Consider the following 57,671-nt stretch of genomic DNA (forward strand, 5'->3'; position numbering starts at 1 on the left):
ACTCCTTGATCCTAGAATCCCCGCTATTAATCGTTATAATTTTCCAGAAGAACTTAGAGCTAAGATAAGAGCTTATGCTAAAGAACATGGTATTAAAGAGTAAATGAATTTCATAGGCAGATTAGCCACCACCATAATCATGGAAAATGGTTTATATATAGGATGAAAGGATAGAAAATGAGTGAAACTTACGAGATTTATACTTCTAACGGGTTGATAATAGAAGTTGATAAAAATACAAATCAAATTATATTTGATGAAAGAGAGGATGGGCGTGAAGTAGGCAAATACACCCAAGAATATTCCAAAGCCCTTTTTGAAGCTCATAACATTAAACAAAATTCCCCCTATATCAACTATCAACCTCAATACCTAGATCCTGAATTTCATACAGGAGAGAGATCTACTTTGCTTGAATTTAAAGATTGGCAAAAGATTTATTTAAAAGATCCTATTAAAGGAGCTATTGCTCCTTGGACTAAAGCAGAAAAAGCTTATTATAATTCACTAAAAACTAAAAAAGAAAGATATAAATATTTAGTGATTAGAAGTGGTATAAGAAGTGTTGTTATAGATATACCTTATGATGCTATAGGAGCTGTGGATGAAAAAGGAAATGTAGATCCTAAATATGAAGAATTGTATAGAAAAGTAGATGATAATAAAAATAGTTTAAGATCAAGTTTATTTCACAATGAATGGGGTATGGCAGCAGGTATATTGGGTGATTATAAATATCTAGCCAATGATATGTCTCAAAATGGTTTTAATGCAAGATTTATTCAAGCAACCATACTTTATATACAACTAAGTGGAGGAAGTAGCATACTGGATAAACCTAATTTATTAGGTGCGATTTATGGTTATGCAGATATTGCAGTAGGCAGTGGTTTAGTAGGAGTGCATAGAAATGCTTTAAGAGAACAAGAAATTAAAACTTTGGCTAAGACTTTAAAGCCTGATGAATTTGGTATGCTTCCTTTTATAGATGAGATTATGGGAGTGGATTGGATCATTGATTATAACAAGTATAGAATTGCTCGCGATGAATTTGGAGATATATATAAAGCCTTAAGAAGTGATGTGGTTGAGGGTAAAATAAAAGATCCAAGAGATATAGATTCTACTTATGAAAGCAGAAGGAAATTTGATCATTATAGGGGAGGATATTATAATGGCATGGTAAATGCTTATGGTTATGATATCCCAAATGATTGGAGTGAAGAAAGAGCGCAATTAAAAATAGACTCTATGATTTTAACTGCCAAACTAGCAGCCCTAACCCCTCCTCAAGGTTATCCTAATGCCCCTTATTATTTTACCCCTGAAAACCTAGAATGGTATTATAAAAGACATAAGCTTGATAAACTCCTTGATCCAAGAATCCCTGCTATTAATCGTTATAATTTTCCAGAAGAACTTAGAGCTAAGATAAGAGCTTATGCTAAAGAACATGGGATTAAAGAATAGCACATAAAAGCTGAAAAAATATATTATGATTAAATTTTTATTTATCCTTGAAATTCTGTGCTTTCAAATTTGGGTTTATCTGTAAAACATGATTTTTCTTTTAAAAATAAAACCTCGATGGTTCCAACTGGACCATTTCTATTTTTACCGACTAAAATTTCAGCATTTTCCTGCATAGGATTGCGTATAAAAGTACTTTTGTATTCTTTACCTTCTGCTTTAGCTTTATTTTCTCGTTCTTTTTCCTCTTGTTCTCGATAAACTTCATCTCTATAAACAAATAAAATTGTATCTGCATCTTGTTCTATCGCCCCACTCTCACGCAAATCACTCATCATCGGACGTTTATTGGCACGTTGTTCTAAAGAGCGGTTTAATTGAGAAAGTGCAATGATAGGCATATTTAATTCCCTAGCTAAAAGCTTAAGCCCTCTTGAAATTTCACTCACTTGTAAATGTCTATCGTTAAAATTTGAATTACTCATCATAAGTCCGATATAATCAATCACGCAAAGTTTTATGCTTTCCTCTTGTGCTTTTAGACGTCTTAAAATAGCCCTAACATCTGTTATTGTAGCATAGCCACTATCATATATAAAAAGCTTTTTCTTAGAATACAAATTGCAAGCATCCCCTATTCTTTCCCACTCATCATCATTAAGATCGGCAGTGAGAATTTTTTGCAAAGGAATTGAAGTTTTTGCCGATAAAAGTCTTTGCATGATTTGAGTTGCAGGCATTTCCAAAGAAAACATAACCACGCCTTGATCTTGTTTTAAAACTTGATCGATAAAATTTAAACATAGGGTTGTTTTTCCCATACCAGGACGTGCAGCAATGATAATAAGTTCACCATCTTTAAAACCTTTAGTCATATGATTTAGATCTTCAAAACCAGTATCTAAACCTATAACGGTTTTATTTTCAAGAGTTTTTTGCTTTTTAAATTCCTCTATAAGCTCCTCTAAAACGAGTTCTATACCCTTAATATCGTTTGTATTGATACGATTAGTTAAGTTAAAAATTTCTTTACTTATTTCATCTGAAATTTCACTTACAGCACGATTTTCATTGATGCGAGTTGGCAGAAGATGTGCAAAACTTAAAAGCTGTCTTTTGATGGATTTTTCACGAAGTTCATTAACATAAGCAGCTAAATCAATCATTGAAGGCGTAGCTATAACTTCATTTAAAATTTGCTCGTCTAGTTTTTTGTGTTTCTTTAAAAAACTTATAGATATAGGTTCTCCAGAATTTGCACAAGCAATAATAGCCTTAAAGATATCTTGATGAGCCTTAAGACTAAAATCTTTAGGTTCAATATCTCCTGCTATGCTTGAATAAGCATCTTCACTCATAATGCAACTGCTTAAAATCGCACGTTCTAGATCCAAATCAAAATGTTCTTGCAATTTTTTTCCTTATAAAACTCTTTTTTAAAATTCTAGCAAAAAGAGCTTAAAAAGCGAATTTATTTTTATATATTGAAACTTTTTTTCAATAAAACAACAGCCAAAATTACTACACAAAATTCCGCAAACAAAGGAGTAAGCCAAACTCCTTTTAAGCCAATAAAATAGGACAAAAGGAAAAGGAAAAATAAAGGAACGAATAAATTTTGACTTAAGCTTAAAATCAAAGAAAAACTAGGTTTATTAAAAGCCGTTAAAAAAGAATTACTCAATACATTAAACCAAGCAAAAATATAATTTAAAGAAAAAAGAATCAAGGCTAAATAAACAAAATTTAAAAAATCTTGATCATGATCTTTTATAAAAAATCCTATTAAATTTTCACCTAATACATAGATAAAAAATAAAACAAAAATCGAAAAAACAAATCCAGATAAAAATATAATTTTTAAAAAAGATTTAATACGATGAAAATCTTTTTTAGCGTAATTATAGCTTAAAGCCGGTTGCATGGCATCTGCCATAGCAATAATAAGCATCATGATAAAAGTATCAATATAAACTATAATAGAAAATCCAGCCACAGCTTTAACATCAGCTATTTTAAGCAAAACAAAATTTGCAAAAACACCATATAAAGAGCCCGAAACATTGTTAAAAAATTCACTGCTGCCATTATAAAGAATATTTTTAAAAATTTTAAAATTTATATAAGGAAAAGAAAATCTAAGCTCTAAATTTTGAAATAAAAAAGGGAAAATTCCAAAAATTCCACCCAAGGTCAAACCCAAACAAGTCGCAAGAGCAGCTGAAAACAATCCCCAACCTAAAATAACTATAAAAATATAATCAAATAAAATATTACTTAGAGCAATGATAATATTAATGATCATACTATAAGTGGTTTTGCCACAAATTCGTAAATAATTATCCAAAGCAAAAGAAAGCATAGTGATGGGTGCAAATAAAGCAAAAACCATCATACATTCTTTCGCCATGGCTTTAATCTCTAAGCTAACATTTAAAAAATCAATCAAAATAGGTGCTAAAAGATATTCTAAAATTCCAACCAAACAAGAAAAGAAAAAGATAATCACCAAGCTAGAGCTAAAAATTTTTTCAGCCAATTTTTTCTTACCAAGTCCTAATTTCATCGCGATTTGCACCGAAGATCCTATCGCAATAGTGTCAGATAGTGCAAAAGACATCATAATAAAAGGCATGATCAAGGCTAAAGCTGCTAAAGCATCACTGCCTAAATATCTGCCCACAAAAATTCCATCAACAATATAATAAAGTGAAATAAAAGCCATGCTGATCATATTAGGCAAGGCACACTTTATAAAAAGTTTAAAAGGGTTTAAAGTGCTAAAAATATTTGACATTACTTATCCTTAAAAAATTTTTCAATAAAAAAATATTTTCAAAGACGCTAATAAAATGCCAAAACTCCTAACATGTAAGAATTTAAATAGAAAATTTTAGTTGCAAGTTTATTGATTTTAGTTTTATTTTGCATAGTAATTTCTAGAAAATTTCTTAAAAATTTAGCCTATAAAGGCTAAATTTTATAAAATAGAAAGAATTTTTGCAGCATCATTAAGTCCTGTGATAATACTTGCTCCATTTTTTGTTGCAATATCTCCTGCTACAAATATTCCTTTAACATTACTTTCTTTATTTTCATCCATCAAAGGAATACCTTTATCATCAACTTCAATACCGCATTTTTGTAAAAAATCCACCGGAGTTGATCCGCCAATAGCATAAATAATTCTATCGTAAATTTCGCTTGTTGAGTCATTGAAATTAACTTTAGCTTTACCATTTTCATCCTCAACGGCTTCGATATCAATACCAAGTTTTAAATTGACTTTTCCGCTATTTCCAGCTTCAGTTATGTCTTTAAGGTTGATATCATTCAATCTTGTAAATTCTTTTTTACGATAGCAAAGACTTACATTATTTGTTTTTGCTAGATCTACAGCGTATTCAGCGGCAGAATTTCCTCCACCTATAACAAGAATTTTTTCATTTCCCAAAACTGAATTTGCATTAAAATTAATAATTTTAGTTAAAGTCATAGGGAGTTTATAATCTGGCTTGTTTGGTTTTCCCATTCTACCAATTGCTACAATGATATTTTTGCATTCATAAGTTTCTTTAGCCGTGCTTACTAAAAAAAGATTATTTTCCTGTTTTACACTTTCAACTTCTGAACCAAATTCAACTTCTATATTGTATTGTTTTAAAATATTTTCAAACATTTCTATCGTGCTTTCTTTTGTGCCATCCTCAAAAGGGATATTTCCATAATTTGTACCTTCACATCCCTTATAAACTTTATCTACCCTTTTACCTTCTTTGTAAAATTGCACCAAAGTTTGACAAATATTGTTTGTTTTTTCTAAAATCAAAACTTCTTTATTTTTTAATTTTGCCTCAACTGCACATGCTATGCCAGTCGGCCCCGCACCAATAACAATTAAGTCTATTTTTTTCATCTTTTACCCTTTAATATTTATTTTTAACATAATGTATCAATTTTTTTTAAATAAAAAAATAAAAATACAATAAAAATCATCATTATTTAAAAAATATTTTACTTTTTGTTTAGAATTTTCCCAAGTAAAATATTTTCTTAAAAAAATATTATTTTAATTTGACATCTAAAGCAAGTAAAGCAAAGCTTCCAAGCCAATGAGACCCCAAATAATCCTCCTCTATATGTGCTATGGCTTCATTAAAATGATCTGTGGCATTTTTTCTTAAAATATTTTTTAAGTCTTCATCGCAAAAATTAGATAAGATTTTTAAACACCAAGAACGGCTTAAGTTAAGCCCATCCAAATGTGCAATTTTCCCATCAGTTCTATCGCTAACTCTTACAGGATTAAATAAGGTTTCTGGTTTTTTTTCATTTAATTTTGGTAAATATTTTTTAAAGAAGATTTTAAATTCATCTTCAGGCAAAACAGCACTCAAAAGCACAGCCTCCATTAAAACCGGTGATAAAAACTCATCTCCACAAGGTTCTAAAGTTTGCATATTTTCATCATTTAAAAACCATCTTCTAGCACTTTGTATAATGCATTGTTCTAGTTCTTGATCATTTTTAAATCTTGCAAATTCTAAAGCAAAATATAAGGCAAAAGAGCTATTAAAATGCGTTCCTACGCGGATTGGGTAATCCATTTTAGGTAAAAATTCTTTAAATTCTTTTACAAAAAAATCTGCAATTTTATCTAAATTTTCAGCCCATATTTTCGCATCTTGATTTTCTTTAGCTAATAAATTAAGCTCTAGGGCTAATTTTAAAAACCATCCCCATCCATAAGGTCTTTCAAAGCCTTTATGGGCTGGATTTTCTAAATATTTTAATTCACCTTCTGCCTTTTCTTTGCTAAATTGAGAATTTAAAGCCTTAGTAATTTCATCAACGGGAGCAAAATTAGCAAAATTTCTTAAAATTTTAACCAAAAGCCAATGAGAATGCACACTAGAATGCCAATCATAAGATCCATAAAATATAGGATACATTTGCTTAGGAATTTTTACATCATCAAGATCGTTAAAAGAATGAGTTATTTTGTTTGGTAACTCTTTAAAAATATTTTCCAAAGCTATAGCGCTAAACTGTTTAATAAATTCTTCCATATTTTCTCCTTAAAAATTAAAAGCTAAAAAGTACATTAAAAAAATATTAGCCACTAATAAAAGCAATCCCGATAAAAATTGTGCCCTGATAACTCCATTTTTACTATCTAGCTCCAAAAGCACAGCTGGAACGGTATTGAAATTAGCTGCCATAGGCGTCATTAAAGTTCCGCAAAACCCGCTAAGCATACCTATGGCTCCGACTATAGCAGGATTAGCATGCATATTTGAAATCAAAACAGGCAAAGCAATAGCAGCACTGATCACAGGAAAGGCAGCAAAAGCATTTCCCATAATCATAGTCAAAAGAGCCATACAGATACAATAAACCGCTACTGCCATAAAACTATTGTTTAAAGAAATGTAATTTGACAATAACTTTTCAACCTCGTTACCCATCCCAGTGGAAACAAAAATAACTCCAAGGGTTGCTAAAATTTGAGGCAATAAAGCAGCCCAGCTTATATTATCCATAGTATGCGTTGCATCTTTTATCGCCTTTTTAGCAGAGGCTTTAAACATAAAACACGCCAAAATAAAAGAAAATACAATAGCTAAAATTAAGGAAATTAAAGTAGCGTTTTTAGCCTCAAAAAAACTACAATAAGGAAGTAAAAAAGTTCCTGCAAGAGTTATAAGAGGAACCAATAAAGCAGGAATAAAAAGCTTGTGTTTGTAAATTTGAGCGCTTTGAATTTCGTATTCTTTTTCTTTGGCTGTTACTTCAATTTTTTCAGGTTTTAACCAATTTAATCCTGCAATTATGGCAAGTAAAATAACAATACAACCTATAATAAAATCAGACAAGACATTTGCAAGTAAGAAAGTTGCACTATAACTTGTCCAAAACACCCCACCGCTTAATCTAGCCCTTAGTGTCTTTTTTTGATTTAAAAAATTAAGAATTCCAAAAATTAAAAATAAAAATCCTACTATATAATACAATAAATCAAGAGTGATCATTACCTACTCCATACGTTTTCTTTAATCTTTTATCAAGTAAATACAATCTAAAACAATGAATAATGAGAGCTAAAATTCCACTCGGTATAGCCCAAATAGACAGATCAACAGGACTAACTGAAATATTATTACTTGCAAAAAAAGCTTGTATAAATAAAATAGAATGCACAGCTATAAAAATATCTTCTCCAAAAAAGACGGCGACATTATCAGTAGCGGCTGAATAAGCTTTGATTTTTTGGCTATCTTTGCGAGTGAGATTTTTAAATTTAAGTTTCGCAGCCGCTTCAGCCATAGGTGCTATTAAAGGCTTTATCATCTGTGCATGTCCGCCTAACGATAACAATCCAAGCGCTGCAGTGATTTGTCTAAAAATAAAATATCCCATCAGTATTTTTCCTGTGCTAGCACCTTTGATTTTTGAAATCAAATTTTTTGCTTGTTCTTTTAAGCCTTTGTGTTCTAAAACAGCCAATAAAGGCAATATTAACCAAATAATTGCCACATAACGATTATTTACAAAAGAATGGCCTATATCGCTAATGATTTTTACAAAATCAAATTTGGCCACAATTCCTGCATAAATTCCTACAAAAGTAACAACCAAAAAAGGATTTATCTTTATCGCAAAACCCAAAATAATCAAAGGAATAGAAGCAAGTAATAACCAATCCATTATTTTTCTCCAAATATAGAAATTAAGAAAATAAAAGGAAAGTTAAATTTTTGGGCAGGTATTTTAAGGTGTCTTTATAGATGACACCTTAAAAAAATTATTTATTTGCTTTTTCTATATATTCACCACGAACTGTATCTACACGAATCACTTCACCTTCTAAAACATGAAAAGGAATTTGCACTACAGCCCCTGTTTCAAGTGTAGCAGGTTTTTTATTTGAACCTTGAGTATCTCCTTTAAAGTTAGGAGCGGTTTCTACGATTTTAAGTTCAACTACTTGAGGCACTTCTACGCCGATAGCTTTACCATTATGAAAAAGAACATTTACCATCATACCATCAAGCATCCATTTTTTAGCTTCGCCTACATCCTCATCGCTAATTGCAACTTGTTCATAAGTTTCTGTATCCATAAATTGACAATTTTCTCCATCATCATAAAGATACTGCATGGTTTTATCTTCTAAATTTGGAGCCTCACATTTATCTCCAGCGTGAAAAGTTTTTTCAAGAACTTTTCCATCAATAAAAGATTTAATTTTAATACGAACAAAAGCAGGACCTTTTCCTGGTTTTACATGTTGATATTCTACTATTTTAAAAGGAATTCCATCAATTTCTATTTTTAATCCCTTTTTTAAATCACCCATTGAATAAGATGCCATAACATTCCTTTTATATTAAAATAAAATATAATTTTAGCAAAAAATGTTTGATATCGCAATTAAATTTAAGTATTTTTGCGTTAAAATTCGGAGCAAAGCATAGCAAATGCTCGCTTCTACTTAAGAAGAGGAAAGTCCGAGCTGCAAAAGACAAACATTCCATCTAACGGATGGCTAGGGAAACCTAAGGGACAGTGCAACAGAAAGCAAACTACCATATTTTTATGGAAAAGGTGAAACGGTGGAGTAAGAGCCCACCAGCGATTTTGGTAACAATTTCGGCTATGTAAACCCAATGTGCAGCAAGAAGGGATGGTTTTAGTCTTTATTTTAACCCTTCGCTTGATTTTGTTTGCAAAAACAAAACTAGATAAATGAGCATTCTAGACAGAACTCGGCTTATCGCTATGCTTTTATTTTTATCTTTTAAAAAATTAATCTTAATAAAATCTTTGCCATAAAGTTTAAAATCTAGTATAAATTTTTAAAATAGTTTTTTCATGTTAATATCTTCAAATATGATAGCAATACATGAAGCAATAAGTGATATATTGCAAATAAACCCTATAAACCAACTTATTTTTTTACGTTTTTCTCCTGTGCTATAGCATTTAAAAAAATAAGCTTGTAATAAACATAAGATTATGAAAAGCGTTAAAAATACCAAAACAAAGATTAAACAAGATAAAAAATCCATGTAAATATATATACGATACCCATCTAATGAAAGTTTCTCAACTTCTGGAGAGTTCATGAAAGGCACAAAATGTTCCACATTATCAACACCGTAAGTTATATAAAATCCTATGATGATAGTAATAAGAAAAATAATAAAAAATGTTAAAAAATAAGATTTTACAAATTCTTTTATATTAATTCTTATGAAATAATTTAATAAAGCAAAGATAGCTAAAATAGTAAAAGAATAAATATAAAATCCTATCAAATAGCCTCCAAAGAACAAAATGCCAACAAACAATCCCAAAAAAATAGCAAATAGCATTTAAACTCCTGTATCAAAAAGTTTGTTATAAAAAAATGTTTTTTTAAATTATCGTTGTTTGGTTTTTCTTTATTATTGAAGACTCTTTTTTGTATATTTCTCTTGATATAAAATTTAGTTTAAAAATATTTTTAAATACTTAGCATAATCTTTGATTTCTGAGATAAGTTCTTTAGAAGTCATTAATATTCTTCCCCTTCATACTTCTCATCACTTTTTACAAATTTACCATTTATAAAATAATGCAAAGAAGATCCAACTCCAACACCTTTGTGACTTAGGCTTGTAAAGCTAAATCCTATTGCTTCATCTCCAAATAAACCATAATTTGTTTCAATATACATAAATCTAGTAGAAAAAACAACAGGATATTTTTTACCCTTACATACATAATAACTTCTAAGAAGTAAATAAGGTCTTACTTTTTTATAGTTTTCTTCTCCCATGTATTCTTTAAGTTTATCTTCATAATAAGCAAATTCGGGTTTGTCTTTGAAATTGAAATTAGATTCACCTATTTTATATGAGGCACTATTAACAGAAAGAAAATATCTACAACCATTAGAAAGGACTTGAGGTAATAATTTGTCAATGGCCTCAGAATCTACATAGTAAATTATTTGCCCTGATTTTAATTGTTTTTTAGTTCTAAATTTATCATTATCTCCTAATTCACTTCTTTTCTTCTCTATTTGCAATATCTGTTCCCTTGCTTTTCTATCAAAAATATAAAGTCCACCATAATTTTTTGAAAGAATTTCTAATTCTTTTTCTTCTTTGCTTTTTATTAAAGCACAAGAGTTTAAAAATACTAAAGCTAAAATTGCCAAAATGATTTTCATTTATAATCCTTGGTTTATTTCACAACTTATATAATTAAAAACTATAATTTTATTTACTCTATAGGCATTAGTTTTTTTATCAATACAGATATATTATTATCCACTTTAAGATTATTAGTTTCTAAATTAAAAATTGTATAACCAAATACTCCCAATATAATTAACATTGGTATAATAATAATAATTTTTTTAAAATATAATCTTATAAATTTCTGCCAAAAATTTTCTTTTAAACTGATCTTATATGCTTTATTAAAAGCTAACTCCTCTTCTACTTTATAAACTGGCCTTAATGATGCAGCAATATTATCACAAAAATGAATTATTTTTTCATCTCTATCTTTGGCTTCATTGTATTTTCCCTTATATCCAAGAATTAAGCAAACATAAATAAATTCCAAAAAATCTTTAAATTTAAAAGGATTATTAATCCACGAAGATGCGATATCATAAAAATTATTACCGCCCAAAGTTTCATCAAATAGTCTAACGGTTAAAGTATTGTGAGCCCAAAAATCAATAAAAAGTTCATTTTTCATTAAACTTTCATCTATAAAAACACAAAGACAATATTTAAATTTAATAATTTCTTTTTCATCATATTCTTTACACATACTTAGTTTTGAAGTTATGTCTAAAATTTTATTAATCAATGTTTCCCTAAGTTGATTAATATTATTTGTATCTATAGAAGTGATCTTTGAAAGTCTATAAGAGAGCAAAAGCAATTCTAAGGAATAATCTACAATTTTATTATTTTTTAAACCATCAAAATTTGAATCAAGAAGTAAGCTTAATGCCTTTTTTTCTTCATTGTTAATTATTTCATTCATTGAAATACCGCCCACATTATGATATCAGGATTTTTGATATTATTAGTTAAATAAATGCTGATAACATTTTCATTTTTAAAATCCTTAAATAATGGGTCTCTTTTATCTATTTTATAATAAACATAACCGTTTAAATAAGGAATACTAGAAGGAATATTAGGCACTTGATCCACATTCAAACCTTCAAGTTGGGTTGCGACTATATTTTTAATTTTACTTTGAGTATGTATTTTACTTTGAGTTTTAAAATTACTAAGTAAATATTCTATAGTTGAATCTGCACGAATTGCGAAATAAATTTCAGCATCTTCTAAAACACCTGGATTATCAAAAATAAAATCATAAAAACCATTACCATTAATACTGGTTTTGGCTATAAAATATTTAGGACTTGTGATTTTAGAAAATAATAATCTTAAATTATTCATCATATTTAAAAAGGTACCATAAAGATTATCATGCTTATATGGAATAAAATCTAAAAAAGATTCTTCATTACTAAAAGCCGCAAGTTCTCCTTGAAATTCTAAAAATTTTTCATATAAAAATTCAGGGTGTATTTTATCTTTTTTTGATAGATGTGAAAATATCAAATACCATTTTTTTAAAAGATTAAGAGATAAAAAAGTGCTAAAATCTAATGTATTTTTTGTTTGATCTATGCCTTTAAAAATATTAGATAAAACTTTTTTGTGCTGATTAATTGAAAAAATAATTTCTTCTAAAAAAGATCTTATAGTAGGTATTTTGCTAATATTTAAACAAGTAGGTATAAAATCACTTTCCAACTCTATTTTTTTATTAATATCAATATTTTTAATTTTTGCGATTGGCAATTCAAGTTCGTCTGGAGTTGAATTGCCTAAAATACCAAGTTTTAATCTTAAACTTGCAAGAAGCAAATCTTTTTTTTCTTGGGTAAAAGTTAAATTTTCAAGTTCATATTCGTCTTCAATTTTATCCATTGCATTAGATTTTGAATCATCATAATTTCTTAAAGCAATGCTATTTCTAAGACATATATACTTTGAATTTGGAAAAGTGTTTCTTAAAGATAAATCAGCAATATCCGTAACTCCGATTGGAATTTTCAATACTACAACCGAATCAATCAAAGATTCATAGTTAATTTCAATAGGTTCAGGCAGTAAATCTTGCTCGGGTGCATTAAAAATACTTCCATCTTGTGCAATGCCTGAAATTTTAGAAAGTGCAATTTTTCCTTGCAATAACATTTCCTGGGAAAATTCTAAATCTATTATTCCATATAAATTACTACATATATTTATAGTTTTAAGATCAATATTTCTACTAAAAAATCTTTCTTGTTGCTCAAAATGGGTTTGTCCAATATTAAGTCCATCAAACCAAGCAACTTTTAATTTATTTGCCATATATATTTCCTACTCAATTCTTTTAATACCCTTTTTAGATATTTCAAATTTTAAATACTTACCACTTCCAAACCCATTTGCATCTTTAGTTTTTGCCCATATTTTTGTTACCTTTTTTGTATTATTTGCAAATAAAACAAGGACTCCAACATAAGGAACTTCTCCATTATCCACTTTGATTGCGATAATATTATCTTTAGGTGCAATTTGTGTTTTAATGGAATCAAGTTTATCTTTTCCTAACACACCATCTTCTCTAGTAGCCAAATCTATATCGCTTGCTTCTTCAAATTTTTTAATATCCTTAAGTTGATATACAATAACTGTAACTGGAACATCATCATTTCTTTTATTGAGATTAGAATTTTCTTTATTGTTTATTTTAATACTAACAACACTTGAACAAGCGCAAAAAAGTAATGGCAATAAAAAAAATAAGCTTTTTTTATAAAACATTAAACTAATATCCTTTTTTTGAAATATATAATTTTAACTAATTCTAAAGTAAAATTTTGTAAAAAATTAACATAATATTTTTTAAAATTTAATTATAATGAGATAAATTTTTGGAGGAATTATAATGTCTTTTTGTAATCAATCAAAAAATAATTTAGAAGAACTACAGGAATTTCAATTACTTGAAGATGAAATGTCAAAATATAAAACTTTAAACCATGAAAATATTTCTTGGGATAAAGTTTATCAATATTCCCAATTTATATTAATACAGCATTCTTTAGAATTTAAAATTTGCAACTATTTTCTTTTATCATGTTTTAATCTAAATAATCAAGAATGCTTTGAAAAGCTTTTACTTCTTTTTCAACACTTAAAAAAACTTATGGATGAAAATAATGACTATATACTAACTCAAAAACGAAAAATCCAAAATTTAATCCAAAATTTTATTCAAGAATATAATAAAACAGAAATACTTATATCTCCTGAAATTACCAAGCAATTTATTGCTTTATTTTCAGAATTTGAAACTTTATTATCTTGTAATTTTGCAAAAATTGAAATTGTCCAAACTCCAACACAGCTTCCAAAATCACCCGTAACTCAAGTATCTGTAAATATTAAAAGTGATAATATTAATTCCCTAAGTGAAAGAGAATACAAAAATTTTTATCAAAAACTTGCTTTTGAACTCTTAGATGAAGATGAAAATAACCTTAGTGTTTATGCTTTATTTTCTCAAGCGATGTGGGGAAAAATCAAATGCTTACCAGAATGCAATAGTGAAAAGATCACTAAAATAAGAAAACCCGATGCTGATGCAATCCGTATATTGCTTTCTGATAAAAAAAATGATATAGAACACATTAAATGTTTTATGCATGAGCTTATTTTAAATCCTTTTTGGATAGAAGGTATACAACTTTTCTGTCATTTTTTAGAAAAAAAGAAAAAAAATAAACAACTAGATATTCTTATGATATTAACGAGTGATTTTATTTCCAAATTTGAAACCATTGAGCTTCTACGTTTTCAAAATGGTGATTTTATTTGCAAAGAAGAAGTTTATAAATACTTTATCAGGGCAAAAGAACATAAAAAAAGCTTATTTTCAATTAAAAAAACCGATAAAGAACAAATATCGCAAGATTTTGAACAAATCTTAATAAATATCGATAAAGAGAATTTTAACAATTCTATTATGAATAATATTAACTCCTTGTTAGAAATGGCAAAAATTTTTGAATCAAAAGGAATGAAAAAAAACTCAAAAATTCTATATATATATATTTAGTAGAATTAATGGAAAAAACTTTATTAAAAGACTATTTAGCTGAAGAATATGAAAACGCAAAAAATAAAATTAAATGATACAAGATTAAATTTAGCAAATTTTAATATAATAATTAAATTTAAAAAATTATTATTCAATATAAGGATTTAACAATGTCAGATGGATCTCATGCCCCAAAAGAACGTATTAATATTACATACAAAGCCAAAACTAATGGACAAAGCGAAGATGTAGAATTACCGTTAAAATTAATGGTAATGGCGAATTTAAAAGGAAAAAATGAAACTCCTTTAGAAGAAAGAGAGATTTTGCAGATTAACAAAATCAATTTCGATCAAGTTATGAGAAAACTTAATATATCAACGAGCTTTAGTGTAAAAAATACCCTTGGTACAGGAGCTGAAGAGCTTGATGTTAAACTTAATATTGCCAGTATGAAGGATTTTTCACCGGATAATTTAGCTAAACAAATACCTGAATTAAATAAGTTATTGCAGTTAAGAGAAGCGTTGATGGCACTAAAGGGACCTATGGGCAATATCCCTGATTTTAGAAAAGCTGTTTTAGAAGCATTGAAAAATGAAAAAACTAAAGAGAAATTACTTTTAGAAATTAAACAAGAAGAGCAAGGAAATTAAAATGGCAAATACTAAAATAGTCGATACTCCAATTATTGAACAAATTATGGAAAAAAGCAAATATTCTAAAACTGATGAAAGTTATAGCATTGCTAAAAGAGGTGTTGCTGAATTTATTTCAGAGATTGTTAAAAGCGATAATGCTGAAGAAAAAATTAATAAATTTGCACTTGATGAGATGATAGCACATATTGATGACTTGCTTTCAATGCAAATGGATGAAATTTTACACAATGAAGAATTTCAAAAGCTCGAATCCACATGGCGCGGACTTAGATTTTTAGTTGAAAGAACTGATTTTAATGAAAATATAAAAATCAATTTATTTGACATAACAAAAGAAGAAGCTTTAGAGGATTTTGAAAATAATCCAGATATAACACAAAGTGTTGTCTATAAAAATATATATTCTTCAGAGTATGGGCAATTTGGAGGAGAGCCTGTAGGGGCGATCATTGGAGATTATCAACTTAGTTCAGCAAGTCCTGATATGACTTTTTTAAATAAAATGGCTAGTATTGCAGCTATGAGTCACTCTCCTTTTTTAACTTCTTTTGGACCAAAATTTTTTGGACTTGAAGATTATTCTGAACTTGCAAATATTCAAGATTTGCAAGGTTTATTAGAAGGACCGCAATATACAAGATGGAGAACTTTTAGGGAAAATGAAGACTCTAAATATACGGGTTTGCTAGTAACAAGATTCTTAGCAAGAAGTCCTTATGATCCAGAAGAAAATCCTATAAAAAGCTTTAATTACAAAGAAAATGTTCATGCTTCGCATAATCATTTATTGTGGGCTAATTCCTCATATACTTTTTGCACAAGATTAACAGAAAGTTTTGCCAAATATAGATGGTGTGGCAATATCATAGGACCAAAAAGTGGAGGCTCTGTAAAAGACTTACCTACTTATCTTTATGAGAGTTTTGGCACTATGCAATCAAAAATACCTACAGAGGTTTTAATTACCGATAGAAGAGAATACGAACTTGCTGAAGCAGGCTTTATAACTTTAACTTTAAGAAGAGATAGTAATAATGCGGCATTTTTTTCAGCAAACTCTCCATTAAAGCCAAAAATATTTCAAAATACACCAGAGGGCAAAGAAGCTGAAACAAACTATAGACTAGGAACTCAACTTCCATATATCTTTCTAATCTCAAGATTAGCACATTATCTAAAAGTTTTACAACGAGAAGAAATAGGAAGTTGGAAAGAAAGAAGTGATATCGAAAACGGACTTAATGAATGGATAAGACAATATATTTCTGATCAAGAAAATCCGCCTTCTGAAGTAAGAAGTCGTCGTCCATTTAGGGCTGCACAAGTTAAAGTTGATGATATACCAGGAGAACCAGGATGGTATAAAATAGGACTAAGTGTTAGACCGCATTTTAAATATATGGGTGGTAATTTTGAGCTTTCTTTGGTAGGGAAGCTAGATAAAGAATAATAATGTCTTTGTTAGATAAACTGATTCACGATCTAGACGAGCAAAACGCACACATTCCTTTCTATCAAAATGATTTTGAGGATGTAAAGAATAATATAAAAGTTTTGCTCAACTCTAAGATTAATGACTGTTATACCGCGAAAGATTTAGGGATGCCAAATATGACTGACATTAATCTTAGTTCTAGTGAATTATGCATTTCAATGGCTAAGGAAATAAGAAAGTTAATTGATAATTATGAAAAAAGAATAAGAGTTGTTTCCATTACTTATGATAATAGCTTAAGTCCTTGGCAGCTTTCTTTTATTACAAAATGTTTTTTTCAAGAAGATCGTTTTAAAGAATTTAGTATAGAGATTATCTTCAAAAATAATAGATATTGCGAGGTTAAATGAAGGATAATATCTTTTATTACCAAAAAGAACTCGAATATCTATATGAAACTAGAGAATATTTTGTAAAAAATTATCCAAAACTAGCTCCATTTTTAGCTTACGATAGCAAAGATCCTGATGTAGAAAGAATTATTGAAAATTTAGCGATCCTAAGTTCTAAAATTCATCAAGAACTTGATGAAAATATCCCACATATTGCAGAATCTTTAATCAATATAGTTTCTCCAAACTATACAAATCCCCTACCCTCTTTATGTATGCAAGAATTTAAACTTGAACAAAATAGCAAAGAAAATAAACTTACTATTCCTAAAGGGACTATTGTTAAATCAAAACCTATAGATAAATGCATTTGTGAATTTAAAACTGTTTATGATGTCTATCTTTATCCTATTTCCATAAATGAGGTTTTTGTATCAAGTAAAAACCAAGACTATACTTTTAACTTAAAATTACAAATAGATAAAGCAGAAACAAAAATAAGTGATTTAGGTTTAGAAAAAATTAATTTATATTTAGGTAATGATACTTACATGTCTACTACTTTATTATTATATATACACTCTTATTTGAAAGAATTAAAAATTCAATGTTTAGACACTGATGAAGAATTTTTTCTCAATACTTATGATATTGAAAAAATAGGATTAAATCCAGATGAAAGTAGTTTATCTTATAATGATTTAGGTTTTGAAGCTTTTTCTTTGTTGAGGGAATATTTTTTTATGCCTCATAAATTTAATTTTCTAAGAATTAATGGCTTAGATGTTTTAAATAATTGTCAAGGAAGAACAATTAATATTGAATTTAAATTCTCCAAGCCTTTTCCAACAAATTGCATATTTAGAAAAGAATTACTTTCTTTAGGTATGACACCCATTATCAATATCTTTGCAAAAAGTGCAGAACCTCTTATAAATAATCATAAAAAAGATAGTTATCGAATTTTTATTGATAGAAGCCAACCTAAAGCTTATGAGATTATACAAACATTGCAAGTTAAAGCACACAATAGCGAAGGGGGTAAAAGATTGTTAAAAAACTATAAAAGTTTTGAACGTTTTGAATTTTTAAAAGATAATCAAAAAGACTTTTATAGCATAAATACTAAAAAGAATTCTAAAGGAGAGGTATTTAGTGAAATTTCCTTTTTCTCCTCTTATTTAATGGATGAAACTATAAGCATTGATCTTTTATGCTCCAATGGGGATCTTCCTTCAAGATTAAAAATAGGCGATATCAATAATTGCAATTTAAAAGGTGTTGATACTAAAAATATCGAAATTCCAAGCGAAGCGAGAAGATGTAGCGTTGATGGCAATTTATTGTGGAAACTTGTTTCCGTGCTATCTTTTTCTTATCAAACTATATTAAGCAGAAAAGCTTTTTTTGGTGTATTAGAAAGCTATAGTTTTTTAGATAATCAATTAAATTGGAAATCTTATGAACTTTTACAAGAATCTATAGTTGATATTCAAAGCAAAAGCACTTATCTAATTGATGAAAATATTACAAAAAAGGGAACAGTAGCTATTTTTAGCATTAAAGATTCTAAGTTTTATACTTTGGGCGAAGTGTATTTATTAGGATTAGTTATATCCAAATTTTTAGCATCTTTTGCTAGCATTAATTCCTTTTGTGAATTAAAGATAAAATGTCTTGACTCAAAAGAAATTCTACATTACCCTGCTTCCTTTGGAAAAAAAGCTTTAATATGAATGATCTAACTTCATATAGTTTTTTTAAACTTATAAGAAAATTAGAAAAAGATTATGGAAAAAAAAATATATTTTTAAGAACCAATAAAAGTCTAAAACATCCAAATAAAGATCTAGAAAAAATTATTTTTTCAGATCAATCATTTATAGAATTATTTGTAAATTTTATGGGGTTGCATGGAGTTTCTTCACAACTTCCTTCATTTATGTTAGATAAATTATCTAGAAATGAAGATGGAGAGCAAGGTTGGACTTTATTTTTTGATTTTTTTAATCACTATTTACTTTGGATATTTTTCGATGTCGTTGGCTTAAAAAATTATCCGAGATCTTTTAATGATAATTTTAAAGACTCTATTTCTCAAATTTTATTTAATATATTAGGAATTAAAGAATATGATATCGCAAATAAATATTTGCCTTTTGCACCTTTATTATTAAGTTTAAGGCGTCCAAAAACACATATAGAAAGAGTTTTACAAGTTAACTTTAAATTAAAAGACAAATTATCGATCATTGAAAATTTGCCCCACCAAATTTTAATTTCAGATACTCAAAGAAATAAACTGGGTATAAAAAATCACGCCTTAGGAAATAATTTTATACTGGGTGATAAATTTACCTCTTATCAAAATAAAATAGCAATTTATATAAAAGATATTTCATATCAAGAAGCGGTTAAATTTATGCCCAATGGAACTAAACATGATGATTTAAAAAATAGTATAATGTTTTTAACAAATAATGAATTTTGCGTTGATTTATACCTTAAAATCAACTATTCTTCAGAAATGAAATTTATCTTAGGGGATGAAAATACCGCCAAACTTGGCTGGGCGAAAATCTTAGGAAATACACAAAAAAAATACACCATAGTATATATGAAACTATACGAATAAATAAATATTTATACCACAAAACATACTCAAATTTACCCTAACTATGCTAGAATATTTACAAACAAATATAAATAAAAATTTAATCATACAGTAAAACTTATAAGCTTTGTATTTAATAAATCTTATAAGTTTGTTACCACACTAAGGAGAAAACATGCCCCCAAATTCCTTTATGAATCTTAATATATTAAATTCCATTTTTACCTCCCCTTTTTATCAATCATCAAACTTCTCTTTCTTTTAAATCATAAATAAATAATAAAGGCTTTAAACAAAATTATAAAAAATAAAGAATAAATCTACCTAAAAACTAAAAAAACATTATGATAAATTAGTGCAACATAATTTCACTCAAAAAATCTTAAATGATAAAGATTCTTTGGGTAGTTGGATTTTACAATAAAAAATTAAAAAAGCTCATACTCAAACTATATACCAATATGAGAGAGGAATATTTAAGGTATTATAGTGAAATTAAGCAATACTTAAAGGATAAATTTTTAATAGCAATGAATTTAGACAAAGATTTATTACATGTTTATAAAAAAAGACAATGCGGGGTATCAAAGAATTGAATAAAAATACAAAAACTAAAAATTCGATAGAAAATTAAGATGCTAATTAGCATAAAGTGTATAATAATAGAATAAAAGAAAAGTTAAAAAGAATAAAAAAGACTCCTAAAATTTCCTTTAAAGGATCTTATCTTTTTTACCATGATAAAGGAAAAACAATGACAAGAGAACAAGCAGAACTAATTATAGAAGAAGAAAAGTTGATTGATACAGATTGGTATCCTTCTTATAAACATGCAGGAGAATACCATCTTACTATGTGGTTTGATTCTGATAATAATAAATATGAAACTTTCTATGTTGAAGACCAAGGAAGTATTAGACTTAGCTATTCTTTTGATAATGAAAAAGAAGCTATTGATAAAATGCTACAAGAAAATTATTGGCATAAATATCATAATATCAAAGACATTAAAGAATATCTAACAAAAGAAGCAGCATTAAGAATCATCAAAGAAGAAAAGTTAGAAGTGATTTGGTATGATGAAGCACTTAAACCTTTATGTGCAGGTATCAAACATGATAAACAAAGAGATAAATATATATCTTTTATCACTAATGCTAAAGCAGAAATTATAGAATATAGAAGTATTGAATTTGATGGGGATAGATACAGTGAAACTTTTGAAAGAATAATTAACGATGAATTTCTAGCCCTTTATGCTCTTATCAATCGTGCCAGAATGATTAAACAAAATAGAATCAGTTTTGTGTAAAATGTTTTAAAATTAGAAAATCATAATATTAAAGAAAAACAATGACAAGAGAACAAGCGGAACTAATTATAGAAGAAGAAAAGTTGATTTATGTAACTTGGCGTGATTATGATAATACATCTGGGGAATATCATTTTACAATTTGGTTTAATCCTAATAACAATAAATATGAAACTATTTATATTGGAGAAAGAGGAGGTATTGAAGATGAATATTCTTTTGATAGTGAAAAAGAAGCTATTGATAAAATGCTACAAGAAAATTATTGGCATAAATATCATAATATCAAAGACATTAAAGAATATTTAACAAAAGAAGCAGCATTAAGAATCATCAAAGAAGAAAAGTTAGAAGTGATTTGGTATGATGAAGCACTTAAACCTTTATGTGCAGGTATCAAACATGATAAACAAAGAGATAAATATATATCTTTTATCACTAATGCTAAAGCAAAAATTATAGAATACAGAAGTATTGAGTTTGATGGAGATGAAGAATTTGAAGGAGAAATATATAATGATGAAGATATAGCTCTTTATGCTCTTATCAATCGTGCTAGAATGATTAAACAAAATAGAATTAGTTTTGCGTAAATACTTTCCTTATGATTTAATTTAATCTTAGTGGGTTTAAAAACCCACAAGGCTTTTCATGGCTAGAAAAAAACAATCCTTATTCCTAGAATAGAAGATATTAATGTAACTCCTGATACTTCTTGTTTGCATCCTATATTGGAAGATAATACTTTATTATGTTTACATGGAGGCAAAGTCAATTTAAAAGCAAAAAAGGCTAAAAGAATAAAATATAATAATGTTCCTATTATGTTACACGATGAAATACAAGGAGCTAGTATAAGCGGATGTTTAAATCCTCCAGTCGCTGGAGGGCCTTGTACTAAAGTTGCTTTGGTATTTCCTTATACTTATTCAAAGCATAAAATCAATAATAAATATTCCGTTTATCAAATGGGCTTAATAGGAGCAAGTAATAAAGGCTATCCTGTGCTTTCTATACCTAAAGGCAATAAGATTAAATTTGCTTTAGCTAAAATACAAGCTAGTCCTCTTGCTAAGATTAGATATGATGGGAAAAAGTGGCAAAAAATAAAGATAAAAAACGATAGAGCAAAGCAAATAGAAGCATTAAAGAATAATCGGCAAAAAGGTATAAATAAAGAAAATTTAGATATTATAAAATACACAACAAAAGAGAAGTTTAATTTATTAGAAAGTGCTAATCAAACTAATAGTATTCAAAATAAATTCAACCACATATTTAAAAAAAAGAACATGATTTAGATGATTTTTTAAAGTCTTTTGGCAATTCGAAAGAAAAAGCTTATAGTGCGGTTTTGAAAAAAATAGAAAAAGATTATGCAAGCGGTAAAGTTTCTGAAAATTTTGCACAAGGGTATATTATAAATATTAATGGATTTAATATTGAAGTAAGAGGAGTTATAAAAAATGGAAAACCAAAAATTGGAACAATGTTTCAATCTAGAACATTTAATTAATATTCAAGAATTGGAGAAAAAAATTATTGAATGTTTTTCCAAAGAACAAAAATTACTTTTAGATCATTTTAGACATGCTAATATTGTTTCTAGAAAAGCTGATGAGTGTGGATATTTTGCCAATATAAAAACTAATCCCGCAAGACCAAAAATTCAAGTCAATGGTTTTACTAATTCCTTAAATCTATTTTTAAATGGTGTTGTGATAGGTGGAGCTATGATTTATATTGAAAATGGTTTATTATCAATGATTGAGTGTTATTCTTGGGATGATAATGATATTTTTATTAAGTTATTATCAAACACCAATAAAAAAGTGTATTTGTAAAAATTTTCAAAAAATTTAAGATTACCCTAAAACCCATAAGGCTTTTCATGGCTAGAATAGGTAAAATATCTCCATGCTTTGATCAAGAAGGTGGAGGAACACAGATTAAACTCCCTATTTCCATAGAAGACTTAATACAATTAGGTTTTATCAAACAAATATAATAATAAAGGAAAAACAATGACAAGAGAACAAGCGGAATTAATTATAGAAGAAGAAAAGTTGATTGATACAGATTGGTATCCTTCTTATAAACATGCAGGAGAATACCATCTTACTATGTGGTTTGATTCTGATAATAATAAATATGAAACTTTCTATGTTGAAGACCAAGGAAGTATTAGACTTAGCTATTCTTTTGATAATGAAAAAGAAGCTATTGATAAAATGCTACAAGAAAATTATCGGCATAAATGCTACAATAGGAAAGATATTAAAGAAAATATCACAAAAGAAGTAGCATTAAAAATCATCAAAGAAGAAAAGTTAGAAGTGATTTGGTATGATGAAGCACTTAAACCTTTATGTGCAGGTATCAAACATGATAAACAAAGAGATAAATATATATCTTTTATCACTAATGCCAAAGCAGAAATTATAGAATATAGAAGTATTGAATTTGATGGGGAAGTTGTTGTATTTTTAGAAAAATACAATTACACTTCTACCTATAACGATGAATTTCTAGCCCTTTATGCTCTTATCAATCGTGCTAGAATGATTAAACAAAATAGAATTAGTTTTGCGTAAAATGTTTTAAAATTAGAAAATCATAACGCAAAGAAAAACCAATGAAAACATTATGTGAGTATGGTTTAAGTTTAAAAGATCCTAAATATAATTTTGTTCTTAGTGATATAAAATATATCAAAGAAGTAATATTGCTTTAATAATATTAGAAAATCATAATAAAACAGAATTTTAAGTATTTTTAAAAATTATAGAAAAGTTATTTTGGAGCAAAACAAGCAAAAGTGATGATTGGAAAGAAGTAAATTTATAACACAATAAATTCATTATTAAATAATGAATTTTATATACTATTTGCCATCATTATCACTTTCATTAAAATTGTCAATATTAACAATAAAAGTTTTTTGGTTAATACCGATAATTTGTTATAATTTAGAAAAATAATAAAAAGGAAAACTTATGCAAGATTTAGATTCACAACTTTTAAAAGCAATAGACGATTTAAGAAAATCCAATATATCAGAATGGGAAGCTAAAAAAGCAGTCGTTTTAGAGCTTTTTGATAAGGGTGCAAGTATCCCACAAGACACACTAGACAAACTAGAAGTTTATCTTAGCGATTTGGAGCAAGAGTATTGGGATGATAAAGCAGTGTATGCGGGCAGAAGTATAAAGGATAGCGATGAATACGATCTTTTTAATATACTTTCAAGATTAAATGCAGCAAAAAGCAAGAAAAAATCACTTGATGGACTTTTTAAGATCACAAAAAGCAAGGGTGTGAGACATACTCCAAAAAACAAAGCCGAGCTTGTCAAATTAGTCAAAGATAAAAATATTTATTTAGGTGATATTGATATTAGTAATATTACAAATTTTAAGAACCTATTTAAAAAAAGCAAACGAAAAGATTTTGGTGGAATTGAAACTTGGGATGTGAGCAAGGTTACAAACATGGATTCTTGCTTTGAAGATGCAAAGTATTTTAATCATAATATACAATCTTGGAATGTTAGTAAAGTAAAAAGTATGGAAAGTATGTTTTGTGGATGTGAAAAATTTAATCAACCATTAGATAAATGGGATGTTGGTAATGTTGAAAATATGGGATATATGTTTTATGAATGTAAAAATTTCAATCAACCATTAGATAAATGGGATGTTGGTAATGTTGAAAACATGGGATTTATGTTTTATGAATGTAAAAATTTCAATCAACCATTAGATAAATGGGATGTTGGTAATGTTACAAATATGAGCTCTATGTTTGAAGGTTGTAAAAAATTAACTAAGTGGGATGTAAGTAATGTTACAGGTAAGATCACAAAAAGCAAGGGTATTAGACATACTCCAAAAGACAAAGCCGAGCTTGTAGAATTAGTCGAAGATAAAAAGATTTATTTAGGTGATATTGATATTAGTAATATTACAAATTTTAAGAATCTATTTAAAAAAAGCAAACGAAAAGATTTTAGTGGAATTGAAACTTGGGATGTGAGCAAGGTTACAAACATGGCTTCTTGCTTTGAGGATGCAAAGTATTTTAATCATAATATACAATCTTGGAATGTTAGTAAAGTAAAAAGTATGAAAGGTATGTTTTATGGATGTGAAAATTTCAATCAACCATTAGATAAATGGGATGTTAGGAAAGTAACAAATATGGGATATATGTTTTATAGATGTAAAAATTTCAATCAACCATTAGATAAGTGGAATGTGAGTAATGTTACAGATATGGAACGTATATTTCAATTTTGTGAAAAATTTAATGGCGATCTAAGTAAATGGGATGTTAGTAAAGTAAAAAGTATGGAAGGTATGTTTTATGGATGTAAAAATTTCAATCAACCATTAGATAAGTGGAATGTTAGTAATGTTACAGATATGGGCGCTATGTTTTATGGATGTGAAAATTTCAATCAACCATTAGATAAATGGGATGTGAGTAATGTTGAATGTATGAGCTCTATGTTTAGAGGTTGTAAAAATTTTAATGGTGATCTAAGTAAATGGGATGTAAGTAAGGTTACAAGTATGTACTCTATGTTTAAAGGTTGTGAAAATTTTAATGGCGATCTAAGCAAGTGGGATGTAAGTAATGTTACAGATATGGAATATATGTTTGAAGGTTGTAAAAATTTTAATGGTGATCTAAGTAAATGGGATGTAAGTAAGGTTACAAGTATGTACTCTATGTTTAAAGGTTGTGAAAATTTTAATGGCGATCTAAGCAAGTGGGGTATTAAAGATACTAGTCGATAAATCAGATGTTTAGCAGTACTAAATATTTTCACCAAGACTTAAGCAAATAGGATATTTCAAATGTTACTAATATGTATGAATTATCCTACGAATACGCCAAAAACTTGAATGAAAAAATATATTAGTGAATAATCTAAAAATACAAGTAATGAAAAAATATATTTTCTGATTGTATAAATTGCAATCAGAATTTAGATTCTTAAAAGTTTAGTAAGTTTGTATTTAAAAATACTATATAAAACAAAAACAATATTTTCATAATGCAAAGTTAAGAAAATAATTTCCAAAATTTATAATTAAAGGAAAAACCAATGAAAACGTTAGAAGATATCAAAGCTATGAATTATAAACAAAAAGATGAGTTAGAAGATTTAGTTCTTGAAGCTATAGATGATAATGATTTAGCTAAGGTAAAAGAGATTTTAAAGGATTATCCTGTAAAAATATCTTGTTATGAGCTTAATATCAAAGATGAAGATGGAGACTTTCCTTTATTTGATCCTTTTAACTTGATAATAAGAGCTGCATTTGCTTGTGAAGAAAACAATAATGATTTTTCTATTTTAGATTATTTATTTGATGAGTATGGTTTAAGTTTAAAAGATCCTAAATATAATTTTGTTCTTATTGATATGAAATATATCAAAGAAGCTAATGAGAAATATATTTTAGTAACAGAAATAGAAGATGGACCTTATGTTTATAAAAACGCTTTAATCTATTATTATATACTCAATGCTGATAATCCAAACCCTCAAATCATTAAGTATCTAGTCAATCGTGGGGCTAAATTTGAAGTGTATCAAGATGAATTTCATTGGACTCCTATGCATTTTTGGGTTAGACAAAATAATTATGAATTATTAGAACTAGCCATTAAAGGAGGGGCTAATGTGGATATGCAAACCCGACTTATTCAAGAGAGTGAATACAATGAAACCCTTTTATTTGACGCTGTAAGCGAACCTGAAACTTATAGGGTTACAAAGCTTTTAATCGAACTTGGAGCCAATGTAAATTTTGTTACTCCTTTAGATATTACAAGAGGATCTAGAAATAAAAAACTTTTAAAAGATGCAAGAGCAATGACTTCAGGGAAACTTGACAAGAATTTAATATATTGGGATGATAAAGAGCGTAAAAAAGATAAAAACTATAGGGAAAAATACTGCAAACTTTTAAACGACGCTATAAAAAAGGCTAGAGAAAGTGAATGGGGGAATAAAAATTAACTTTGCTAAAGTCAATTTTTATATCAAAGAATTTCAAAAGGTTTATATACTAGAAAATTGTAAATTGTGTTTTTATAAGCCTTTTCATTTGCAAGCAAAAGTTAAAGACAATGAAAAAAATTTAAAGATAAAGAAAAGAACACTCATCAAGAACAAGAAATTGAAAAAATAAATTCCCAAGATCAATCAAATGAACAAGAAGATATCACAAAAAACAAGCAAAAGCTTATGAAGCTATGCCTAAACTTTATGAAGCACCAGATAGATTAATAATAAATTTTACCCTTAGTGAAGATACTGATACTATTCTTTTCAAAAAACCTTGGGAAAAATTTGAAATTCTAGGGCGCGTTGTAGGCTATTTTAAAAACCACTCTTTAGCTTTTGAAAACTTTGTAAAGTATTTGCAAAAAGAATGTAAAAAATATGTAAAACTTTTGTAAAAAAATATAAAGTGATATGTAAAAATTTGTAAAGAATAAATCCTCACTTTGATTTCTAAAAAATCTAATCAAAACACTATAAAATAATACTTTAATTAGATTTTATCTCACTTTACTTTTTTTACATAACTTTATATGATAAGTTGCTTAAAAATTTAGAAGAAGAAAATATACAAGGTTTGCTCTCTAAGCAAAAAGATATAAATATTAATTTTGTAAATTTTATAGATTATCAAGATTATATTTATAACAATAAAGATGATTTTTGGAATTTGTCTTCGGAAGAAAATTCTATGCTTTGGGAAAAATTTTTAAGTAAAAATACCTTAAAACCTTTTCCTTTAAACTTTGATTGCTCCCTAGAAGAAAAATTTCTTTATGCTAAGGATGAGCAATTAGAAAACATTCTCAAATCTCATAAGGCTTTTCATGGCTAGAAAAAAAACAATCCTTATTCCTAGAATAGAAGATATTAATGTAACTCCTGATACTTCTTGTATGCATCCTATATTGGAAGATAATACTTTATTATGTTTACATGGAGGCAAAGTCAATTTAAAAGCAAAAAAGGCTAAAAGAATAAAATATAATAATGTTCCTGTTATGTTACACGATGAAATACAAGGAGCTAGTATAAGTGGATGTTTAAATCCTCCAGTCGCTGGAGGGCCTTGTACTAAAGTTGCTTTGGTATTTCCTTATACTTATTCAAAGCATAAAGTTAATAATAAACATTCCGTTTATCAAATGGGCTTAATAGGAGTAAGCAATAAAGGCTATCCTGTGCTTTCTATACCTAAAGGCAATAAGATTAAATTTGCTTTAGCTAAAATACAAGCTAGTCCTCTTGCTAAGATTAAGTATGATAGGATAATATGGTAAGGGATAGCAAATAAACCAAAATCGGCACGAAAAAGCAAAGAAAAAACAAAAATGTCTTATATTTACAATGGGGGATATAATAGTGTTTTTATAAAGACAAAAGATAAACTTACCAGATATGATTTAGACAGTAAATCACATTATGAGAAGACATCAAAGAAAATAATTGACACACCTCATAAAATAGAATATACTAAACATATAAATCCTCAAGATCCAACAAAGTATAGAATGTCACAGGGTTTAGTAGAGCCAATATCTCATAAAGATTTAGATACTGTAGAAAATTATTTAAAAAGGCAAAATAATGAAATTTGAGAATTTAAAGCATGGAAGTTTATTCAAAAGAGAATTTTACCTTAAGGATGTAAAAATAGATTTAAAAAATGACTTTTTTGTTTATTCTATCACAATGAATGAAAAAACTTTAGAAATATTTTTTAAATCAGAAAAAAAAGATATACAAGATTTGCAAATTATTTTTTATGATTATAAGTTGCTACATTCAAAATCATATTGTAAAAATTTTAATCAATTAGAAGCTAATTTTATCGATTTAATAAGAAATAATTGGGATGATATAGTAGGCTATATTGAAAAAGAAGAAGAGATGTTAATAAGCATATATTTTGATAATGATTTAGAATATATTACTTTAACTTGTAAATATTTTAATATAGATTTTATAGATTAAATAAAGGATAAAAAATGACAAGAGAACAAGCAGAATTAATTATAGAAGAAGAAAAGTTGATTTATGTAACTTGGCGTGATTATGATAATGCGTCTGGGGAATATCATTTTACAATTTGGTTTAATCCTAATAACAATAAATACGAAACTATTTATATTGGAGAAAGAGGAGGTATTGAAGATGAATATTCTTTTGATAGTGAAAAAGAAGCAATTGATAAAATGTTACAAGAAAATTATCGGCATAAATGCTACAATAGGAAGGATATTAAAGAAAATATCACAAAAGAAGTAGCATTAAAAATTATCAAAGAAGAAAAGTTAGAAGTGATTTGGTATGATGAAACACTTAAACCTTTATGTGCAGGTATCAAACATGATAAACAAAGAGATAAATATATATCTTTTATCACTAATGCTAAAGCGGAAATTATAGAATACAGAAGTATTGAATTTGATGGGGAAGTTGTTGTATTTTTAGAAAAATACAATTACACTTCTACCTATAACGATGAATTTATAGCCCTTTATGCTCTTATCAATCGTGCTAGAATGATTAAACAAAATAGAATCAGTTTTGTGTAAAATGTTTTAAAATTAGAAAATCATAATATTAAAGAAAAACAATGACAAGAGAACAAGCAGAATTAATTATAGAAGAAGAAAAGTTGATTGATACAGATTGGTATCCTTCTTATAAACATGCAGGAGAATACCATCTTACTATGTGGTTTGATTCTGATAATAATAAATATGAAACTTTCTATGTTGAAGACCAAGGAAGTATTAGACTTAGTTATTCTTTTGATAATGAAAAAGAAGCTATTGATAAAATGTTGCAGATGAATTATGAACAAAAATATTTTAGTGTAGATGAGAACTATTCAATGCAAAATAGAAAAGAAGTAGCATTAAGAATCATCAAAGAAGAAAAGTTAGAAGTGATTTGGTATGATGAAGCACTTAAACCTTTATGTGCAGGTATTAAACATGATAAACAAAGAGATAAATATATATCTTTTATTACTAATGCTAAAGCGGAAATTATAGAATATAGAAGTATTGAGTTTGATGGGGATAGATACAGTAAAACTTTTGAAAGAATGTTAAATGATGAAGATATAGCTCTTTATGCTCTTATCAATCGTGCTAGAATGATTAAACAAAATAGAATCAGTTTTGTGTAAAATGTTTTTCCTGTGATTTGATTTAGTGGATTTGCTTGATCAAAGCAAAAATGCTTAGATTAGAATATTGAAAAGGAATAAAAAATAAAATATTATAAAAACTAATGTATAATGATAAATATAAAATGCAAAAAAGGAAACTAAATGGCTAACGAAAAAATCATCCCTTATGAAGAATTTCAAGAAAATCCTATGCTTCAATGGTTTTTCAATACGGGAATCAAGCATAGTATTAAAGATAAGTATTATCAAGAATGGCAAGAATATGTTAAAAAAGTGGATTTAAGTACAATTTATCTTACACAAGATTTTGGCAAAGTTGAAAATATAAAAAAACTTCACCCGTTTAATATAACAACTATAGCGCAACGTTTATTTACACGCTATGATTTGTATGATGATGAATTTTTTGAATTTATTTTACAATTTATCCACGACAAAGAATATTTAAGTATGTTATTAGCTTATTCTTCTATTTTATGGGAAGATAAAGAAACAGTAGAACTTACAAAAAGAGTGATTAAAATGTTAGTGGATAAAGGGGCGGATATTAATACTTTTCTTTATGATAAAGATGGAAGGTATGCGCCTTTATTTTTCAAACTTGCAAACTACTTTCATAAAGATCATGGTCTTGAACTCTTAGATTTTTTATTTGAACTTGGGACATTAGATCCTAATCTTAAAAATTCAGAAGGTGAAAATTTATTACATTGTGCAGCTAAAGAAGAAAATTCAGATTTGATCAATCTCATTTTAGATCGAGAAAAGATTGAAAATATCAATGAAGAGATTGAATCTGGCAAAGGCTCTGGATATTTTAATTTGACTGCATTATTATTAGTAATCAAAGAATATAAATATCCACCTAACTCTATAATTGATAAACTTCTTATGGCAGGTGCAAACGTAAATGTTTTTGATCATTATGGTCAAACTCCGCTCGATATTAAAAACAACGATACAAATAGAACAGTTAGTGAAATGCTTTTGTCAACAGGGGCTAAAACAAATAAGTTATTGGGCTCCACAAGATATCAAGTTAGTGAAATGCTTTTGTTAGCAGGGGCTAAAACAGCTTTGGAGCTTTGGAGTAATGGCACTAAAGATCGTAAACAATATAAACAAAAGCTTCGAGAATATGAACAAAAAATGGAAGAGATTAAAAAAATACATTATGAAAAAAGCGAAGAATACAAAAAGAAGCTTAAAAAAGATTATCTTAAATTACACAAAAAAAATCCTCATTATTTTAATTTTTTTAAAAAGATTTCTTGGTATTATGATTTAAAAAATATTATTATAGTTAATGGGATAGATAATAAATTGCTTGAAGCAATTATAAAAGGCGATATAGCATTATTTAAACAAGCCGTTGAAAATGGTGCAAATATCAATGGTGTAGTCGATTCAGAACAAGATAAAAAGTTTGAAAACAAAACTGAAGGTTTGATTTCCCAAGGTAAAAGTTATCTAGCTATAGCACTTCGTTTTGCGCTTAAAGATGCTGTTTTAATGCCACATGATAGCAATGGTTTTGACAAAGATCAATACGAACAAGAACATCAAGGCAATTTTGAAATTTTAAATTTTTTCAAATCTTTAAATCCAGATGAAAGTAAAGCAGATACTACTGCTGAAGACGAACTATATTCTATAACTGAATACAGATCTATGGAATTTTATGATGATCCAGCTGTATATGGTTATGCGGATTTTGAAGATGAGATGAGCGAGAATGAATGGCTAGGATCAGATCCTATTATGGAATATTTTAAAAGTTTTGAGTCAAATACAAATGAGAGGCCAAACACAATAATAAAAAATACAATAGTAATAACAAATGAAAAAGGAGAAGTTCAAGACAATCCTATGCTTGAATGGTTTTTTGATAGACGCGAGCACAGTGTTAAAGATGAGTATTATAAAGAATGGCAAGAATATGTTAAAAAAGCTGATTTAAATGCAGTTTACACTATTAAAGAATATAATTCAGAATATACCAGCATAGCACAACATTTATTTATTCGTCATGATTTGTATGACGATGAATTTTTCGAATATGCTTTACAATTTATCAAGGAACAAAAATGGTTGAATTTTTTACTCAGATGTACTACTGATCGCTGGATATACGATAGTTTAGATTTAGAAAAAAACAAAAGAATAATCAAGCTTTTGGTGGATAAGGGAGCTAATATCAATGCTTATTTTTATAGTTGGCCGAATAATTTTCAACCTTTGATTTTCTTTGTTCGTCCTTTTAGCTCTGGTAAAATAGAAAATGCTAATAGATTAAAACTTTTGCATTTTTTCTTAGAACTTGGAGCAGATCCTAATCTTAAAAATTCAGAGGGTGAAAATTTATTGCATGAATTTATTATTGGAAAAAACCAAAAATTCATCAATGCTCTAATCGATAGTGGTAAGATAAAAGATATTAATGAAGCTATAATAGAATGCGGCAATGAAACGATTAGAGCTGGAAACAGTGCTTTAATACAGGCTATAATGAAAGGATGTTCTAGTACGGTTAAAAAACTTATTAAGGCAGGAGCTAATGTGAATGTTTTTTATCATACCGGATATTCAGCCCTTGATCTTACGGAAGTTGAAACATTTTTTAGTCGTATAGGAAAACAAAGAGAAACCATAAAAAAATACCTTCTTGAAGCAGGAGCTAAAAGTTCTTTAGAGCTTTTAGGCAGTGAAGAAAAACTTGAAGAGTTTAGAGCCCAAGTGTGGAATAAGTACTTAATAGGAACGGAAATAAAAGAAACATATCAAAAACAATGCGAAGATAATTATTATGCTATTCTAGAAAAAACTCCTTCTGCTTTTAAAGAATATATAGAATTGATTGAGGAATAATATGCAATTAAATATAAAGGACATACAATGACTAACGAAAAAATCATCCCTTATGAAGAATTTCAAGAAAATCCTATGCTTCAATGGTTTTTCAATATGGGAATCAAGCATAGCATTAAAGATAAGTATTATAAAGAATGGCAAGAATATGTTAAAAAAGTGGATTTAAATACGATCTATATTGTAGAAGATTTAGAAGATAAAGACAAAGTATATTTTTATGAAAAAATGACTTTAGCACAACACTTATTTACACGCTATGATTTGTATGATGATGAATTTTTTGAATTTGTTTTACAATTTATCTGTGACAAAGAATATTTAAGTATGTTATTAGCTTATTCTTCTATTTTATGGGAAGATAAAGAAACAGATGTAGAACTTACAAAAAGAGTGATTAAAATGTTAGTGGATAAAGGGGCGGATATCAATACTTTTCTTTATGATAAAGATGGAAGGTATGCGCCTTTATTATTTAAAGTCTTACCTTCTCCTGAAGAAATATATATAGATAAAATTATAGAACGCAAACTAGAACTTTTACATTTTTTATTGGAATTAGGAGCAAACCCTGAAATCAAAAACTCAGAGGGTGAAAATTTATTACACTACGCACTAATAGAAAAATTACAAACATTTGCCAATTTTATTTTAACCAATAGCAAAATTAAAAATATTGATGAAAAAATAGAATACAATAAAAATTCTAGCTATTGTGGTTATAACGCATTATTATTAGCGGTTTATAATTGCTATTCTAACGTCACCAAAGAGATTATTAAAATAGGAGCAAATGTAAATATTTCTGATGATTTTGGACGATCAAATCTTGATCTTATAGAAAATAAAAGCCAAACTATAAAAAATTATCTTCTTGAAGCAGGAGCTAAAAGTTCTTTAGATCTTTTAGGCAGTGAAGAAAAAATCGAAGAATATAGACAAAAAACAATGAAAATTTTAAAAGCACACAAGGAAAAAAGCGAGGAATATGCAAAAAAACTTAAAGAAGATTATCTTAAATTGTGTCAAAAAAATCCTCATTATTTTCATTTTTTTGAACAAAAACCTAATTTTCAAACTTTACTAGCAATTACCTATAAACAAACTCGAAAAAATCCTATGCTTAAATGGTTTTTTGACTATGATATCAAGCATAGTGTTAAAGATGAGTATTATAAAGAGTGGCAAGAATATTTCAGTCAAAATATGGAAAATACTTATATTATAGAAGCTTTAAATGGAAAAGATGAATTTTATCCATTTAGTAGAGTAAATATGGTGCAATATTTGTTTATTTATTACGGATCATATGATGAAGAATTTTTTGAATTTGTTTTACAATTTATCCACGATAAAGATCTCTTAAACATTTTTTTATCCTATATTTCGATTTTATGGGGAGATAAAAATATAGATTTAGAACATACGAAAAATTTAGTTAAGTTGTTAATTAGCAAAGGTGCAGATATTAATGCCTTAGTTTATGATGAAGATGGAGATTTTTGTCCTTTATTGTTTAAAACTTTACCCACACGAAAAGAAAGATATTTTAAAGAAATTCGACAACATAAATTTGAAATTTTAAAATTTTTGCTAGAATTAGGAGCTGACCCTAACTTAAAAAACTCTACAGGAGAAAATTTTCTACATGCAGCAATTAGAGTAAGTATGAAGGATTTTATTAACTTAATTTTAAATAGTGGCAAAATCAAAGATATTAATGAAAAAATAGAAGTAAACAAACAGCACCGCTATTATGGTTGTAATGCATTATTATTACAGGCTCGTTATAATTACTATTACTATTGCGATACTATAAAAAAACTCATTGACGCGGGAAGCGAAGTTAATATCATTGATCAACTTTATACAAAAACTCCTCTTGATTATGCACTAAATGAAAGTCCAACTATAGCAAATTACCTTATTCAAGCAGGAGCTAAAACAGTCTTAGAGCTTTTAGGTAGTAAAGAAAAAGTCGAAGAACATAAACAACAAATGGAAGAGCTTGAAAGAATACACTATCAAAAAGGTGGAGAATATAGCTATAAGCTTAAAGAAGACTATCTTAAATTATATAATAAAAATCCGAAATATTTTGAGATTCTTGAAGAGCTCTATAGTTTTAAAAAACCAGATATCAGCATCAATCCACTTATTAAATATGGATTTTAAGTGGCAATTTGTCTCTTCAAAAAGCCGAAGAATGAGGAATACAAATTGTAATAACATGATAGTGTATATTTATAAAGTTTTTAAATAAAAAAAGGAAAACAAATGACTAAAGAAAAAATCATCTCTTATGAAGAAGTTCAAGCAAATCCTATGCTTCAATGGTTTTTTGATACAGAAATCAAGCATAGTATTAAAGATAAATATTATAAGGAATGGCAAGAATATGTTAAAAAAACAGATTTAAATACAATGTATATTATAGAAAATCCAAAAGGTAAAGATGTTTATGACTTATATCCATACCAAAGACCTAGTATGGCTTCTCACTTATTTGGTGGTCACGAATTATATGATCATGAATTTCATGAATTTATTTTACAATTCATAAAAGATCAAAAATGGTTGAATTTTTTATTGACTCTTATTAGTTTTACGATAGAAGATGAAGATCATCATATAGTTTTAGAAAAAACAAAAAAAGTTATTAAGCTTTTAGTAGATAAGGGAGCTAATATCAATGCTTATTTTTATGATATGGATGGACAATACAAACCTTTGATCTTTAAAACCAGTGGTCTTCTTGATGCCACTAAAATAGAAAGGGCTAATAAATTAGAACTTTTGCATTTTTTACTAGAACTAGGAGCAGATCCTAATCTTAAAAATTCAGAGGGTGAAAATTTACTACACAAACTTCTTATGTATGAAGAGCAAAAATTTGCTAATGCCTTAATTGATAGTGGTAAAATGAAAGATATCAATGAAATCATAGAATATGACAAAGGATCAATTTGTTATGGAGAAAATGCTTTAATATTGGCTGTAGAGGGGTGTTATTCTAGCACGGTTAAAAAACTCATTGAAGCAGGAGCTAATGTGAATGTTTTTGATCATTTTGGAGATTCAGCTCTTGATAATATAGGCAATAAAAGTGAAACCATAAAAAAATACCTTCTTAAAGCAGGAGCTAAAAGTTCTTTAGAGCTTTTAGGCAGTGAAGAAAAACATATAGAGCTTATGAATGAAATGCGAAAAAAAAGAGAAATGCAAGATAAAATAAGAAAAGAACGCAAAAAGCAACTTAAGGAAAACTATCTTGCTATCTTAGAAAAAACTCCTTTGATTTTTTGTAAAATAGAAGTTACAGAGGAATAAAAAGGAAAACAAATGACTAAAGAAAAAATCATCTCTTATGAAGAATTTCAAGCAAATCCTATGCTTCAATGGTTTTTTGATACAGAAATTAAGCATAGTATTAAAGATAAATATTATAAGGAATGGCAAGATTTTATCAACAAAGAAGGTATAAATGTGATTTGTATCACAAAAGATCCTAAGGGCGAGGATATTCTTAAGTTAGATTTATGGGATAGAAAGACAATATTGGATCCATTATTTCACTTTGCTTGTTATGATTATGAATTTTTTGAATTTATTTTACAATTCATAAAAGATCAAACATGGTTGAATTTTTTACTTGCATGTAATGCAATTGCTTGGGGTAAAGATGTATCGAATTTAGAGCATACAAAAAAAATTATTAAGCTTTTAGTGGATAAGGGAGCTAATATCAATGCTTACTTTTATCAAGGCGAGAAAGGGCGGTATGAACCCATAATCTTTAAAACTCGCCCTCTAGGTTCTGCCACTAAAATAGAAAGAGCTAATAAATTAGAACTTTTGCATTTTTTACTAGAACTAGGAGCAGATCCTAATCTTAAAAATTCAAGAGGTGAAAATTTATTGCACAATTTTCTTCTTTCAGAGGAGCAAAAATTTGCTAATGCCTTAATTGATAGTGGTAAAATAAAAGATATCAATGAAATCATAGAATATGATAAAGGGGCAATTTATTATGGAGAGAGTGCTTTGATATTGGCAGTAAGGAAGTGTTATTCTAACACAGTTAAAAAGCTCATTGAAGCAGGAGCTAATGTAAATGTTTTTGATGGTTTTGGAGATTCAGCTCTTGATCTTATAGGCAATAAAAGTGAAACCATAAAAAAATACCTTCTTAAAGCAGGAGCTAAAAGTTCTTTAGAGCTTTTAGGCAGTGAAGAAAAACTGAGAGAATTTAAAGATGAAATGCGAAAAAAAGGAGAAATACAAGATAAAATAAAAAAAGAACGCGAAAAACAACTTAAGGAAAATTATCTTGCCATCCTAGAAAAAACTCCTTTAGTGTTTCATAGAAAAATAGAAGTTATCAAGGAGTAATGACTCTAATATAAAAAATCTTAGGAGGAAAACAGTAAAAAATAATCGTAGCAATAAAATCTAATAATTTAAAAGTAAGAATTTAATAGCATAGAGGTAGTTAATACAAGAAAGAGTTTAAGAATCAAAAATGTTTTTATCAAAGTCGAGATATATAAGAGCCTTACAATGCGTGAAATCTTTATGGCTTAAAACCTACAAAAGTGAAGTTTTGGATACGCCAGATGACAATGTTTTGACTAAATTTAGCACAGGGGATAAAGTAGGCGAGTTGGCTTATGGTTTATTTTCAAAGGGTGTGAAAATAGAATTTCAAAGCAGTACCTTTGAGGAAAAATGCCAGCTTACTAAGGATTTGATTGAGCAAAATCAAGAAATAATATACGAGGCCACTTTTTCTTATAAAGGCATTGTAGTCATGGTAGATATCTTGCAAAATACAAAATCAGGATTGATTATCAATGAGGTAAAAAGCTCCACTTCTTTAAAAGATGTTTATTTGGATGATTGTGCTTTGCAATATTATGTTTTATCAAATTTAGGCTATAGCGTTAATCGGGTTAATTTAATTTATATCAATAAAAATTATATTAGAGAAGATAAGCTTAATTTGGATGAGTTGTTTATCGTGGGTGATATTACGCAGCAGGTTGCATCTAAACAAAGACAAGTGGAACAAAATTTGATCGATTTTGAACAAGTACTAGCCTTGGAAGAGGAACCTAATATCGATATAGGAAAACAATGTTTTTATCCTTATGAATGCGATGCCTATACTTATTGTTGGGATAAACAAAGAAATTTGTGTCATCATGAAAATATTTTTAATATCGCAAGATTAAATCAAGATAAGAAATTTAACCTTTACAGACAAAATATTATTAATTTTTCAGATATTAAAGATTTATCTATTTTTAATGTGCAGCAACAAATTCAAATCAAAGCTTGTTTAAATCAAGAAATCATCATAAATAAAGATAAAATCAAAGCTTTTTTAGCGACGCTAAGTTATCCCGTGTATCATTTGGACTTTGAAACTTTTTCTCAAGCTATCCCAGAATTTAAAGGAGTTAGGCCATATGAGCAAATTCCTTTTCAATTTTCTTTACATATTGATAATAAGGATAAATTAGAGCATAGGGAATTTTTATCTCAATGCGGAGTCGATCCTAGAGAGCAGTTGGTTAAAAATTTGATCGCTTATATACCAAAAGATGTATGCGTTCTTGCTTATAATGCAAGTTTTGAAAAAGGAGTTATAAGAAAATTAGCGGATTTATATCCTGAATTTAGGGAGCATTTATTAAATATAGAAAGCAATATTAAAGACTTGATGATACCTTTTCAAAATAAAGATTATTATCATTATAAAATGCAAGGGAGTTATTCTATAAAAATGGTTTTACCCGCTTTAATTCCACAAATGGAACAAGCTTATAAAAATTTGTCTTTAATCCACAATGGAGGCGAAGCGATGCAGAGCTTTGAATCGATGAAAAACATGGATGAATTAACTCAAAATCAATACCGAAAGGCTTTGCTTGAGTATTGCAAACTTGATACTTTAGCGATGGTAAAAATTTTACAGCATTTAGAAGAGGTTGTAAAATAAGATTTTAAATTTATTTTTTTAAATATGCCTTTAAAATATTTTCAAGTTTAGTTTTTAATTTTATAGGAGAGATGATTTTTATATAAGGGATCCACTGTTTGACCAAATTTAAAATTTCATTTGTTTATTAAAGATTTTATCAATTTTATTTTCTAAAGTATCTATTTTCATGGCAATTTCATTAACATTGTGCGACATTTCAGAAATAATATCTTTATAATCATCACTCCAGTAAATATTTTCTTCTTCTGTTTGCTTATACCATTTTAAGTTTAATTCCAACATAGCCTATCTTAAAATAAAAGGTAGCATTTTTTCTCCTTGAACTAAAATTACAAGGAAAGTATAAAATACTCTTGCGACAGGTTATGTCATGAAATTTTTATTTTTTATTTTTTTGACACAACCTTTCATATTTTTTTATTAAAATACTTATTAAAGGAGGATTTATGTTATCGGTAATTTTATTTTTAATCGTGGGTTTTGTTAGTTTTATCCTAATAGGAGTTTTTCGGGTGTTACTTCTTGCTTTTGTGTTGATAGTATTTTTTATAAATATATAGATATGGATTTTTAAATTTTACAGGTATTTTGTTTTTGCTAGCAGTTATTGCATGGTTGATTAAACAATATAAAAATAAATTATAGGGCAATATCAAAAAAAATTATTCAATATTTAAAAAATGAATTCATAATATCATCGTTTATTTTAAAAAATTTATAATGTAAAATACATTTTTTTAACAATATTTATTTAATAATAATTAAATTCTTTAAATTTATTTCCTGCAAATACATAAATTCTCAATATAAAAAATATTTTTTATTTTTATCATTACAAATTTTTATTATTAAATGTAATAATTATTACTATATAATTGCAATTTTTATTTTGATTACAAAAGGAGAATAATTTGAGAAGTTTAAAAATTAAGTTTTCCGTGAAAGGAAGGGATTGATGAAAAAAAGTAGTGTATCATTAAAATTAACTTTATGTGTAGGTGTTTTGATAGTTATTGTATTGGCTGTTGCGAGCACTATAAGTTATTTTGATTCTAAAAATAACACTTTTGAATTACTTGAAGATACTCAGTTAAAAACCGTAGAAGATGTTGCAATGGCATTTGATAATTACGGAAAAAGCAGACGAGTTGCCATGGAGGTTTTGGCTAAAGAAATTGAAAAAGTATTAGATAAAGGCAACGATGAGGAAATCTTTAGTTTGTTAGAATCTTTCAAAGAAGCTTTTGGTTTTGAATTTGTCTTCTTAGGTTTTGAAAATTCAAGAAAAGTTTTTACCTCTGATAGAAAAATATTAGATTCTGAAGCCTTTAATCTTAAAAATATAGCATGGTATAAAGAGGCTAAAGACGCAACTAAAGCGATCGTACGCGGCCCATCTAGATCAGATATTAATGGTAAAGCAGTTTTAACCTACGCAATGCCTATTTATAAAGATGGAAATTTTGTAGGAGCCGTTGGTAGTGATTATAGTTTAGAGCAATTTTCAAAGGATGTTTTAGTCTATGGAAAATCTGCAAGTTCTTATGCTGCAGTTTATGGTCCAGATGGAGATATCTATTTTCATGAATTTCCAGATAGAATTTTAACAAAAAATTCATTAAGTATTAATATTACTAATGTAATTAATTCTAATCCGCAGTATTATCTTAATCCAAAAAATCCAAATGCCTTATTTCAAGTTTATGATGATAAAGGGAAAAAATATGATGTATTATGTAGCGCAACTATCAATCCAAAATTTAGAATTTGTACGATATCTCAAGATGAAGCTTATACAGAACCGGCTAAAATAACTCTTTTAAAACAGATTTGTCTAGGTATTATTTCTACCATTATCGCCCTCATCCTCATTAGAATTCTAATCTCAAGAGGTCTCTCCCCACTCACCACCATCCAAACTGGTCTTAACTCATTCTTTGATTTCATCAATCATAAAACAAAGAATGTCTCTACGATTAATATAAATACTAATGATGAGTTTGGTCAAATCTCAAAAGCTATCAATGAAAACATCCTTGTTACTAAACAAGGTTTAGAACAAGATAACCAAGCTGTAAAAGAATCAGTCTCTACAGTTCAAACAGTAGAAAGAGGAGATTTAACTGCAAGAATTACTGCAAATCCAAGAAATCCTCAACTTGTAGAACTTAAAAACGTTTTAAATAAACTCTTAGATGTTTTACAAACTAAAGTAGGTTCTGATATGAATGCTATTCATAAAATCTTTGAAGAATATAAGAGCTTAGACTTTAGAAATAAATTAGAAAATGCTAGTGGTAGTGTTGAAGTAACTACTAATGCTTTAGGTGAAGAAATCATTAAAATGTTAAAACAAAGTTCTGAATTTGCTAATCACTTAGCAAGTGAAAGTTCTAAATTACAAAATGCTGTTCAAAACCTAACTAGTTCTTCTAATTCTCAAGCAGCTTCTTTAGAAGAAACTGCTGCTGCTTTAGAAGAAATCACTTCTTCTATGCAAAATGTTTCAGTTAAAACTAGTGATGTTATCACTCAATCTGAAGAAATTAAAAACGTTACAGGTATTATTGGAGATATTGCAGATCAAATCAACCTCTTAGCATTAAATGCTGCTATAGAAGCTGCACGTGCAGGAGAACATGGAAGAGGATTTGCTGTTGTTGCTGATGAAGTTAGAAAACTAGCTGAAAGAACTCAAAAATCATTATCTGAAATAGAAGCAAATACAAATTTACTTGTTCAATCTATCAATGATATGGCAGAATCTATTAAAGAACAAACTGCAGGTATTACTCAAATCAATGAGAGTGTAGCTCAAATTGATCAAACTACTAAAGACAATGTAGAAATTGCTAATGAATCAGCTATCATTTCTAATACAGTTAGTGATATAGCTAATAATATATTAGAAGATGTTAAGAAGAAAAGATTTTAAGAGATCTTTAATCACTCAATAACTAGCTTAAGAAAGCTAGTTATTGATCTTATGTTATCATTTTATATATTTTTATTAAGGAAAATATATGGATTTGTGGGATAAGAAAGCTAAAAATTATGTAAGATATGGAAAATTAAACGATATTCAAAAGCAAACTTTTGAAAAAATAAACGAATTAAATATTGATTTTATAAATAAAAATATCGTTGATATAGGTTGTGGCACAGGTGTTTGGACTTTACATTTAGCACAAAAAGCAAAAAGCGTTTTAGGTGTGGATAACTCTAAGGCCATGCTTGAAATTTTGCAAGAAGATGCCTTAAAAAATAATACTAACAACGTTAAAACACTCCATTTAGATTTTGAAAGCTTTTATAAAGAAAATCAAGAAAAATTTGATATAGCGTTTTTGAGTATGTCTCCGGCTTTGCAAAATGAAAATGACTTTAAAGCTTTTTTAAATTTGGCTTCGCAAAGGATATATCTTGGTTGGGCTGATTATAGAAAAAGTGATTTTTTAGATCCTATATTTAAACATTTTAATACCGAATTTAAAGGTTGTTATAAAAAAGATTTAGAAAGTTTTTTGCTAGAAAAAAATATAAATTTTTATAAATTTGTATTTGATGAAGAAAGAGTAGTATATAGAAGTAAAGATGAGGCTATAGAAAATGCCTTATGGCATTTAAGTATGAATAATATTAAGACAAATAGAGAAAAAATAACAAAATTTATCAAATCAGATATTAAGGAAACAATAGTTTCTAAAATTAAACTTTTAGTTTTATGATCATAAAAATCATTTATAAATTTAATTTTAAATAATATTGAAAATCTTAAATATTTCGTTATAATTTCACTTTTTATAATTATTATTTAGGAGAATACATGGAATCTAATTCTATTTTAATGGCGATTTCAGATAAAATTCCATCTGAAGGTTTGCCACTTTTGCAAGATAAGCTTAAAAATGCTTCTGAAGAGAAAATCAATTCTCTCGCTACCTTACCTTTAAAAAATCATATTTTAGGTTTAGTTTTGGGACTATTTTTTGGTTACTTTGGTGTAGATCGTTTTTATAAAGGTGATAAAAATTTGGGTATTGCTAAACTTGCTGTTTTTATTTTAGGTGTTATAGGAAGTTTTTTTGTTATAGGCAGCCTTTTTCTAATTGTGCTATGGGTATGGTGTATAGCAGATTACTTTTTAGTATGGAAAGGAATCAAAAAAGATAATTTTGATAAAATTTTAAAAACATTGGATTAATGTTATTAACAAAACTAATTCTAAATTAGTTTTGTTTTAAATTTTAAGCTTTTTTCTGCCATGAAAGGCACTACATCGCCATATTTTTGCGGTACTTGCCATTCTTGTTTTTCTAAATTTATGATTTTGTCTTTTTCAAATTTAAAATCATAAATTTTACAAGCATTATCTGAAATAAATTTTTGTAAATTTTTTTCATTTGAGTTTTTTTCAAAAAGTTCAGCCAAAACAGGTAAAATAACAGGTGCGCTAAAAACTCCAGCCGCGCAACCGCAACATTCTTTAGTATGTAGTGGGTGTGGCGCACTATCGCTTCCAAACATAGCTTTTTCATATCCGCTAAAAGCAAGTTCGCAAAGCGCGTCTTTATCTTCATAACGCTTAGCGATTGGTTTGCAAAATAAATGCGGATCCATTTTTCCACCCACAACATCATCTAAAGTGATCATTAAATGATGTAAAGTTATAGTGGCGTATAAATTTTCATAATCTTTGAGTAAATCGCATAAAACTTTAGTGGTAATATGCTCCATGACTATTTTTAAATTTGGAAAATTTTGAGCTAATTTTTCATAAATTTTTGCAAAATTTGCTTCTCTGTCCATAACAAAATCATTGGTTTCGCCATGGATTAGCAAAGGTATATTTAACTCACTCATCGCATTTAGAGTGGGTTTTAAATTTTGTATATCAAAGCTTGAAATTCCATTGTCTGAATTTGTAGTAATGCCAGCAGGATAAAGCTTGATGGCAAAAATTTCATCTTTTGCATTTTCTAAAAATTTTTCATCATATTCTTTAAAAAATAAAGTCATCAAAGGGGTAAAATCTTCATTTTTACAAGCTTTCATAATCCTTTGTTTATAGGCTTTTAAAGAATTTATATCTGTGATTGGAGTGATTAAATTTGGCATGATAACGCCAGCTTTAAAATCTTTTGCGCTAAATGGAGCTACTAAATCAAGCATTTTTTCATCACGTAAATGTAAATGCATATCTAAAGGATTTTTTAGCGTCATTGTCTCTCCTTTTTATAAAAAATAATTGCTTAAATTTATCAAAATATACAAAAAAGATAAATTAAATTATATTTCTTCTTTGATATAAATTTGGTATAAACCATTTTTAAGACGCCTAAAAAGCTTTTTTTCTTCCAAAAATTTAAAAGTGGCAATGATGGTAGGTTTGCTAAGATCGAGCTTGCTTTGAATTTCGCTAATTTTTATCATGATAAAGCCATTTTCATCGGCATTTTCGCATAAAAATTTTAAAAGTTCATAGCGTTTTTTTCCAAAAATACCACGCATTAATTTTTCAAAATTCATATTAAACCTACTAAGATAAAAATCCAAGCAAAAAGTGCCAAAATCACACTAAAAAAGACTCCAGCGCTTGCGCAATCTTTGGCGATTTTTGCTTTTTGATGCCATTTATCGGTTATGAGATCTACGCAAGCTTCGATGGCTGAGTTAAAAGATTCTGCAATTAAGATTAAAATTAAAACCGCTATTAAAATGAGATGTTCTATCAAACTCACCTTTAAAAAAAAGCTGATTAAAATAGCAGGGATAATGATGCAAATTTCAATGCGAAAAGCCATCTCATTTTTAAATAAAGCCATGATCCCTTCTAGGGCGTATTTGGCATTATTGAAAATGTGGTATTTTGGTTTCATGGATTTTCCTTAAGTTTAGGATTAAATAAATCATAATTCGATTCATAAACACAAGTTTTTATATCAAAATAACCTAAAAGTGTGCTAAAAAGATTATCTTGAGAAAGCTTTAAATTTTTATGTTTTTTAGCCAAATTCATAAGTTTATTATCGTTACTCCAAAAAATCATAGGAATATGAGTTTGTGTGCTTGGTGCAAAAGCATAAGGCATACCGTGCAAATAAATTCCATCTTTGCCTAAACTTTCTCCATGATCAGAAAGATACAATAAAGAACTTTGAAAACCTTTTTTTTCTTTTAAAAGAGAGATAATACGGCTTAAAATATAATCTGTGTAAAGCAAGGTGTTATCATAAGTATTTACCAAAGCATCTTCACTGCATTTTGATAGATCATTTGTATCACAAGTGGGATTAAATTTTTTAAATTCCTTAGGATAGCGTTTGTAATAAGCTGGGCCATGAGAGCCTTGCAAATGTAAAACAATAATATTTTGAGTGCTTAATTTGTTTAATTTGTTTTTTAATGGATCCAGCAAATCTTCATCATAAGTGCTTGAGAGTTGAATTTTTTGTTTTAATCGATCGCAAACCCCTTTACAACCTCCTGAATTATTATCTATCCAGCTAACATCGACACCGCTTTTATTGAGTATATCGATAACATTTTCTTGATATTCCTTATTTGAAAATTGAATTCGCTTTGAAACTGAAAACATGCAAGGTAAGCTAACAGCGGTTGCTGTTCCGCAAGAAGATACTTGAGTGAAAAACACAACATTGTCTTTTTTGGTATAAAAATTCGTATCATTTTTTGTGTAGCCATCAAGCGAGTAATTTGCCGCCCTTGCTGTTTCCCCCACCACTAAAACTAAAATTTTTTTAGTGTGATTATCATCCTTATAAGCGTCATTTTCTATAGCTTTAAATTGAGGTTTGGTTTGAACAAAGAGAGCATAATAACGATATAGGGCATAAATTTGATAAAAAGGAGTGTTATACATTCTTATTTCATTGTAATTTCTAGCAAAAGGAATAAAGGTTTTGCTAAGTGGAAGGAAAATCGCAAAAACAAAAAACAAGCCTAAAAAAATATTGATAAATTTAGTTTTAAGGTGAGATTTCATTGATTTGTAATCAATTTTGACTTTTATAATATAAATGATAAAAATTAAAGCCAAAATTAGAGTGATTATTAGCTTGAAATTGATCAGATCTTCTACTTCTTTAACATCGGTTTGCATGGCATTTTGAATCATATTTGAATCGATAAGAATTCCATAAAAACTGATAAAATAAACACTTAAAAAAGATGCTAAAATAAAAAAGATTGAAAAAAATTTACTCAAATATTTGATAAAAATCAAAGAAAAAATAGTATGCACAAAACCAAAATATATTAAAATAAAGCTTAGAGTGATGAAAAAATTTTGAGAGCTTTTTTCATAAACAAAATGAAATAAATTAAAATTAAGTGCTACAATCAACAAAGAATTTAAAAGTGTGAATTGAAGCCAAGTGAGTTTAAACATTAAATTTGCCTTATGTATAGATTGTTTATTGTATAAAAGTTTGTTTAATCACCTGTAAAAAATTAATTTTTGTGCTATGATTTTGAAATTATTACTTTATTTAAGGAAGAAAATGAAACTATTGTCATGGAATGTCAATGGCTTAAGAGCAATTTGTGATAAAAATGCACTTGATTGGATAGAAAAAGAAAATATTGATTTTATAGGTTTTCAAGAGATTAAAGCCCATGAAGATAAATTTCCTAAAAGAATTTATGAATTTCCTTTTAAACATATGTATTCTAATTCCGCTAAAAGGGCGGGATATTCTGGTGTTATGAGTCTTTGCAATTTTGATTGTGAAGTAAAAAAATGTGAATTTTTTGATGATGATGAAGGTAGAGTTTTAGAGCATAGATTTAAAAATGTAGTGCTTTTTAATATTTATTTTCCAAATGGACAAAAAGATGAAGAGCGTTTAAATTTTAAAATGAAATTTTATGCGGATTTTTTAGTCTATCTTAAAAAACTTTTAAATGAAGGTAAGGAAGTTATCATTTGTGGCGATGTCAATACGGCTCACCGCGAGATTGATCTAACACACCCTAAGGCAAACGCAAATACTTCAGGTTTTTTGCCTATAGAAAGAGCTTGGATTGATGATTTGTTAAAGCTTGGTTTTTTGGATACTTTTAGAGAAATCAATGGAGATATTAAGGAAAAGTATTCGTGGTGGAGTTATAGAATGAAAGCAAGGGAAAGAAATGTTGGCTGGAGGATTGATTATTTTTTCATTTCTAATAATTTAAAAAGCAAATTGAAAAATGCTTTTATAAGGGATGATATTTTCGGATCAGATCATGCTCCAGTTGGTATAGAAATAGATATTTAATATCCTAAAAATTAGGATATTATTTTTTGATTAAATTTTTGGCTTTTTCCCAAAGTCTGATGCCTAATTTTTTTGCTTTTTTGGAATTTATATCTTTATATTTTTCATTGGCAATATTTTCTAATTCATAAATTTCTTGCTTTAAGCGATAAAGTTTGCTTTGGGTTAGTCTATTAAAATCATTAATTGTTGGATTTTTCTTGATATCATTTAAAACTAAGATCAACTGCTCTCTACTTTCACTTGCAAGGCGTTTGAATTTGGCAAAAAGATTATCAAGTTCGTATTCGAGTAAATTTTCAACTATTTCTTTAGCAGGATTGTTTTGTTTTTTAACCTCTTTTTTTAAAAGTGCGATAAAATCATCCTCTATGCCGATTAATTCTTTACTTTTTAAATTAATATCCTCTTCAAAGGCTGCGTAGTTTAGCGAGGATTTAAATTTTTCCATAGCCAAAGAAATTCCATCTCGTGTGCCTTTGATCGCACCTAAACAAAGATCTTTAGCATAAGCCATCGATTCATTAGCAATTTCAAAAGCTGTATTTAAAATAATGCTTGAAATTTTTAAGATACGTTCTTTCTCAAAATGCGCTTCACAAATGGCATTATAAACAAGATTTTTAGCAATTTCTTTGCTTGTAAGCTCTATATCTTCAGCTTTTTCTAAGGTGGTTAAAAAAGCACTTTCAGCTGTTTCTTTTAAGATCCCAAGCATTTCTATATCAAATAAGATCGCATCATTTAAGCTGCTACAAATTTGATTGTCAAGATGTTCTTGTAAGATATTTTCAAATTCAAAAAAATGATTGCTGATTTGATTTTTTATGGAATTTTTTTGATTTTCAATTTGCTTGTTTAAAATTTCAATCTCATTCATATAATCATAAAGAGTATTTTGAGCGTCTTGAATACTAGCTTTTACTAAAGCTTTAATGATTTTTGTAACATTTTCATCATCAAATAAATCAAGCTTTTTTAAAATATTTAAAAATTCAACCAAAAGAGAATTGAGGATTTTTTGAGTATAATGAGCATTATGCGTGATTTGCTTGTAAGCAAGGTTAAAACTTAGTTCTTCTAGCAAATCTTTGGCTTCTTTTTTGCTAAGATTTGATAGAGAATTTTCAAAAATGATTAAAGTATTTTTCATAAATTTCCTTAAATAACAAATTTTGCTTCAGACTTAAGCTTCTCAAAAATGTCAAGACGATCTTGTTTGCTATCAACATAGACGCTTAATAAAAAGCTTTGATACTTTCCGCTAGAACTTGCATTAGAATGCTTGTATTTAAATTCTCTTTGACCTAGCAATTTTTCAAAAACTTCACCCGCATGCACATGGGTATCAAAAATAACCTTATAATCCCAAAATGTTGGATAGTTAATAATAGGTTCTTTGTTAAGATCGCATAAATTGACCACTTTTGCCTCCTTCTTTATTTTCAAGAACAATTTCGCCTATTTTCATAGTTTTATCAATAGCCTTTACCATATCATAAATGGTTAAAAGTCCTATGCTTACTGCCGTTAAAGCTTCCATTTCAACTCCAGTTTTACCCTCACATTTAACCGTAACGATGAGCTTAAAAGCAAATTCTTTTTCAAATTCAATCACATCTGTTTCAATTTTAGAAAGCATTAAAGGATGACACATAGGAATTAATTCACTTGTTTTTTTCGCTCCCATAATAGCTGCGATGATTGCGGTTTGTAAAACGGGCCCTTTTTTAGCTGTATTATTTTTAATGCTTTCAAAGGCTTCTTGAGACATATTTATTATCCCACTTGCTTTAGCAAGTCTTTGAGTAATATTTTTTGAGCTTACATCTACCATTTTTGGACGATTTTTATCATCTAAATGAGTTAAATTCATAAATAAACCTTTTAAAAAATTCAAAAAATTATATCAAAAGCAAACAAATTTAAGTTAAAATAATTTTATAATTTTAATTTTAGGAGAAAATCATGGAAAACGAAGAAGAAAATTTAGATTATGATGCTTATGAAGAAGATGGAGAATATGCACCCACTAATCATCGATCTTATAATTACGATGATGATGATTATGTTTATGATGATGAATCAGATGACGATGAATTTTATGAAATGGATTAAAATTCATCCTCTTAATAATATCCAACACACATACTATCAGTAATTTTTATACGTTTTTCAAAAGGGGCTGGACTAAAAAAATGGCATTTTTCTATATAGATATGCTGATGATAATCAAGCCCTAAAAAATCATAAAATTTTTTCAAATTGACAAATTTAACCCCTTGTACTTCTTTAAGTTCCAAAAGTTTATAAATAGAAGAATCATTCTTTTTTACTAAATGCGAAGGAGCAAGGGTAGTGAAAGAACAAAAAGCACTAGCTAAGACAAAGCCATTTAAATTTGTACATAGTTTTAATTTATCTTGATATTTTTTAAGGATGGAATTTTTATGTAAAAAAACAACACGTGTTCCTTGATATCTACCTATTTCTACATTTTTCCAAAATTTATAAGCATTTTTAGAAATGCCGACTAGGCGATGAAATTCGGCATTTAAAACATAATGGTCTAGAAATTCATTAGGAGGTAAAATAATACTTTTCATTAATTAAAAATAAAAAAAGTAAATTTATTTTTTTTCTTTTTCTATTTCTTCTCTAATTTGTTTTGGAAGCTTTGAAATAAAATTATCTAAATTAAATTTTACACCTTGAGTTTTAGCTTCTTCGATTAAAGCAATAGATGCTTTTACATTAAAAACAGAAAAACTTCTATGTGGCATAAATAAATGATCAAGTACTGCTAAAGCATAAGCTGACTTTTTAACTTCATTGCGTGCTGCATGAGGGGATCTTATGAAACAAATTGTCTCTGTTAATATATCATCAAAATTCCAGCGATAAAGTAAAAAGCCCAAAAAAGAAATGTGATCAACTCCCAAAAATTCATTTTCTACTAAAGAAAGATCTCTAAAATCTATTTTTTTTAAATGTTCTAAAAATTCAGCATCTTTATTGTTTTGAATCAAAAAATTAGAAAAAATAACAATACCAAGTCTTAATATCAAAGCACAAGGAACTAAAAAGTGAGATAGTTTTTTATCTTCATCATTAAGCCAATCTGTAATAAAAGCAGTTTCTTCGCTGCATTGATTTATAAAATCTTTTGTATTTAAGCCATAAGGAGCAACGTCTATTTTAAAATTGTCCCTAATAGAATCTGCCATAATTGTATTGATAATATTTCCTATACCAAGTAATGATACAACTTGATTTAAGGAAGTAATTTCTCTTGAAAAGCCATAAAAAGGAGAATTAGCTAAACGTAAAAGTTTAGTGGTCATTAAAGGGTCGCTTGAAATAATATCAGCAACTCTACTGATTTCTAGATTAGTTCTTGATTCTTCAATATATTTTCTTAATTTACTGATGGTGTCAGGTAAAGAAGGCAAAACTTCAACACTTTGTAATAAAATTTCATTCATATCTGATGCCATAGATTTTCCTTGACTAAACTAAATTACAAAATTTTTCATTAAAAATATATTATAGCTAAATTTTAATTTACTTAGTATATAAATTTTTATAATTTTTATCATTAATAAAATTTTACTACAATTAAATAAGTTAAAAATCATCATTATAAATTTCAAATTTTTAAGAATAATAAAAATATAGAGGTTGGTTTAATGTTTCGCAACTTTTTTAAAAAAAATGAAAAAAAATCAGTTAAAGTAAAACCTTTAGAAACTCTTTATTTTTTAGAGGATGAAATTGAGAATGTTTTAAGTCATTTAAAATTTGAAACCAAGTTAGCCATAGGCTTTGCTTCCTATCAGCTCGATTTAAAAAATATAGCAACAAAGATAAAAAATTATTTGCCTCAAGAATGCGAATTGATTTTGATTTCCGCCTCTGATTTGCTATGCAACATCGATCAAAATAAACAAATTGTTGATAATCCTTATTTGCATAATGTTCAAGGTATTGCTTTGATTCTTTTTGGCAATGAAATGATAGAGAATTTATATATCCATAAAATCAATCTTTTTGATAACATAGAGGATCGTCAAGATAGAAGAGTTTATATAGAAAAGGAAATTGCATCAATGCATGTACCTTTTAAGGCACATTGTAGCAATACTTTGCATTATCTAATTCACAACGGGGTGAGTGGAAGTGAAAGCATGGTGATAGAAATGCTTTATAAATACGCTCAATATCCTTGCCCTCTTTTAGGGGCTGGTGCAAGTGGAGATTTGGATAATCTTCAGGGAACTTGTATTGTTTATAATTATGAAATGTTAGAGCATCATGCGATCAGTATGCATATTCAATTTAAGCCAAAATATCGTTTTGATTTTATGAAATCTCAAAATTTTTCTGAAACTCATGATAAAAATACAACATTTACGGTTTTAAATACCGATCCTAAGAATAGACTGGTGTATGAATTTTTAGATACAAAAACTTTTCAGTCTATAAATGCAATTGAAGCTTTGTGTAAACATTTTTCTTGTGATTTTGAAGGTTTAAAGCTTAAAGCTTCAGATTATACCTTGGGTATTAAAATTAGCAATGATTATTTTATTTCTCCTATGAAAATTGTTTCTGATAAAGTTTTGCTTAGCTATGGTGAAATAACTAATGGTCAAGAAATTGTTTTATTAAAAAGAACTGATTTTATTAAAGATCTTGAAAAAGATTATGAAAAATTTATCCAAAATAAACCCGATATAAAACCTATGGCAGCGATTTTTAATGATTGTATTTTAAGGAGATTTCAAAATAGTAAATTTATAAAAGATATCAAATTAAACCAATTTCCTATTGTAGGTTTTTCTTGTTTTGGAGAAGTTTATGGGGTAGGAATTTTTAAAAGCTTAGTGGCGATTTTTTTCTATGAAGTGGATGAGAAAACCGAATTTAATCCAGTTTATATGCAAACTTTTGTAAATAAATATAGCGATTTTAAATATTACTATCTTAGTCTTAAAGTGCAAAAACTTGAGATTATCAATAAAGTAAATAAGCTTGTTTTGGATAGATTGAAAAATACTACTGTTAGCATAGATAATAATTCCAATATCTTTAGAGAAACTTTCAAAGATTTTCAAAGCATTAAAGAAAGTCTTTTGACTATTGATGAAAATTTCATTAATTTTATTCATTATTTAGAATACAACTTGTATCAAAGTGAAGAAAAAATGAATTTGGAAAAAGAAATTCAATCTTCTTTTAAAAATATTGATCAGCTTAATAAAATGCTTAACCTAATTTCTGGTATTGTTGAGCAAACCAGTCTTTTATCTTTAAATGCAGGAATAGAAGCTGCAAGAGCTGGAAAATTAGGTCGAGGGTTTGCTGTTGTTGCGGATGAGGTAAGAAAACTTTCTGATAATACTCAAGAAAGTTTGATAGAAATGGAAGCAGCCATAAAATTGGTAATTCAAACCATACAATCTATTGCTAAAAGCTCTAATTCTAGCACTCAAGAAATGAATTTCATCAGAGATAAATCAAATGAATTTTCAAAAACTATTTCTGATCTTATCAGTTTAGGAAAAGAAATTTCAGACAAGCTAGAACAAAAAAGTGATACAAGCGGTTACTTGGATGAAAATTTAAATGAATTAAAACTTTATGAAAATGTTCTGGTAAAATTAAACTTAGAGGGGGGGGGGTAATCCAAGAAAATAATCTTGGATTAAAGCGCTTTTTTGACAGCCTCTACAATTCTTGAAAATGCAGCAGCATCATTCATTGCTAAGTCTGCTAAAATTTTTCTATCAAGCTCAATGCCTGCCTTTTTAAGTCCATTAATAAATCTTGAATAGCTTAAATCATTTAATCTACAAGCAGCATTGATACGCACGATCCAAAGACGGCGAAAATCTCTTTTTTTACGACGTCTATCACGATAAGCATAGACGAGACTTCTTTCTAATTGTTCTTTTGCTTTTCTAAAATGTTTGCGACGTCCGCTATAAAAACCACGCGCTAATTTTAAAACTTTTTTGTGTCTGCGACGTCTTACAACACCTGTTTTTACTCTTGCCATTTTTATTTCCTTTCATAAAGTGGCGTCCAAATTTTGGAGCTTGCCCTTAACTTTCTTTGTTTAAGGGGAGTTTGAATGACTTCGGTCAAAAACTTAAATCCCTAACATCTTTTCTACAGCTTTTACATTTGTGCTATGAACGTATTTAGCTGTACGAAGATCACGCATTCTTTTAGCAGGTTTTTTAGTCAAAATATGGCTTCTAAATGCTGAACCTCTTTTGATTTTGTTTTTACCTACCTTAAAGCGTTTAACAGCGCTTTTAACGCTTTTCATCTTTGGCATACGCTTTCCTTTCGGATAAAATTTATTTTTCCAAAAAATTTAGAAAAGCTAAATGATAATAAATTTTTACTGATTTTTGACTGAATTTTTATCCTTTTATAAACTTGGCACACCTTTTGCTTGTAAAAAATTAGCAATATTTTTGGAAAGATTAAACAATGACAATAAATTCGGCAAATCCTTATCAAAATTTGGCTTTGTCTAATCCTTTAAATAACAATTCTGCTTTGAATTTGATCAAGGATAGAGAAATTTCAAATTTGAAAGAGGATCATCATTTAGAACAATTAAATTACATTTTTAACAATGTAAGCTATGCGAGTGAGTTTGGTTTTAGAACTAATGAAGAAGGCTTTTTTGATAAAGATCTAAATAAAATAGCCAATATTCCAGAATCTTATAATATTCATATTAAAAGTGTTAGGAATATAGCAAAAGAATTAACAAAACAGGATGAAAATTTTAACTATAATAAAATAGATCTACCTTATCTTTTAAATAGTTATTATAATTCTTTAAAAGCGATTAATAATGAATTTATGCAAGATGATAATGCTAATTTAAGTCGTAGCAATATTTCAAAGCTTTCAGCGGGTTTTTCTACAGAAAATGGAGAGTTTTTAGGTAAAATCACAAGAATTTATGATAACCAAGAAGAGCTAAATTCTGCACTAGATAAAAATACTCATCTTAATACTTTAATGCTTGATAATAAAGTTATAAGTTTTCATTTTGATAAAACTTTAAATAATACTTCTTCTAATGAAATTTTAAAACCTTATTTAACAAAAAATTCAGAAGTTTCAAAATCGGGGCTTTTGATGAATTTTATTTATCAAGATATTAAGACTCAAAATGAGAATGAATTTAATTTTTTTATGAAACCGGTTAATTTAGATATCAGCTCTCGCCAGAATTTGCAAAAACTTCTTGATGGAAAAATGGATATTGAAGATTATATTAAAAAAAATAATGAAGAAAAAATGAGTTTCGATTTGTATCTTTACGTCAATGGAGTCAATAAAAAAACCATTTCTAAAGATAAACTTTCTGTGTTTTTTCAACAATATATTAATTATCAAAAAGATATGGATTTGAAAGAATTTGCTAATTCAAGTTCAATTTTTCAAATTTATACTGATCAAATAAAAAATGATTTTAATGATTTAAAAGAAGAATATAAAAAACAAAGTCAGGATGTTTCTAGGATAGATAAAGCAAATACGATGCGTTCTAGTTCTATAGATCATTTTTTAGATCGTCGCCAAAAACAAGCGAATTTAAATAAAATACTTAATTCTTATATGTCTGTTATGATGTAATATAAGTAAAAAATAATGTGAATTTAAGTATTTAAAAATTATAATCTAAATTTTAAATAATAATTTAAAATTTAGAATTAACAGTAAATGAAAGTTTAAATTATGATTTCTAACCAAAAAATTATTTCTATGAATAACGATCTTTTAGATTCTCAACATCAAGATCTTTTTGAAATTTCTATCAAACTTTCTTTAATGAATCATCGACATATTAATTCTAAAGAATTAAAAGAAGTTTTAAAAGAATTACTTGTTATGCTGAATCGACATTTTTTAGATGAAGAAGCTTTTATGAGAGAAATTCATTATCCCTTCATGAAAGAGCATATGAAAATCCACCGTAATATTATTTTTGAAATTGAAGAAATAATAGTAAGCGAAGCAAGATCAATCCATATTTTAACCGAAAAATTGGATTATGTGGTAAAAGATTTCATCATAAATCATACTTCAAAAGAAGATTATAAAATAGTAAAATATTATGAAAAAAAATTTAAAATTTAATTTAATATTTTTTTATTTTTCTTAATTTATAATTTAATTTTAGTATTTAAACTAAAATTAATAAATTTCTGTTATTATCCATTTTAATTAACAAGATAAAAAATATCCTAAATTAAAAATGGATATAATTTTATAAGGATGAAAAGTGAAAGTTTATTTAGATAATAATGCAACAACAATGATTGACCCTAATGCTTATGAGCTTATGTTGCCATTTTTCAAAGATATGTATGGCAATCCAAATAGTCTCCATCAGTGGGGAAGCACAACCCATCCAGCTTTAAGAGAAGCTTTGGATAAGCTTTATGTGGGACTTGGAGCAAATGATTTAGATGATATAGTGATCACATCTTGTGCGACTGAAAGTATTAATTGGGTTTTAAAAGGTGTGTATTTTGATCATATTTTAAATAAAGAACGCAATGAAGTGATTATTTCTAGTGTGGAACATCCTGCAGTAAGCGCAGCAGCGTATTTTTTAAAAAGTCTTGGTGTTAAAGTTATAGAACTTCCAGTAAATGAAGAAGGCGTTTCAACTGTAGAAGATTTACGTAAAGTAATTTCTGATAAAACCGCACTCGTTAGCGTTATGTGGGCCAACAATGAAACCGGTATGATTTTTGATATTAAAGCTATGGCTGAACTTGCCCATGAATTTGGAGCACTTTTTCATACAGATGCAACACAAGCAGTGGGTAAAATCAAAGTTAATTTAAGCAATGTAGGCGTTGATTTTGCATCTTTTTCAGCCCATAAATTCCATGGACCAAAAGGCGTTGGAGGATTGTTTATCAAAAAAGGACTTAAACTTACTCCATTATTACATGGCGGAGAGCATATGGGTGGTAGAAGAAGTGGGACTTTAAATGTGCCTTACATAGTAGCTATGGGAGAAGCTTTGCGTATAGCTAATACTATGCTTGATTTTGAAGATTCTCATATACGCCGTTTAAGAGATAAGCTAGAAGATAAAATTTTAGCTTTACCTGATACAACGGTGGTTGGTAAAAGAGAACATAGAGTTCCAAATACTATTTTAGCAAGTATCAAAGGCGTTGAAGGCGAAGCTATGCTTTGGGATTTAAATAAAAATGGTATAGCGGCAAGTACAGGATCAGCCTGTGCTAGTGAAGCACTTGAGAGTAATCCTATTATGGAGGCAATCGGTGCAGAGCATGATTTAGCACATACGGCTTTAAGACTTTCTTTATCGAGATTTAACACAGAAGAAGAAATTAATTATGCTGCAGAACAAATAAAAAATGCAACGCAAAGATTAAGAAAAATTTCTTGCACTTACGCTTATAATCCAAATAATTATAAATAAAAGGATAAAAAATGGGAAAAAATAGTTTAATTGGAGGATCAATTTGGGATGAGTATTCCCAAAAAGTTCAAGATAGAATGAATAACCCTCAACATATGGGAGAATTTAGCGAAGAAGATGCTAAAAATCGCAATGCAAAGCTTATTGTGGCTGATTTTGGAGCAGAAAGTTGCGGGGATGCGGTAAGGCTTTTTTGGTTGGTTGATGAAAAAACAGATAAAATTATTGATGCCAAATTTAAAAGTTTTGGCTGTGGCACTGCTATAGCAAGTAGTGATACTATGGTGGATCTTTGCATAGGAAAAACTGTAGATGAAGCAGTAAAAATTACAAATTTGGATGTAGAATTTGCTATGCGTGACAATCCAGAAACTCCAGCAGTTCCACCTCAAAAAATGCATTGTTCGGTTATGGCTTATGATGTTATTAAACAAGCCGCGGCTCATTATAAAGGAATTAACCCTGAGGATTTTGAAGATCAAATTATAGTGTGTGAATGTGCTAGGGTAAGCCTTGGAACCATTAAGGATGTTATTAGACTTAATGATTTGCATACAGTTGAAGAAATCACTCAATACACTAAAGCAGGTGCCTTTTGCAAATCTTGTGTTAAACCAGGTGGGCATGAAAAAAGGGATCATTATCTTGTAGATATTTTAGCCGAAACAAGAGCTGAAATGGATAGAGAAAAGTTAAAAAATGCTAC

61 protein-coding genes and 1 other RNA gene (1 of these 62 running past the window's edge) are annotated in these 57,671 nt (G+C 28.0%); 38 read left to right on the plus strand and 24 right to left on the minus strand.

From position 1 onward, the window contains the following. Nucleotides 1-177 precede the first annotated feature (177 nt). Nucleotides 178-1,470 (plus strand): hypothetical protein, encoded by a 1,293-nt coding sequence (locus CQA75_RS05815; protein WP_137624092.1) that lies wholly within the window; start codon nucleotides 178-180, stop codon nucleotides 1,468-1,470. 41 nt (nucleotides 1,471-1,511) lie between these two features. On the opposite strand, the gene CQA75_RS05820 is transcribed toward CQA75_RS05815, so the two are convergent. The 7 genes from CQA75_RS05820 to efp all read right to left on the minus strand — a co-directional run bounded on the left by CQA75_RS05820 (nucleotide 1,512) and on the right by efp (nucleotide 8,845). Continuing rightward, nucleotides 1,512-2,882, minus strand: a complete 1,371-nt coding sequence (locus tag CQA75_RS05820; protein ID WP_137624093.1) for a replicative DNA helicase — start codon at nucleotides 2,880-2,882, stop codon at nucleotides 1,512-1,514. Between the two features lie 65 nt (nucleotides 2,883-2,947). After that, complete coding sequence (locus CQA75_RS05825) at nucleotides 2,948-4,267, minus strand: MATE family efflux transporter (protein WP_137624094.1); 1,320 nt, start codon at nucleotides 4,265-4,267, stop codon at nucleotides 2,948-2,950. A 183-nt stretch (nucleotides 4,268-4,450) separates the two neighbouring features. After that, nucleotides 4,451-5,386: an NAD(P)-binding domain-containing protein gene (locus CQA75_RS05830; RefSeq protein WP_137624095.1), complete on the minus strand. Its 936-nt coding sequence runs from the start codon at nucleotides 5,384-5,386 to the stop codon at nucleotides 4,451-4,453. Between the two features lie 148 nt (nucleotides 5,387-5,534). After that, nucleotides 5,535-6,539: a DUF2891 domain-containing protein gene (locus CQA75_RS05835; RefSeq protein ID WP_137624096.1), complete on the minus strand. Its 1,005-nt coding sequence runs from the start codon at nucleotides 6,537-6,539 to the stop codon at nucleotides 5,535-5,537. 9 nt (nucleotides 6,540-6,548) lie between these two features. Further along, nucleotides 6,549-7,502, minus strand: a complete 954-nt coding sequence (locus CQA75_RS05840) for a DUF979 domain-containing protein (protein ID WP_137624097.1) — start codon at nucleotides 7,500-7,502, stop codon at nucleotides 6,549-6,551. Then, on the minus strand, nucleotides 7,489-8,178 hold the full coding sequence (locus CQA75_RS05845; RefSeq protein ID WP_137624098.1) for a DUF969 domain-containing protein: 690 nt from the start codon (nucleotides 8,176-8,178) through the stop codon (nucleotides 7,489-7,491). The genes CQA75_RS05840 and CQA75_RS05845 overlap by 14 nt, the downstream gene beginning before the upstream one ends. Before the next feature lie 97 nt (nucleotides 8,179-8,275). After that, complete coding sequence (efp, locus tag CQA75_RS05850) at nucleotides 8,276-8,845, minus strand: elongation factor P (protein ID WP_137624099.1); 570 nt, start codon at nucleotides 8,843-8,845, stop codon at nucleotides 8,276-8,278. 94 nt (nucleotides 8,846-8,939) lie between these two features. Between efp and rnpB the strand changes: the two genes are divergently transcribed. Beyond that, nucleotides 8,940-9,263: RNase P RNA component class A (rnpB, locus tag CQA75_RS05855), an RNA gene on the plus strand. Between the two features lie 66 nt (nucleotides 9,264-9,329). Here the strand turns inward: rnpB and CQA75_RS05860 are convergent. From CQA75_RS05860 to tssJ, 5 genes are all read right to left on the minus strand, one after another. Next, nucleotides 9,330-9,848 carry a hypothetical protein gene (locus tag CQA75_RS05860; protein WP_137624100.1) on the minus strand — a complete coding sequence of 173 codons (519 nt, stop codon included), beginning with the start codon at nucleotides 9,846-9,848 and terminating at the stop codon, nucleotides 9,330-9,332. A 182-nt stretch (nucleotides 9,849-10,030) separates the two neighbouring features. Next, nucleotides 10,031-10,690: a tRNA 2-selenouridine synthase gene (locus tag CQA75_RS09160; protein WP_246023762.1), complete on the minus strand. Its 660-nt coding sequence runs from the start codon at nucleotides 10,688-10,690 to the stop codon at nucleotides 10,031-10,033. 53 nt (nucleotides 10,691-10,743) lie between these two features. Then, the gene (icmH, locus tag CQA75_RS05870) at nucleotides 10,744-11,523 is read right to left on the minus strand and encodes a type IVB secretion system protein IcmH/DotU (protein WP_137624101.1); all 780 of its coding nucleotides are present in this window, start codon (nucleotides 11,521-11,523) and stop codon (nucleotides 10,744-10,746) included. After that, the gene (gene tssK, locus CQA75_RS05875; protein ID WP_137624102.1) at nucleotides 11,520-12,917 is read right to left on the minus strand and encodes a type VI secretion system baseplate subunit TssK; all 1,398 of its coding nucleotides are present in this window, start codon (nucleotides 12,915-12,917) and stop codon (nucleotides 11,520-11,522) included. Before tssK ends, icmH begins: the two co-directional genes overlap by 4 nt. Before the next feature lie 9 nt (nucleotides 12,918-12,926). After that, nucleotides 12,927-13,373: a type VI secretion system lipoprotein TssJ gene (gene tssJ, locus CQA75_RS05880; RefSeq protein ID WP_137624103.1), complete on the minus strand. Its 447-nt coding sequence runs from the start codon at nucleotides 13,371-13,373 to the stop codon at nucleotides 12,927-12,929. A gap of 124 nt (nucleotides 13,374-13,497) precedes the next feature. Here tssJ and CQA75_RS05885 point away from each other — a divergent pair, with 124 nt between their 5' ends. The 26 genes from CQA75_RS05885 to CQA75_RS06020 all read left to right on the plus strand — a co-directional run bounded on the left by CQA75_RS05885 (nucleotide 13,498) and on the right by CQA75_RS06020 (nucleotide 39,181). Next, a complete protein-coding gene (locus tag CQA75_RS05885; protein ID WP_246023764.1) occupies nucleotides 13,498-14,670 on the plus strand; it encodes a type VI secretion system domain-containing protein in 1,173 nt (390 codons plus the stop codon). Between the two features lie 152 nt (nucleotides 14,671-14,822). Continuing rightward, nucleotides 14,823-15,308, plus strand: a complete 486-nt coding sequence (tssB, locus tag CQA75_RS05890) for a type VI secretion system contractile sheath small subunit (protein ID WP_137624104.1) — start codon at nucleotides 14,823-14,825, stop codon at nucleotides 15,306-15,308. Nucleotide 15,309: 1 nt separating this feature from the next. Continuing rightward, nucleotides 15,310-16,764, plus strand: coding sequence for a type VI secretion system contractile sheath large subunit (tssC, locus tag CQA75_RS05895; RefSeq protein ID WP_137624105.1), 1,455 nt, complete (start codon nucleotides 15,310-15,312; stop codon nucleotides 16,762-16,764). A gap of 2 nt (nucleotides 16,765-16,766) precedes the next feature. Further along, on the plus strand, nucleotides 16,767-17,159 hold the full coding sequence (gene tssE / locus CQA75_RS05900; RefSeq protein ID WP_137624106.1) for a type VI secretion system baseplate subunit TssE: 393 nt from the start codon (nucleotides 16,767-16,769) through the stop codon (nucleotides 17,157-17,159). Continuing rightward, complete coding sequence (gene tssF / locus CQA75_RS05905; protein ID WP_137624107.1) at nucleotides 17,156-18,877, plus strand: type VI secretion system baseplate subunit TssF; 1,722 nt, start codon at nucleotides 17,156-17,158, stop codon at nucleotides 18,875-18,877. Before tssE ends, tssF begins: the two co-directional genes overlap by 4 nt. Beyond that, complete coding sequence (tssG, locus tag CQA75_RS05910) at nucleotides 18,874-19,776, plus strand: type VI secretion system baseplate subunit TssG (protein WP_137624108.1); 903 nt, start codon at nucleotides 18,874-18,876, stop codon at nucleotides 19,774-19,776. The genes tssF and tssG overlap by 4 nt, the downstream gene beginning before the upstream one ends. Before the next feature lie 733 nt (nucleotides 19,777-20,509). Further along, nucleotides 20,510-21,067, plus strand: coding sequence for a hypothetical protein (locus CQA75_RS05920; protein WP_137624110.1), 558 nt, complete (start codon nucleotides 20,510-20,512; stop codon nucleotides 21,065-21,067). 41 nt (nucleotides 21,068-21,108) lie between these two features. Continuing rightward, nucleotides 21,109-21,660, plus strand: a complete 552-nt coding sequence (locus CQA75_RS05925; RefSeq protein ID WP_137624111.1) for a hypothetical protein — start codon at nucleotides 21,109-21,111, stop codon at nucleotides 21,658-21,660. Nucleotides 21,661-21,798: 138 nt separating this feature from the next. Next, entirely contained in the window at nucleotides 21,799-22,368 is a 570-nt protein-coding gene (locus tag CQA75_RS05930) for a hypothetical protein (RefSeq protein ID WP_171000085.1), read from the plus strand. Nucleotides 22,369-22,533: 165 nt separating this feature from the next. After that, the gene (locus CQA75_RS05935; protein WP_137624112.1) at nucleotides 22,534-22,911 is read left to right on the plus strand and encodes a hypothetical protein; all 378 of its coding nucleotides are present in this window, start codon (nucleotides 22,534-22,536) and stop codon (nucleotides 22,909-22,911) included. Between the two features lie 35 nt (nucleotides 22,912-22,946). Continuing rightward, on the plus strand, nucleotides 22,947-23,075 hold the full coding sequence (locus CQA75_RS05940) for a glycohydrolase toxin TNT-related protein (RefSeq protein WP_281276530.1): 129 nt from the start codon (nucleotides 22,947-22,949) through the stop codon (nucleotides 23,073-23,075). A gap of 16 nt (nucleotides 23,076-23,091) precedes the next feature. Continuing rightward, nucleotides 23,092-23,661: a hypothetical protein gene (locus CQA75_RS05945; protein ID WP_137624114.1), complete on the plus strand. Its 570-nt coding sequence runs from the start codon at nucleotides 23,092-23,094 to the stop codon at nucleotides 23,659-23,661. A 402-nt stretch (nucleotides 23,662-24,063) separates the two neighbouring features. Then, nucleotides 24,064-25,869 (plus strand): BspA family leucine-rich repeat surface protein, encoded by a 1,806-nt coding sequence (locus CQA75_RS05950; RefSeq protein WP_137624115.1) that lies wholly within the window; start codon nucleotides 24,064-24,066, stop codon nucleotides 25,867-25,869. Nucleotides 25,870-26,180: 311 nt separating this feature from the next. Continuing rightward, complete coding sequence (locus CQA75_RS05955; protein WP_171000086.1) at nucleotides 26,181-27,101, plus strand: ankyrin repeat domain-containing protein; 921 nt, start codon at nucleotides 26,181-26,183, stop codon at nucleotides 27,099-27,101. Nucleotides 27,102-27,337: 236 nt separating this feature from the next. Continuing rightward, nucleotides 27,338-27,544 (plus strand): hypothetical protein, encoded by a 207-nt coding sequence (locus tag CQA75_RS05960; protein ID WP_137624116.1) that lies wholly within the window; start codon nucleotides 27,338-27,340, stop codon nucleotides 27,542-27,544. 143 nt (nucleotides 27,545-27,687) lie between these two features. Then, nucleotides 27,688-27,981 (plus strand): hypothetical protein, encoded by a 294-nt coding sequence (locus CQA75_RS05965; protein ID WP_246023766.1) that lies wholly within the window; start codon nucleotides 27,688-27,690, stop codon nucleotides 27,979-27,981. Next, on the plus strand, nucleotides 27,974-28,426 hold the full coding sequence (locus tag CQA75_RS05970; RefSeq protein ID WP_171000087.1) for a hypothetical protein: 453 nt from the start codon (nucleotides 27,974-27,976) through the stop codon (nucleotides 28,424-28,426). The genes CQA75_RS05965 and CQA75_RS05970 overlap by 8 nt, the downstream gene beginning before the upstream one ends. Before the next feature lie 51 nt (nucleotides 28,427-28,477). Next, nucleotides 28,478-28,744 carry a hypothetical protein gene (locus CQA75_RS05975; protein WP_137624117.1) on the plus strand — a complete coding sequence of 89 codons (267 nt, stop codon included), beginning with the start codon at nucleotides 28,478-28,480 and terminating at the stop codon, nucleotides 28,742-28,744. Continuing rightward, nucleotides 28,734-29,120, plus strand: a complete 387-nt coding sequence (locus CQA75_RS05980) for a hypothetical protein (protein ID WP_137624118.1) — start codon at nucleotides 28,734-28,736, stop codon at nucleotides 29,118-29,120. The genes CQA75_RS05975 and CQA75_RS05980 overlap by 11 nt, the downstream gene beginning before the upstream one ends. A gap of 14 nt (nucleotides 29,121-29,134) precedes the next feature. Then, complete coding sequence (locus tag CQA75_RS05985; RefSeq protein ID WP_137624119.1) at nucleotides 29,135-29,704, plus strand: hypothetical protein; 570 nt, start codon at nucleotides 29,135-29,137, stop codon at nucleotides 29,702-29,704. A 41-nt stretch (nucleotides 29,705-29,745) separates the two neighbouring features. Further along, nucleotides 29,746-30,306, plus strand: a complete 561-nt coding sequence (locus tag CQA75_RS05990) for a hypothetical protein (RefSeq protein ID WP_137624120.1) — start codon at nucleotides 29,746-29,748, stop codon at nucleotides 30,304-30,306. Between the two features lie 144 nt (nucleotides 30,307-30,450). Further along, on the plus strand, nucleotides 30,451-33,177 hold the full coding sequence (locus CQA75_RS09400; protein ID WP_246023767.1) for an ankyrin repeat domain-containing protein: 2,727 nt from the start codon (nucleotides 30,451-30,453) through the stop codon (nucleotides 33,175-33,177). A gap of 27 nt (nucleotides 33,178-33,204) precedes the next feature. Next, a complete protein-coding gene (locus CQA75_RS09345; protein WP_212741798.1) occupies nucleotides 33,205-35,352 on the plus strand; it encodes an ankyrin repeat domain-containing protein in 2,148 nt (715 codons plus the stop codon). 102 nt (nucleotides 35,353-35,454) lie between these two features. Next, complete coding sequence (locus CQA75_RS06010; protein ID WP_137624121.1) at nucleotides 35,455-36,507, plus strand: ankyrin repeat domain-containing protein; 1,053 nt, start codon at nucleotides 35,455-35,457, stop codon at nucleotides 36,505-36,507. A 12-nt stretch (nucleotides 36,508-36,519) separates the two neighbouring features. Continuing rightward, the gene (locus CQA75_RS06015; RefSeq protein ID WP_137624122.1) at nucleotides 36,520-37,569 is read left to right on the plus strand and encodes an ankyrin repeat domain-containing protein; all 1,050 of its coding nucleotides are present in this window, start codon (nucleotides 36,520-36,522) and stop codon (nucleotides 37,567-37,569) included. 130 nt (nucleotides 37,570-37,699) lie between these two features. Then, nucleotides 37,700-39,181: a DUF2779 domain-containing protein gene (locus tag CQA75_RS06020; RefSeq protein ID WP_137624123.1), complete on the plus strand. Its 1,482-nt coding sequence runs from the start codon at nucleotides 37,700-37,702 to the stop codon at nucleotides 39,179-39,181. A 108-nt stretch (nucleotides 39,182-39,289) separates the two neighbouring features. On the opposite strand, the gene CQA75_RS09165 is transcribed toward CQA75_RS06020, so the two are convergent. Further along, nucleotides 39,290-39,466, minus strand: a complete 177-nt coding sequence (locus CQA75_RS09165) for a hypothetical protein (protein WP_171000088.1) — start codon at nucleotides 39,464-39,466, stop codon at nucleotides 39,290-39,292. 673 nt (nucleotides 39,467-40,139) lie between these two features. On the opposite strand from CQA75_RS09165, the gene CQA75_RS06030 reads away from it, so the two are divergent. The 3 genes from CQA75_RS06030 to CQA75_RS06040 all read left to right on the plus strand — a co-directional run bounded on the left by CQA75_RS06030 (nucleotide 40,140) and on the right by CQA75_RS06040 (nucleotide 43,388). Next, nucleotides 40,140-42,119: a methyl-accepting chemotaxis protein gene (locus tag CQA75_RS06030; RefSeq protein WP_137624124.1), complete on the plus strand. Its 1,980-nt coding sequence runs from the start codon at nucleotides 40,140-40,142 to the stop codon at nucleotides 42,117-42,119. Between the two features lie 88 nt (nucleotides 42,120-42,207). Then, complete coding sequence (locus CQA75_RS06035) at nucleotides 42,208-42,912, plus strand: class I SAM-dependent methyltransferase (RefSeq protein ID WP_137624125.1); 705 nt, start codon at nucleotides 42,208-42,210, stop codon at nucleotides 42,910-42,912. 98 nt (nucleotides 42,913-43,010) lie between these two features. Further along, the gene (locus CQA75_RS06040) at nucleotides 43,011-43,388 is read left to right on the plus strand and encodes a TM2 domain-containing protein (protein ID WP_137622809.1); all 378 of its coding nucleotides are present in this window, start codon (nucleotides 43,011-43,013) and stop codon (nucleotides 43,386-43,388) included. Nucleotides 43,389-43,408: 20 nt separating this feature from the next. Here the strand turns inward: CQA75_RS06040 and pyrC are convergent, their stop codons facing one another. The 4 genes from pyrC to CQA75_RS06060 all read right to left on the minus strand — a co-directional run bounded on the left by pyrC (nucleotide 43,409) and on the right by CQA75_RS06060 (nucleotide 46,595). Continuing rightward, complete coding sequence (gene pyrC / locus CQA75_RS06045; RefSeq protein ID WP_137624126.1) at nucleotides 43,409-44,407, minus strand: dihydroorotase; 999 nt, start codon at nucleotides 44,405-44,407, stop codon at nucleotides 43,409-43,411. 66 nt (nucleotides 44,408-44,473) lie between these two features. Beyond that, the gene (locus CQA75_RS06050) at nucleotides 44,474-44,713 is read right to left on the minus strand and encodes a replication/maintenance protein RepL (protein WP_137624127.1); all 240 of its coding nucleotides are present in this window, start codon (nucleotides 44,711-44,713) and stop codon (nucleotides 44,474-44,476) included. Then, nucleotides 44,710-45,063 carry a diacylglycerol kinase gene (locus CQA75_RS06055; protein WP_137624128.1) on the minus strand — a complete coding sequence of 118 codons (354 nt, stop codon included), beginning with the start codon at nucleotides 45,061-45,063 and terminating at the stop codon, nucleotides 44,710-44,712. The genes CQA75_RS06050 and CQA75_RS06055 overlap by 4 nt, the downstream gene beginning before the upstream one ends. Then, nucleotides 45,060-46,595 carry a phosphoethanolamine transferase gene (locus tag CQA75_RS06060; RefSeq protein WP_137624129.1) on the minus strand — a complete coding sequence of 512 codons (1,536 nt, stop codon included), beginning with the start codon at nucleotides 46,593-46,595 and terminating at the stop codon, nucleotides 45,060-45,062. Before CQA75_RS06060 ends, CQA75_RS06055 begins: the two co-directional genes overlap by 4 nt. 112 nt (nucleotides 46,596-46,707) lie before the next feature. On the opposite strand from CQA75_RS06060, the gene CQA75_RS06065 reads away from it, so the two are divergent. Beyond that, nucleotides 46,708-47,466: an exodeoxyribonuclease III gene (locus tag CQA75_RS06065; protein WP_137624130.1), complete on the plus strand. Its 759-nt coding sequence runs from the start codon at nucleotides 46,708-46,710 to the stop codon at nucleotides 47,464-47,466. Between the two features lie 19 nt (nucleotides 47,467-47,485). Here CQA75_RS06065 and CQA75_RS06070 read toward each other — a convergent pair whose 3' ends face one another. The 3 genes from CQA75_RS06070 to moaC are packed head-to-tail and all read right to left on the minus strand — an operon-like array spanning nucleotide 47,486 to nucleotide 49,342. Continuing rightward, nucleotides 47,486-48,619 carry a hypothetical protein gene (locus CQA75_RS06070; RefSeq protein WP_137624131.1) on the minus strand — a complete coding sequence of 378 codons (1,134 nt, stop codon included), beginning with the start codon at nucleotides 48,617-48,619 and terminating at the stop codon, nucleotides 47,486-47,488. Between the two features lie 8 nt (nucleotides 48,620-48,627). Beyond that, entirely contained in the window at nucleotides 48,628-48,891 is a 264-nt protein-coding gene (locus CQA75_RS06075; RefSeq protein ID WP_137624132.1) for an HP0495 family protein, read from the minus strand. Continuing rightward, entirely contained in the window at nucleotides 48,869-49,342 is a 474-nt protein-coding gene (gene moaC / locus CQA75_RS06080) for a cyclic pyranopterin monophosphate synthase MoaC (protein WP_137624133.1), read from the minus strand. Before moaC ends, CQA75_RS06075 begins: the two co-directional genes overlap by 23 nt. A gap of 92 nt (nucleotides 49,343-49,434) precedes the next feature. On the opposite strand from moaC, the gene CQA75_RS06085 reads away from it, so the two are divergent. Then, complete coding sequence (locus CQA75_RS06085; RefSeq protein WP_246023769.1) at nucleotides 49,435-49,584, plus strand: highly acidic protein; 150 nt, start codon at nucleotides 49,435-49,437, stop codon at nucleotides 49,582-49,584. Between the two features lie 11 nt (nucleotides 49,585-49,595). Here the strand turns inward: CQA75_RS06085 and cheQ are convergent, their stop codons facing one another. Both cheQ and CQA75_RS06095 read right to left on the minus strand, forming a co-directional pair. Next, entirely contained in the window at nucleotides 49,596-50,072 is a 477-nt protein-coding gene (gene cheQ, locus CQA75_RS06090) for a cheVAW transcriptional regulator CheQ (protein WP_137624135.1), read from the minus strand. A gap of 24 nt (nucleotides 50,073-50,096) precedes the next feature. Then, nucleotides 50,097-50,963, minus strand: a complete 867-nt coding sequence (locus CQA75_RS06095) for an HDOD domain-containing protein (RefSeq protein ID WP_137624136.1) — start codon at nucleotides 50,961-50,963, stop codon at nucleotides 50,097-50,099. A gap of 192 nt (nucleotides 50,964-51,155) precedes the next feature. Between CQA75_RS06095 and CQA75_RS06100 the strand changes: the two genes are divergently transcribed. Beyond that, nucleotides 51,156-53,153, plus strand: coding sequence for a methyl-accepting chemotaxis protein (locus CQA75_RS06100; RefSeq protein WP_137624137.1), 1,998 nt, complete (start codon nucleotides 51,156-51,158; stop codon nucleotides 53,151-53,153). 20 nt (nucleotides 53,154-53,173) lie between these two features. Here the strand turns inward: CQA75_RS06100 and rplT are convergent, their stop codons facing one another. Both rplT and rpmI read right to left on the minus strand, forming a co-directional pair. Then, nucleotides 53,174-53,527, minus strand: a complete 354-nt coding sequence (gene rplT, locus CQA75_RS06105) for a 50S ribosomal protein L20 (RefSeq protein ID WP_137624138.1) — start codon at nucleotides 53,525-53,527, stop codon at nucleotides 53,174-53,176. Between the two features lie 93 nt (nucleotides 53,528-53,620). After that, the gene (rpmI, locus tag CQA75_RS06110) at nucleotides 53,621-53,812 is read right to left on the minus strand and encodes a 50S ribosomal protein L35 (RefSeq protein WP_002777995.1); all 192 of its coding nucleotides are present in this window, start codon (nucleotides 53,810-53,812) and stop codon (nucleotides 53,621-53,623) included. A 158-nt stretch (nucleotides 53,813-53,970) separates the two neighbouring features. On the opposite strand from rpmI, the gene CQA75_RS06115 reads away from it, so the two are divergent. The 4 genes from CQA75_RS06115 to CQA75_RS06130 all read left to right on the plus strand — a co-directional run. Next, a complete protein-coding gene (locus tag CQA75_RS06115) occupies nucleotides 53,971-55,134 on the plus strand; it encodes a hypothetical protein (protein WP_137624139.1) in 1,164 nt (387 codons plus the stop codon). A gap of 102 nt (nucleotides 55,135-55,236) precedes the next feature. After that, entirely contained in the window at nucleotides 55,237-55,638 is a 402-nt protein-coding gene (locus tag CQA75_RS06120) for a hemerythrin domain-containing protein (RefSeq protein WP_137624140.1), read from the plus strand. A 145-nt stretch (nucleotides 55,639-55,783) separates the two neighbouring features. Beyond that, a complete protein-coding gene (locus CQA75_RS06125; RefSeq protein ID WP_137624141.1) occupies nucleotides 55,784-56,965 on the plus strand; it encodes a NifS family cysteine desulfurase in 1,182 nt (393 codons plus the stop codon). 11 nt (nucleotides 56,966-56,976) lie between these two features. Next, a protein-coding gene (locus tag CQA75_RS06130) for an iron-sulfur cluster assembly scaffold protein (RefSeq protein WP_137622793.1) crosses the window boundary here: on the plus strand, nucleotides 56,977-57,671 show its 5' portion. It continues 277 nt past the right edge of the window; only the first 695 of its 972 coding nucleotides appear in the window; it begins with the start codon at nucleotides 56,977-56,979; its stop codon lies off the right edge, out of view.

Origin of the sequence: Campylobacter taeniopygiae (assembly GCF_005406225.1) — a bacterium.
Taxonomy (GTDB): domain Bacteria; phylum Campylobacterota; class Campylobacteria; order Campylobacterales; family Campylobacteraceae; genus Campylobacter_D; species Campylobacter_D taeniopygiae.

What these genes read in the sequence shown, in the direction of transcription:
- CQA75_RS05815 (WP_137624092.1), top strand. Translation starts at nt 178, where the DNA reads ATGAGTGAAACTTACGAGATTTATACTTCTAACGGGTTGATAATAGAA.
- CQA75_RS05825 (WP_137624094.1), bottom strand. Translation starts at nt 4,267, where the DNA reads ATGTCAAATATTTTTAGCACTTTAAACCCTTTTAAACTTTTTATAAAG.
- CQA75_RS05830 (WP_137624095.1), bottom strand. Translation starts at nt 5,386, where the DNA reads ATGAAAAAAATAGACTTAATTGTTATTGGTGCGGGGCCGACTGGCATA.
- CQA75_RS05835 (WP_137624096.1), bottom strand. Translation starts at nt 6,539, where the DNA reads ATGGAAGAATTTATTAAACAGTTTAGCGCTATAGCTTTGGAAAATATT.
- CQA75_RS05840 (WP_137624097.1), bottom strand. Translation starts at nt 7,502, where the DNA reads ATGATCACTCTTGATTTATTGTATTATATAGTAGGATTTTTATTTTTA.
- CQA75_RS05845 (WP_137624098.1), bottom strand. Translation starts at nt 8,178, where the DNA reads ATGGATTGGTTATTACTTGCTTCTATTCCTTTGATTATTTTGGGTTTT.
- efp (WP_137624099.1), bottom strand. Translation starts at nt 8,845, where the DNA reads ATGGCATCTTATTCAATGGGTGATTTAAAAAAGGGATTAAAAATAGAA.
- CQA75_RS05860 (WP_137624100.1), bottom strand. Translation starts at nt 9,848, where the DNA reads ATGCTATTTGCTATTTTTTTGGGATTGTTTGTTGGCATTTTGTTCTTT.
- CQA75_RS09160 (WP_246023762.1), bottom strand. Translation starts at nt 10,690, where the DNA reads ATGAAAATCATTTTGGCAATTTTAGCTTTAGTATTTTTAAACTCTTGT.
- icmH (WP_137624101.1), bottom strand. Translation starts at nt 11,523, where the DNA reads ATGAATGAAATAATTAACAATGAAGAAAAAAAGGCATTAAGCTTACTT.
- tssK (WP_137624102.1), bottom strand. Translation starts at nt 12,917, where the DNA reads ATGGCAAATAAATTAAAAGTTGCTTGGTTTGATGGACTTAATATTGGA.
- tssJ (WP_137624103.1), bottom strand. Translation starts at nt 13,373, where the DNA reads ATGTTTTATAAAAAAAGCTTATTTTTTTTATTGCCATTACTTTTTTGC.
- CQA75_RS05885 (WP_246023764.1), top strand. Translation starts at nt 13,498, where the DNA reads ATGTCTTTTTGTAATCAATCAAAAAATAATTTAGAAGAACTACAGGAA.
- tssB (WP_137624104.1), top strand. Translation starts at nt 14,823, where the DNA reads ATGTCAGATGGATCTCATGCCCCAAAAGAACGTATTAATATTACATAC.
- tssC (WP_137624105.1), top strand. Translation starts at nt 15,310, where the DNA reads ATGGCAAATACTAAAATAGTCGATACTCCAATTATTGAACAAATTATG.
- tssE (WP_137624106.1), top strand. Translation starts at nt 16,767, where the DNA reads ATGTCTTTGTTAGATAAACTGATTCACGATCTAGACGAGCAAAACGCA.
- tssF (WP_137624107.1), top strand. Translation starts at nt 17,156, where the DNA reads ATGAAGGATAATATCTTTTATTACCAAAAAGAACTCGAATATCTATAT.
- tssG (WP_137624108.1), top strand. Translation starts at nt 18,874, where the DNA reads ATGAATGATCTAACTTCATATAGTTTTTTTAAACTTATAAGAAAATTA.
- CQA75_RS05920 (WP_137624110.1), top strand. Translation starts at nt 20,510, where the DNA reads ATGACAAGAGAACAAGCAGAACTAATTATAGAAGAAGAAAAGTTGATT.
- CQA75_RS05925 (WP_137624111.1), top strand. Translation starts at nt 21,109, where the DNA reads ATGACAAGAGAACAAGCGGAACTAATTATAGAAGAAGAAAAGTTGATT.
- CQA75_RS05935 (WP_137624112.1), top strand. Translation starts at nt 22,534, where the DNA reads ATGGAAAACCAAAAATTGGAACAATGTTTCAATCTAGAACATTTAATT.
- CQA75_RS05945 (WP_137624114.1), top strand. Translation starts at nt 23,092, where the DNA reads ATGACAAGAGAACAAGCGGAATTAATTATAGAAGAAGAAAAGTTGATT.
- CQA75_RS05950 (WP_137624115.1), top strand. Translation starts at nt 24,064, where the DNA reads ATGCAAGATTTAGATTCACAACTTTTAAAAGCAATAGACGATTTAAGA.
- CQA75_RS05955 (WP_171000086.1), top strand. Translation starts at nt 26,181, where the DNA reads ATGAAAACGTTAGAAGATATCAAAGCTATGAATTATAAACAAAAAGAT.
- CQA75_RS05960 (WP_137624116.1), top strand. Translation starts at nt 27,338, where the DNA reads ATGCCTAAACTTTATGAAGCACCAGATAGATTAATAATAAATTTTACC.
- CQA75_RS05970 (WP_171000087.1), top strand. Translation starts at nt 27,974, where the DNA reads ATGGCTAGAAAAAAAACAATCCTTATTCCTAGAATAGAAGATATTAAT.
- CQA75_RS05975 (WP_137624117.1), top strand. Translation starts at nt 28,478, where the DNA reads ATGTCTTATATTTACAATGGGGGATATAATAGTGTTTTTATAAAGACA.
- CQA75_RS05980 (WP_137624118.1), top strand. Translation starts at nt 28,734, where the DNA reads ATGAAATTTGAGAATTTAAAGCATGGAAGTTTATTCAAAAGAGAATTT.
- CQA75_RS05985 (WP_137624119.1), top strand. Translation starts at nt 29,135, where the DNA reads ATGACAAGAGAACAAGCAGAATTAATTATAGAAGAAGAAAAGTTGATT.
- CQA75_RS05990 (WP_137624120.1), top strand. Translation starts at nt 29,746, where the DNA reads ATGACAAGAGAACAAGCAGAATTAATTATAGAAGAAGAAAAGTTGATT.
- CQA75_RS09400 (WP_246023767.1), top strand. Translation starts at nt 30,451, where the DNA reads ATGGCTAACGAAAAAATCATCCCTTATGAAGAATTTCAAGAAAATCCT.
- CQA75_RS09345 (WP_212741798.1), top strand. Translation starts at nt 33,205, where the DNA reads ATGACTAACGAAAAAATCATCCCTTATGAAGAATTTCAAGAAAATCCT.
- CQA75_RS06010 (WP_137624121.1), top strand. Translation starts at nt 35,455, where the DNA reads ATGACTAAAGAAAAAATCATCTCTTATGAAGAAGTTCAAGCAAATCCT.
- CQA75_RS06015 (WP_137624122.1), top strand. Translation starts at nt 36,520, where the DNA reads ATGACTAAAGAAAAAATCATCTCTTATGAAGAATTTCAAGCAAATCCT.
- CQA75_RS06020 (WP_137624123.1), top strand. Translation starts at nt 37,700, where the DNA reads ATGTTTTTATCAAAGTCGAGATATATAAGAGCCTTACAATGCGTGAAA.
- CQA75_RS09165 (WP_171000088.1), bottom strand. Translation starts at nt 39,466, where the DNA reads ATGTTGGAATTAAACTTAAAATGGTATAAGCAAACAGAAGAAGAAAAT.
- CQA75_RS06030 (WP_137624124.1), top strand. Translation starts at nt 40,140, where the DNA reads ATGAAAAAAAGTAGTGTATCATTAAAATTAACTTTATGTGTAGGTGTT.
- CQA75_RS06035 (WP_137624125.1), top strand. Translation starts at nt 42,208, where the DNA reads ATGGATTTGTGGGATAAGAAAGCTAAAAATTATGTAAGATATGGAAAA.
- CQA75_RS06040 (WP_137622809.1), top strand. Translation starts at nt 43,011, where the DNA reads ATGGAATCTAATTCTATTTTAATGGCGATTTCAGATAAAATTCCATCT.
- pyrC (WP_137624126.1), bottom strand. Translation starts at nt 44,407, where the DNA reads ATGACGCTAAAAAATCCTTTAGATATGCATTTACATTTACGTGATGAA.
- CQA75_RS06050 (WP_137624127.1), bottom strand. Translation starts at nt 44,713, where the DNA reads ATGAATTTTGAAAAATTAATGCGTGGTATTTTTGGAAAAAAACGCTAT.
- CQA75_RS06055 (WP_137624128.1), bottom strand. Translation starts at nt 45,063, where the DNA reads ATGAAACCAAAATACCACATTTTCAATAATGCCAAATACGCCCTAGAA.
- CQA75_RS06060 (WP_137624129.1), bottom strand. Translation starts at nt 46,595, where the DNA reads ATGTTTAAACTCACTTGGCTTCAATTCACACTTTTAAATTCTTTGTTG.
- CQA75_RS06065 (WP_137624130.1), top strand. Translation starts at nt 46,708, where the DNA reads ATGAAACTATTGTCATGGAATGTCAATGGCTTAAGAGCAATTTGTGAT.
- CQA75_RS06070 (WP_137624131.1), bottom strand. Translation starts at nt 48,619, where the DNA reads ATGAAAAATACTTTAATCATTTTTGAAAATTCTCTATCAAATCTTAGC.
- moaC (WP_137624133.1), bottom strand. Translation starts at nt 49,342, where the DNA reads ATGAATTTAACTCATTTAGATGATAAAAATCGTCCAAAAATGGTAGAT.
- CQA75_RS06085 (WP_246023769.1), top strand. Translation starts at nt 49,435, where the DNA reads ATGGAAAACGAAGAAGAAAATTTAGATTATGATGCTTATGAAGAAGAT.
- cheQ (WP_137624135.1), bottom strand. Translation starts at nt 50,072, where the DNA reads ATGAAAAGTATTATTTTACCTCCTAATGAATTTCTAGACCATTATGTT.
- CQA75_RS06095 (WP_137624136.1), bottom strand. Translation starts at nt 50,963, where the DNA reads ATGGCATCAGATATGAATGAAATTTTATTACAAAGTGTTGAAGTTTTG.
- CQA75_RS06100 (WP_137624137.1), top strand. Translation starts at nt 51,156, where the DNA reads ATGTTTCGCAACTTTTTTAAAAAAAATGAAAAAAAATCAGTTAAAGTA.
- rplT (WP_137624138.1), bottom strand. Translation starts at nt 53,527, where the DNA reads ATGGCAAGAGTAAAAACAGGTGTTGTAAGACGTCGCAGACACAAAAAA.
- rpmI (WP_002777995.1), bottom strand. Translation starts at nt 53,812, where the DNA reads ATGCCAAAGATGAAAAGCGTTAAAAGCGCTGTTAAACGCTTTAAGGTA.
- CQA75_RS06115 (WP_137624139.1), top strand. Translation starts at nt 53,971, where the DNA reads ATGACAATAAATTCGGCAAATCCTTATCAAAATTTGGCTTTGTCTAAT.
- CQA75_RS06120 (WP_137624140.1), top strand. Translation starts at nt 55,237, where the DNA reads ATGATTTCTAACCAAAAAATTATTTCTATGAATAACGATCTTTTAGAT.